The following is a 57,671-nucleotide window of genomic DNA, read 5'->3' on the forward strand; positions in this document are numbered from 1 at the left end:
TTGCTCAAAAGGGTGAAATGTTGAGTAATTAGCTACATGAAATACAGTTAAATGGATTTATAACTGAAATTCGCCGAATTTAGCTACATGAAATACAGTTATTTCAGCGGCAACGGGGTGAGCGAGTATGGGGGCGTCAGTGGCAACGAGGCGATAAGGCCAGCGGCTGCGGAGTGGGGGTATATGGGGGCGTCAGTGGCAACGAGGTGATAAGGCCAGCGGCGGCAGAGTGAGCGCATAGGGGGCTGCGGGGACGGGGTTACTTGGGTGCCGACTGGTGGCGACAAGTTGGCGCACCTGACGGCGATTGGCCGTGATGGTGCGAGTACGACGAGGCGATAGGGATAGCGTCCCCTCACCGCGCCTAGCGCCGACCACCCCCGCCGCGCCCAACAGCCGCAGCCTAATACAAAACCCGCCACAAGTAAAACGTGGCGTAGGCTTCCCAGCCCCGCCAACCCTCCGCGAGCTGGCGGATCTCTTCAAGCGAAGGCTTGGCCTCCAGGCCAAGCACATGCTTCAGCGCGTTATGCAGGCCGACGTCGGCCAACGGGAACGCAGCGGGGTTGCGCAGACAGCGCATCAGCACGTAATTGGCCGTCCAGGGGCCGATGCCGCGAATGCGCAGCAGATCTTTTTCCATGGCTAGGAAATCGCTCATCGCAAGCAGCCCAGCCTTGGACAACGATCCTTCCGCCATGAGATTGGCAACGCCAATGAGGTACTCCGCTTTTTTACCCGTGAATTGTAAAGCGGTTAGATCTTCTGTCCTGAGAGCAGCGATCCGCTCCGGCGTCGGGAACGCCCAATACGTTCGTCCCTCCCAATCTAGCGATGTGCCGAAGGTTTCGACTAGACGTCTTTTGAGCGTATAGGCAAAAGCCAAATTAATCTGCTGACCGATAATCCCCCAGCTCATCGCCTCAAACAAATCGGGAATCCCCATCAGGCGCAGCCCTCGGAATTCCTCCGTCACTTGCTGCAGAATCGAATCCTCCATCGCATACAATGGCGTCAAATCCGTCCCCAAATCAAACCACTCCCACACATAGCGAGCGATATCATCGCGGACTGCAGCGGTTAAACTAGCACCACTATAGTGGACAATTCGGATATGTAGCTCCTCGTCATCCTCACTGTGGACAGCGATAAGCGCGAGGTTATCCCCAACGGGCAGCAGCTTATAGATGCTGGAGTTATCCACAACGAATAGGCACTCATTGGTGGAGCGACTTAAATAACCGATATTTTGCTCGTATCGAAAAGGCCCAGGCAGAACTAGCGAGAGCGTGCTCGAAGGTTCGTGCCATTGTAGGCGGGATGGGTCAAAAGCTTGCAGGTGTGGCATCGTCATTCTCCTTAATGGTAGGAAGTCGTTACTTGCATTATCGCCGAGATCGGCTTTTGTAATCTTGCTTTCTCATCTCGGAACCCTTACAACCACAGGTCTGTTTGGGTATACTGAGCTTATAAAAGAAACACAAGGTGAGGGGCATCCGGTATGCAGGAGCGGTATTGGCAAGCCATCGTTGCAAATGATGCGGCGTATGATGGGACGTTTTATTATGCAGTGGCGACGACAGGGATTTTCTGCCGGCCATCCTGTAAATCCAGGCTTCCGAAGAGGGAGCATGTGCGTATTTTTCATCACCAGCAAGCAGCAATGGAAGCAAGTTTTCGTCCTTGTAAAAGGTGTCGGCCTGACGGCATCCGGCTTCCCGATGAAGCCTGGGTTGCGGAAATGAAGGCGCATATCGAAGAGCACTTCGCTGAACCGCTGTCGTTAGCGACGCTTTCGGACCATTTCTATGCGAGTACGTATCATCTGCAAAGGACTTTCAAACGAGTAGCTGGCGTGACGCCGCTTATGTATATCCAAGAGGTCCGGCTTGCAGCAGCTAAAAAGCTTCTAATCACCACGGACATGCCCGTGCAGGTGATCGGTTCGCAGGTGGGGATGGCGAATGCTGCGCATTTTGCGACATTGTTTCAGAAGAAAACAGGACTTACGCCGACAGAGTTTCGGCAACAGCCCATGCATTAACGATAACCGAGTTGGGAGGTTGGTTGCAACATGGTGAGAGAAGTTATGGAAAGTGTGGGTACCCTAACGATTTACTGGGGTGCGGTTCGGGTGCAGGATCGTCATTTCGTGATGGCGGTAACGGATGTAGGGTTGGGTTACTTGCAGTTTCAGAAAGGTGACGCGAGAGATGGCGTTGACGTTGAAGCGTGGCAAGAATTCACCCAATGGGCGAGAAAGATTGGACATCCGAGCGGATGGATTCAGCAAGCGGATAGGTTAAAGCCTTACATGCAGCAGCTGGACGAGTATTTGAGTGGGGAGCGAATAAGTTTTGAACTGCCATTGGATCTGCGGGGGACGGCGTTTCAACAGTCGGTGTGGAGAGCGTTGCACGAAATTGCCCATGGTGAAACGGTGAGTTATTCACAGGTAGCCCAAAAGCTAGATAGATCCAGTGCGGTACGTGCGGTTGGCACTGCTATCGGCGCAAATCCTGTGCTTATCGTTGTACCTTGTCATCGCGTCGTAGGGAAGGATGGCGCACTGACGGGCTATCGCGGCGGTTTGGGGAATAAGGAGAAGCTTCTGCAGTTGGAGGCGCAGGGGAAGTAGGACGTTGAATTACTATCCGATGTAGGAAGGGTTTTTCAACTTTGTGGGAGTTGTTTATTGTCACTTATCGATGACAGTAAGCGGCTCCTATTCGCCGTTATTGATAATAAATTCATTCCCATTCACGCCTCCATGCATAGAATCCCAAATATAGATAAAAATACGGGGAAGGAAATGAATGGGAATAGGAAGCTGAAATCATTTTGAGCGTATGTACAGGGACAGGGGGGCGAATTGCGTGACCTTTTGGAGTTGGAATAAGCTACGGACCAAACAAACATCCCAAAGTCAGCAGCCTCGGATGATACCGCTGAAGAATTCACCTGCTCACCAAGTTATGGAAGACAATAAAGAGGCAAGTGTCGGTACGCAACTCGAAGAGACAATTACATTCGTTCAGAAGATACTTGGCGAAAATGACGATTTCATCATACGCCGATTTTGCATATTTTATGATCAACCAGCAGTCGTGATGTATTTCCCTGACTTGATTGATAAACAGTATTTGAACGATCATATTTTAAAGCCGTTGATGTTAACGTCCTCTCATGATTATGCTAAAGCAGCAGGCAGCTCTATGAAAGATTTTCTTTTGAACGATACGTTATATGCGTGTGAGGGTAGAACGGAAACACAGCTGAATGAAATTATCCAAGCCATTGTAGAAGGGAAAACGGCTCTTCTCGTTGATGGCGTAACCGATGCATTTATCTTCAGTACACGCCATGTGGACAAGCGAGCGATCACGCAACCAGAGACTGAACAGGTGATTCGCGGCGCACGGGAAGGATTCATTGAAATAATGGGTACGAATTTGGCGTTACTTCGCTATCGTCTCCCGACGCCGGATTTACGAATAAAAACGATTCGAATAGGACGTATCACCAAATCCATAGTTGCGCTCTGCTACATTGATGGCATTGTGAATCCTGCACTCGTAGAGGAAGTGTTCAGACGTTTATCGTTGATTGATATTGATGGCATCCTAGACGCGGGGTATCTGGAACAGTTTATTGAAGATAACCATTTCTCCCCGTTCCCGCAAATTCAAAATACCGAACGACCGGATAAAGCGGTCGCCAATCTGTTGGAAGGCAGAGTTATCCTGCTTGTAGATGGATCTCCGTTTGCGCTCATATTGCCTACGGTATTCAGTCAATTTTATCAAACGGTCGAAGACTATTCAGAGAGGTTTCTTCTCGTCAGTTTTATACGACTATCACGTTTGGTAGCTCTGATTTTCTCACTGATTTTCCCATCGTTATATGTGGCCCTAATTTCATTTAATCCGGAATTAATCCCTACTGAGTTTGCGGTAGCGGTAGCGGGGGGAAGAGCGGGAGTGCCTTTCCCTTCCGTCATAGAAGTGTTGATCATGGAGATATCCATGGAAGTATTAAGGGAAGCAACACTTCGGCTGCCGCAGCAGGTTGGTGGAGCGCTCTCCATTGTTGGTGTGCTTGTTGTTGGGCAGGCAGCGGTTGCGGCAGGATTTATTTCACCGATTACGGTTGTTATTATCGCCTTGACGACGATCGGTTCCTTTGCCACACCGGCTTACAATGCGGCCCTGGCCCTGAGACTGCTGCGCTTTCCACTTGTGATTTTATCTGGCATTTTCGGTCTATATGGGGTGATGATCGGGTTGATTCTGATCGCCAACCATATGCTTTCCTTAAAGTCGTTCGGTGTTCCTTACTTAAGCCCGCTAGTCCCAGGTAATTTCCAAGGGATGAAGGATACGCTAGCTCGGCTGCCGCTGTGGTCTATGCCGAAGAGGCCAGCACTTTTACACACACCTAATGACAACCGTCTTGGGAAAATAACAAAAGAAATGAGTGAAGAAGCGCCAAACAACACATTAGACCCTTTGAAAGTCGGAGATACAAGGAGGAACGTAACCGATGGAGCATCCTCGCCAGGTAACAGTGATACAAGCGGCGATCATACTGATTAGTACAATCATTGGGGTGGGGGTGTTAGCCCTCTCGTTATTTGCTGTCAGAGCAGCCGATTCAGGGGCGCCTCTTGTCACATTGCTAGGCTTTTTGGTTGGTTTATTAGGACTTTGGTTATTAACCAAGCTTGGGATGCGTTTTCCCACGAAATCTATTATTGAGTACAGCGAGGATCTGATTGGTAAATGGCCGGCGCGTGGATTTAGTGTTTTGATTATCTTGTTCTTTTGCTTGATTACAGCCCTGGCATCACGTGAATTTGGGGAGGTTGTCGTCACTTCCGTTTTAACTAAAACACCCCTAGAGGTGACTGTGATCGTTATGTTGCTGCTAGCGGCTGTTTCTTCTCGCGTAGATATAACGACATTTACTTACTTTCACCATTTTTATTTCCCGATCATCGTATTTCCGGGACTAGTTATTGTCGTGCTCTCACTAAAGAATGCACACTTAATTAATCTTCTTCCCCTGTGGGGCAATGAACCAACCGGTATGCCAATGGGAATTCTCACGATGGCTGCCTTATTTCAAGGCTCATTTGTCATGACGATCGTCATACCTGCGATGCGCAGGCCGGAGAAAGCATTGATTGCTGGGTTTATTGGTATGTTAGCAGCTGGGTCCTTTTATATACTTATCGTGATTGCTACCGTGGGCGTCTTCGGAGCTGAGGAAATTAAAAAATTAGTTTGGCCAACGCTGGAATTAGCCAAAACTACATCATTGCCCGCCAATATCCTAGAGCGTTTAGATGGTGCATTTCTTGCTGTATGGGTTACCGCCGTATTTACGACATTGTTGTCTTCCTATTATTTAGCCATATATTTCTCAAGCCAGCTTTTGCGTTTGCGAGATCATAAAATGTTTGCCTTCTTGCTTGTTCCCTTTATCTATGTCTTCGCGATGTTCTCACAAAATCTGCTGCAGATGTATGAAATCATTCAAATTGTCGGTCGCTGGGGACTAGTCTTCACAGTTGCGTATCCATTTGTCTTATTTGTTGTGGCCATGATTCGAAAGAAGAAAAAACGGGGTGATCAACTTGTGGCAAAATCTGATTAAACAGATTCTTGTTTTCGTGTTGGTTGCCCCTTTGCTGACAGGCTGCTGGGATCGCCTAGAAATCGAAGATCGCGCTGTCGTCCTGGCGATTGGCATTGATAAGGCGAAGCCAGGTGATGAGAAAGAAAGCAGCAATGCTACGCATATTCTGAACCAGGATCCAGAGGCTAACAAGGGACTCATTCGTATCACCGTCCAAATTGCTGTTCCGGGCCGCATTCCGCTAGGTGCAGGGAGCGGATCCGGCAGCTCTTCTGGGGAAAAACCGGTTTGGGTGTTGACCAGCGTCGGATATACCATTGATGACGCATTATTGAATCTTCAGCAACAGCTCGCAGATCGGTTGTTTTTTGGCCATTTACGGGTCATCGTGATTTCGGAAGCCGTAGCCAAAAAAGGGATCGAGAATGAAAACGACTTCTTTCGGCGTCAACCTCAGGTCAGAAGAACCGTTTGGATGGTCGTATCCAAAGGAAACGCAGCCGACATCATTAAAGCCAATCCGCAATTAGAGCGCGTTCCGACTTTATATTTGCTCGCTACCCTGGAACATTCTCGAGAAAGGGGCACTCTGCCCAACATTTTCTTGGGTGTCTTTTTAAGTGCGAATTCTGCCAAGGGGCAGGCAGGGATGCTTCCTTATTTGGAATTAAAGAAGGAATCGAACATTGAGCTTGCTGGGATGGCCTATTTTAAAAACGATAAAATGGTTGGCGTCACAACAGCCTTGCAAATCGGACATTATATGGCGATCAAACAAATTAACCCAGGGGGGTATAGTGTTCTTCAAAAAATGCCAGGCTCAAAAACGTTGGTTATTTTTAAATCTACTCACCGAAAGTCCAGAATAACGACAACTATCAAAAATGGCAACGTGCATACCATCATAAAATGCCAAATCGAGGGAGATTTAACGGAGAAATCGAATAAAAAGGTGTTCATTACAAAAGAAAATTTGAAGAAGCTGGAGGAGAAAATTCAAGAAGACGCTAACGTGGGATTCGGGAAATTAATTCAGCAGACTCAGAAGGATGGCAGTGACATTTTCGGTTTCGGTGAATATGTGCGCGCGACGCAGCCAGCCTACTGGAACAAGGAAATCAAAACCGAGGAATCATGGCAAAATCAATATAAAGAGATGTCCTTCGATGTCACGGTACACGTTAAGATTAGACGAATTGGGACGAAAACCAACTAGGGAAGGATCCGGCCAATGATTACCTTTAACAATTACACGGTTTTGCTGCTGTTGATCTCTGGGTTGCTCGTGTTAGTTTTCGATGTAAAAAATTATAAGAAGGCTAACATGCTCAAAGAGAAAAAAGGAGCTTTATTTGCAGGATGGTTCAATATCTCTTTAGGAGTCCTTTCGTTCTTCGGCTATTGGGTGTATGAGAAATGGTTCTGGAAATAAAAGGAGGTTCACCTATGGTTAATGTGCAGCGTAAGCAATCGAAGCAGCTGCTGACCAAAGCGAGCGGTTTCCTCGAAGGCTACTCGCATACGTTGAATCCGTACACGGGCTGCGCCTTCGCCTGCTCCTACTGCTACGTTCGGCAGATGCCGGTGGCGCTGTTCCGCAGCGAAGCTTGGGGCAGTTGGGTCGACGTGAAGGAGAACGCGCCCGCGCTCCTCGCCAAGGAACTGGCGCGGGCCAAGAGCAAAGGGCCCGTCACGATCTTCTTCTCCTCGGCGACGGACCCGTATCAGCCGATCGAATACAAGGAGCGCCTCACCCGCGCGCTCCTCGAGGTGATGTCCGTGGCGCAGCCGGACTTCTTGTTCGTGCAAACCCGCAGCCCGCTCGTGACGCGGGATGCGGACCTGTTTCAGCTGCTCGGCGACCGCGTCCGAGTCAGCATGACGGTGGAGACGGACCGCGAGGACATCCGCCGCGCGTTCACCCCGTCCGCGCCACCGATCGCGGCGCGGCTGGAAGCACTTCGCGAGCTCGCGGCTCGCGGGATTCCGGTGCAGGCCACGATAGCGCCAGCGCTGCCCAGCTCGGATGGCTTCGCCGAGCGGCTCGCGGGCATCGTGGATCGGGTGTGCATCGACGATTACTTCATGGGCGATGGCAGTGGGGGAGGGCGCACGGCACGCATCGGCGTGCGCGCCATTTATGACGCGCTGGAGCTGACCGACTGGTACAGTCGGGATGCGTATCGGCGAGTGCACGAACAGCTCCTGCGGCATTTTCCGCAGGAGCGTGTCTTCATCAGCCAGGCGGGATTCCTCCCCTGAGGCCTGCTGATCTGCACTCTATTTTGCCTCGACTGGTTGCTCCTCCTGCACCTCCGTATGATCTCGGAGCCGCTGCTTAAATTCTTTAGGCGAGCATTGATTGTATCGCTTGAAAAGCTTGTAGAACTGAGCCATGTTCTGAATGCCGGCTTCATAACTAATTTCCATAATGCTGAGATCCCCTGTGAGCAGGAGGCGCTCGGCTTTTTTGATACGTTTATAATTCACATAATCAATAAAGGATAGTCCCATCACTTTTTTAAAATACTTAATAAAGTAATGATAACTCAGATTCAGAATGCGGCATACATCTTCGACCGTAATTCGTTCTGTCAAATGCTCATCGATATACTTCAATGCTGGGCGTAAACGTGAGATGCCAGAATCCTCAGTAAGCCCAGCTAGATCACGTTTATCATTGCGCAGAAGGAGCAACAGGAGGTGCTTAATGGCAGCAACAATGGCTAGTTCATAGCCGACGGTACGCGTTTGTGACTCCTCGTGAATTTGCCGGATAAGCTGGTAAGCGTTTGCTCTAACCGCGCTATTTGAACGAAAAAGTTCATTAAACGGTTCGAGGGAATGCGTCAACTCCGAAAATAAATGCAAATAAGCGAGTGTGCTCAAATCGAAATGCTGTGTCAGATCAATTTGAAATACAATTTGGTGCAAAGGCGCTTCAGAGTATTTATGTGTGCGATGGGGCTGTGAGGAACCAAGCAGCAAGACATCCCCTGCCTCCATAATCGTATAGGCATCTTTCGTTTGGATGCCGAGTTGACCCTGAGTTACGACGAGAAACTCAACCTGTTTATGCCAATGCCATGTCCAAGGGTCAGGCAAACCACATTGGGGGGAGTCGTATTGGATTTCCCATATTTTCAAGAAAAGAAGCGGGTTCTGGTACACGACTTCTTCATTTTTAATTTCAGTTAAATTTGCAGGACTAAGAGTAGGGTTGATAGGCATGGAATACCTCACTAAGCTGGACATTTTCGAATAAGATTTCGTCTCAATAAGTATAACATTGCGAGACATCCGATGACACTATTGAATAAGAAGTAAGCACAATTCTGCCTTTCCTTGGCACTTGAGAAAACCTATACTCAGAAGTAAGAATGAATACGCTATCGTGGAGGCATGAAATGATGAGTAAACCATTAAATGTAACCGTTTGGAACGAATTTCGTCATGAAAAAGAAAACGAGAAAGTCCGCGCTGCCTATCCAGATGGTATTCACACAGCCATTGGCGAGGGACTGAGCGGTTCCGTCCAAGTCACCTATGCAACATTAGACGATCCCGAACATGGTTTATCGGAAGAAGTCTTGAACAATACGGACGTCCTGATCTGGTGGGGTCATAAAGCACACGGCGAAGTACAAGATGAGATCGTAGCTCGTGTTCAAAAGCGTGTGTGGGCAGGCATGGGCTTAATCGTCCTGCATTCCGGTCACTTCTCCAAAGTGTTCAAAACCCTTATGGGTACATCATGTGATCTCAAATGGCGCGAAGCTGACGAGAAAGAGCGCCTATGGGTCGTTGCTCCAGGTCATCCGATCGTGGAAGGCATTGGCGAGTACATTGATCTGGAGGCAGAGGAAATGTACGGGGAGCATTTTGACATCCCACAACCGGATGAACTAATCATGGTTTCTTGGTTCGAAGGCGGCGAAGTATTCCGCAGCGGATGTACGTTCCATCGCGGGAACGGGAAGATTTTCTACTTCCGTCCAGGTCATGAAACATACCGTACGTACTACAATGAGCAAATCCGCCGCGTCATCTCCAATGCGGTTCAGTGGGCAGCGCCAACTACGCGCGAGTATCCGAAATACGGTAACCACAAGCCATTGGAAGAGATTAAAGCGAAGGTTAATGCTTAACATCATAGCGTAGCGAAGTATCGAGCATGCTCCCAAATCTTTGGGGGCATGCTTTTTGCTGTTTGCAATGAGTTGATTTTGCTCATCTTGTCATTTAAACTTCATACATAGTTGAGCGGCGCCTCTGGGATGACAATCTTGTTATCTCAGGAGCTTTTTTTTCGTAACCATACCCAATAAGGAGTGAATCCATGTCAACTCAGATCGAGGATCTATATGCGATTACGTTGTTTGATGTTAAAAAAATACAATACTACTCTCGGATCATGTTTGATTTCGATCAGCCTTATCTGACGGTATCTTATATCAAAAAAGGGGAGGTTATTACAACAGACGACGGTAAAGAGTATATAGCCAAAACCGGAGATGTTATGATTCATCGCCCCCATACGCCTTTTAATGTTATTTCACAGGAAGAAGGTGTTCATTACCTTCTCAGTTTGAAATTAGATGTCAGGGAAGGCGAAGATTTCTTCCAACTGTTTCCCTTGGATAAAGTGATTAAAATCAGAGACTCCGCTCTGTATGAGAAGAAGTTCGACGAGCTTCAAGACTTATGGCAGCAGAAAAATGAGGAGCTCTCTTCTATGCAGTCGGTCTTTCTAGCGCTCTTTCTGATTCATGAAATTGTAGAAAGCTCTAAAATCGGTGAGAAACGCAAATCCAGAGAGACGTTCGAGATTGCCCGGTTTAATTACGCCCTGCATTATATCGAGAAGGGGCTGGAACGCAATATTACTCGCGAGGAATTAGCGGAAATTTACCATATGAATCCGGTCTATTTTAGCCGGGCCTTTAAACAGGTGTATGATCTAACGCCGATGCAAATGCTTCAAAAAATGCGCGTTATGCAAGCCAAGCGAATGCTGGAAGACCCCGAGAATACGATTGAATTTATTTCTCAAAAATGCGGCTTCTACGATGCGTCTCATTTCAACCGTGCTTTTCAAAAAACATTCCGCATGTCCCCCAATCAATTTCGAAAAAGTATCAAAAGTACAAAAATTGGAATCGCGTCTACATGGTCTGAGGATAAATTGTAAGATAACATAATAGTTAAATCGAAGGCATCCAATCCTCATTGCGCACCCTACACGAGCTTTCGTTCAGGAAGTAATTTTTTCAAACATAAAGGGGGATATACCATTGGTACAAAAACGGAAGTATGCTGCCTTATTCATCGGATCTGCTCTAATTGTACAAAGCATGACGGCGTGTTCAGCTTCAAATCCGAATCCGACTAGCACAGGAACGCCTGTTGCAACAGGAACTGCCGGGGACAAAGCTCAGACGTCGACATCCGGAGAAAAAGTTACCTTGCGCGTGATGGACTGGGCAGACAGCGAGAAGCCTTTTCGTGAAAAATTTATCAAAGATTTTGAAGCCAAATACCCCAACATCAAAATCGAATATACGCTAATGAGCGTGGATCAGTTTCAGAATACCATTACAACCGCGATTAAATCGGGGGATGCACCGGATCTATACCCAATACCCGGCAACATGTCATTAAGCATGGCGGTAAAGGGAGAGTGGTATCAGCCGTTAGATCCTTATATTGATGACGCTTTCAAAAATCAATTCGCAGATGGCGCCTTTGTTGAAGGCTCGACCATGCTAAATGGGAAAATCTATTCCATTCCGGCCATGGCGAGTGTGCCGAGTACACTTGTATTTTACAATAAGCAGTTGTTTCGAGATGCCGGATTAGACCCCGAAAACCCGCCAAAGACGTACACGGAATTCCGCCAAGCCGCTAAGAAAATTACAGAAGCAGGTAAAGGCAAAGCTTTCGGTATCATCGAGGGCGGTAAACAAATCGGTCGATGGAAATTAGCGGCTATGGACTGGTCGGCACTGGGAGGCAGCGGTCTAAATCAACAATCGCCGATCAGTTTGGTCACGCATGATGCTAACTATGACAGTAAAGAAGTACTTGATGTCATGAATTTATTCAAGGGGTTGAAGGATGACGGAAGTTTCCATCCGAAGACGATGAGCATATCTGCACCTGAAGCCCGAGCCTTATTTGGAGAAGGTCAAGCAGGCTTTATCTTGCAGGGGGAATGGTCGATTGGCGTATGGAAACGTGACAACCCTAACTTGGACTTTGGTGTCATGGCGCCTCCTGTTCCGGACGCAGGTCAGAAGGGCTTCCTGCCTAGATCCAGCTATAGTCCTTGGATTGGCATGTCCAAAACAACGAAGCATCCCAAAGAAGCTGCCTTGTATTTAAAGGAGTACTTCAATAAAGATTATCAGTCCGTGCTCGTTAAAGCGGGAGATCGCTTCTCTATTCTCAAAGAGGTTAACGAGAGCTCATCGGAAATACCACAATTCAAGCAGTACTATGATATTGCACAGAAGTATTCGCGTTTAGTGCCTAATCCGCAAATCAGGAACCCTGAGCTTGCAAGTGTTTACGGGAATTATAAGGATGTTCAGCCAGGTGTAGGTGATATTCTCCAAGGCGTTGTTGCCGGGGCAATTAAAGAGCCCAATTCGGCACTTAAGCAGTTATCTGATATTGTCGATAAGTCATTAGATACAGCGATTGCGAAGGCAAAGTCGGAAGGCGCGAAAGTAGATAAAAATGATTTCATTTTCTCTAACTGGAGTTCTGACAAAAATTACTCGCAGCAAGATTATAAGTCAATTCAATGACGGGGAGTTCGCGCATCATGAAAACCAAGTGGAGAATTGAATTATGGTGTTGGTTATTCCTACTTCCTACTGTAGCCCTGTTCGTTCTGTTTCAAGGCTGGCCGATCGCGGCCAGCTTCTACTACGCCATGTTGGATTGGTCGGGTTTAACGTCAGATTCAACGTTTGTCGGGCTACGTAATTTTGTTGACGTGGCGAAGGATCCTTATTTTTGGAATGCGTATAAAAATAGTTTTAAATTTATGTTAGGTGTAGTCCCATTAAATCTCCTTGTGCCCTTAATACTTGCCGTTGTTTTGAATCGCCCCAGGCTTAAGGGAGCCAGCATATATCGGACGTTAATCTTTCTGCCAGTAGTCACGACGACATCGATTGTCGGTATTATCATGGTTTTCATCTGGGGCAGTGACGGAGCGGTGAATGATGCGCTGATGAAAATAGGTTGGCTCGATACGCCGATTAATTGGTTAGGCGACGCGAAATGGTCAATGTTTACCGTTATTCTCATCTCGGTGTGGAAAAACTTAGGGATTAACATGATTTATTGGCTTGCCGGACTGCAGAGCATCCCGAAGGATCTTTATGAGGCGGCTGAAGTGGATGGCGCAAGAGGGACCAAATTATTCGTGCATATCACGATACCTCTTCTATTGCCGATAGGAGCCGTCATCTTATTGCTAAATGTCGTCAACTCGCTGAAGGTGTTTGATTTAATTAAAACGATGACGAACGGAGGCCCCTTCTTCGCCACGGATGTTGTGTCCACGTATATTTACAGGTACGCATTTTCCAGTGAAATGGGATTGCCTCAATTGGGATATGCTTCGGCAGCGGGTCTGTTCTTTGCCGTAACGATTAGTATTCTAGCCATTATCCAATCCGTGCTGAATAAACGAATTAAAGGTCGTGCAAAATCATGAAAATCTTTCGATTATCCATGTTTCACGTCGTCATGACTGCTTTTTGTCTTGTATGGATCTATCCGTTCTTATGGATGGTTGCAGCATCCTTCAAAACCCAAAGTGAGTTCTTTGCAAACGGCCTTAAGCTGCTTCCGAACAGCTTTCAGATGGGCAATTTGATCAGAGCGTGGAATGAAGCGAACTTTGAGCGGTACTTTCTAAATAGTGTGGTTATCTCCATCAGCACCATCCTCATCGTACTTATCGCAACAGCAACTTGCGGCTATGTGCTTGGCAGGTATACGTTCAGAGGGAAGAAGTTGCTCTTAGGGGTACTAGTTGCCAGCATGTTTGTACCCATGGAGTTTGCGATTATTCCGATCTATGATCTCATCAAACATTTGGGACTGATGAACAATTTGCTCGGGGTTATTCTTGCGGAAGCGGGAGGGGCGCATATTATATTTATCCTGCTTTTCTCAACGTTCTTCAGTCAAATTCCGAAGGAGCTGGAGGAAGCTTCCATCATGGATGGTTGCGGATTTTTAAGAACATTTCTGACGATCATGCTTCCGTTATCCAAGCCCATCGTCGGCAGTGTAACGATCATGCAGTTCATTTGGTCTTGGAACTCGTTCATGATTCCTTTAATACTAACGCTCAGTTCCCCCAATCTCCGTCCTCTTGCTGTTGGGTTGTATGCATTAAGGGGAGAGAACGTTGTGGATTGGACAGGGATTGCGGCCGGAGGTACGATCGCCATTCTTCCGATTATTGTTATTTTCTTGTTCTTGCAGCGCTACTTTGTAGATGGGATTGCTGGGGCAGTGAAGGGTTAATGAATAGATACAGCATGTACAATAACAGAAGTGAAAGGCTGGTTACATAATTTATGAGAATCCTCTATTTGGATTTAGATTCTTTGCGTCCCGATCATCTCGGCTGTTATGGTTACCATCGTGCGACCTCTCCGAATATTGATCGTATCGCAGCCGAGGGTGTTAGATTTAACAACTATTACTGCTCGGATGCGCCGTGTATGCCATCCAGAACAGCTTTAATGTCTGGCAAATTCGGCATCCATACAGGCGTTGTCGGACATGGTGGGACAGCTGCGGATATGAGACGCGAAGGAATGGAGCGGGGTTTCAGCGATCGGTTAGCGTCGGAGAGCCTTCCTGGCGTATTGCGCAAGATTGGCATGAAAACGGCATCGATCAGTACCTTCGCAGAAAGACATTCCGTGTGGACGTTTAATGCAGGGTTCAATGAAGTTTTCAATGTGGGGGATAAAGGTGGAGAATCCGCTGATAAAGTACTGCCTGTTGCGCTTAAATGGTTGGAGGATAATGCGAAGACGGATGACTGGTTCTTACATCTGAATTTCTGGGATCCGCACACCCCTTATAGAACGCCAGACCACGTAGGCAATCCTTTTGTTGACGACCCCATGCCGGCATGGATCACAGAAGAGGTGTTTCAACAGCACAAGCTCAAAAATGGGCAGCACAGTATTGAAGATATGAATAAGCTTGCCAAGTCGCATTATTTCAGACATCCAAGGCATAACCAAACGATTGAGGAGCATAATGATTTAAGGACCATAATTGATAATTATGATTGCGCAATTCGCTATATGGATGAACATATCGGGCAGGTGCTGCACATGCTTGATCAGCTGGGTGTATTGGAGGATACAGCGATAATAGTTAGTGCGGATCATGGGGAGAATATGGGGGAGTTAGGCATTTACTCCGAGCACGGAACAGCGGATCAGGGGACCTGCCGAATTCCAATGATTTTCCGCTGGCCAGGTGGCCTTAAAGGAAATGTAGACGAGGGTCTCCATTATCAACTTGATCTCGCCCCTACATTGGCAAGCTTGCTTGATACGGAGAAACCTGAGTCTTGGGATGGCTTGAGCTATGCGGAAAGTATTACGGAAGGTACACATACAGGAAGGCCATACTTGGTTGTATCCCAGTGCGCACATGTCTGCCAGCGAAGCGTCAGATTTGAGAATTGGCTGTATATCCGAACGTATCACGACGGTTATCACGGGTTTCCCAAAGATATGCTGTTTGATTTGGACAATGATCCCTACGAACAGTACAATCTTGTTGAAGAAAGAAGCGATATCCACATGAAAGCTGTCTATTTGCTTAATGAATGGCACGATGACATGATGCTGTCGATGAAAGAAGACATAGATCCGTTGTGGACCGTTATGAAAGAAGGCGGACCTTACCACGCGAAGGAATATAAGCAAATATTGAATGCTGTGAAATGAGTGACTAGCCTAACGACATGAAAGTACCTATTAAGAACCTTGATAAATCAAGGTTCTTTTTCATTTGTACGGATTTTCATGTCGTTTTATTAGAACGTGAAAATCCCAAAGTTCCATCAACATTTTTTCGAAAATATAAGCTAAGCAATCCATTGCTACTTTTACTATTTTTTTGATAAAATGATTCTTACATGACGGGAAAGGAGACGAATCAGCTTGGGAAGAAAACAATCTTTTACTGAAACAGAGTTGCTTGACATGACAAAAAGATTAATACTTGAATATGGTTACGACGGATTTCATCTCAAACTGCTCTCACAGCATTTGCCTGGAGCCAGAAGCACGATTTACCAATACTACGCCAATAAAGAAGAAATAGTCGCAGCTTGTATGAAGCGAGTGATTTCTAACGTATTAACAAATGCTTCATCAGTTGATGAGACGGACACTTTGGCAGCTCTACAGCAGTTACTTGACATTTATATAGAAGAATCTAATCTTCATCAAATCCTTGGAGATGCTCATAAAATTAAGACAGAACATGATAAGGCTCTTAATGATCTTTTATTCGTTGAGCAAGCGCATTCCATTCTCAAAGTTCAACTAACACGCTTGTTTGAACGGGCTCAAAAGGAGAAAAGCCTAAGAACTGATATCCCACTCCCTGTCCTTATTAGTACTTTTTTTAACCTGCTTAATACCCCGAATATGATGAATCTCCCTGCGCAGCAATGGAGCAATCTCTTGTTTCAAATATGGATCGGGGGCTCTAGGAGCTAGTAAAAGTAGTCTGAATTAATTTTTGACACAAGTGTCAGTTATGTGGTTTAATTGCTAATGACACAAAGGTTGTTACATCGAATATGACACAAGTGTCAGTTATGTGATTTAATGCTAATGACACAAAGCTTGTTTTATCGAATATGACACAAGTGTCAAATATATATGGATAAGGAGTTGGAAATAGAATGTTTTTGGCTATGAAAGAGTTAATGCATAGTAAAATGAGGTTTTCAATGATCGTGATCATTTTCGTGCTGATCGCCTGGTTGGTGTTCATCCTATCTGGCTTGGGTAATGGATTATCGACGCTTGCGGCATCCGTATTCAAGAACATGCAGGCAGATTATGTCGTCTTCCAACAAGGGGCGCAGTCTTCAATGAGTAAATCACTACTTCCTGATCATTTGGTGGCTGATGTAGAGAAATTACCAAATGTAACTGCTGCTTCACCTATGGGTAGTTCGATGGCAACAGCGCTTAAGAGTCAAAGCAACAAAAATGAAGACAAAGTCGACATCGCCATTATTGGTATCATCCCTGGAAGCTTCTTGGAGCCAACCATCATCGAGGGGAATCCTTTATCATCTGATAACCCGAAGAATGTCGTTGCGAATGTGACAATGAAGGATAAGGGGTTTAAACTTGGAGATATTTTTCAATTAGACGGATCTACAGAGTCGTTAACTATTATCGGATTTGTCGAAAATCAAACCTACAATCACGTTTCAGCCGTGTTTACACCCATATCTGAATGGCGTAAAATTGCCTTCGCAGCACCCGGCTCCAATAAAGGAATTGCGGATCCTGTGAACGCTATTATGCTTCAAGGAACTAATATTGATCCAAGCTTAATTAATAGTAAGCTATCGAATACGGATACAGTTACTCGTGCGGGAGCTGTGCAAGGGATGCCAGGTTATAAAGAAGAGAACGGCTCAATTCTGATGATGCTAGCTTTTCTCTTGGCGATCTCCGCATTCGTTCTTGGCGTATTTTTCTATGTGATTACCATACAGAAGACCAACCAATTCGGCATTATGAAAGCGATCGGTGCAAGGAACGGATTCTTGAGCAAAGCGATCATATCCCAAGTATTTGTGTTGTCGTTGACCAGTATTATTATTGGTATTTTGCTCACTTACGGGACAGCTGCCATTATGCCAAAGGCTATGCCATTCAAGCTTGAAACGAATCTAGTCATTGGATATTCGATTATCCTTCTTGTTATTGCATTGCTCAGTTCATTAGTTTCGGTTCGCAGAATTATTAAAATAGATCCGCTGATGGCGCTCGGGAGGGTCGAATAATGAATAAAGGATTACAGCTTAGTAATATCACAAAGTATTATTCCGAAGGCAGCAATCGGGTTGCTGCACTCGATCATGTCTCTATCTCCGTTGTGCCGGGTGAGTTTGTGGCTGTCGTCGGACCATCGGGGTCTGGTAAGAGTACCTTTTTATCCATTGCGGGAGCACTACTCAAAGCTTCCGAAGGAGAAGTCAACTTGAATGGGCATAATATTTCTAAACTTTCTGATAAAGAATTGTCTAACATTAGGTTGAGGGAAATCGGGTTTATTATGCAGTCATCGAACTTGGTTCCCTATTTAAACGTACTTGATCAATTGCTTTTAGTGAAGAAGATGTCTGGGAAGGTTACTGCGGAGGATAAAAAATTCGCCATTAAGTTACTTGAAGAGCTGGGGCTTGGTGCGAAGCTAAAGAGCTTTCCCGAAGAACTCTCCGGGGGGGAGAAACAGCGTACTGCCATCGCTCGCTCTTTAATTAACAATCCTAACGTCATTTTGGCCGATGAGCCGACAGCAAGCTTGGACACCAAACGGGCACATGAAGTGGTCAGCCTCATCGCCCATGAGGTTAAGTCGCGTCAGAAAGCGGCGATCATGGTTACCCATGATGAGCGGATGCTTGAATATTGCAACAGAGTATATCGAATGGAAGATGGAAAAATGAACTTGGTCTAATTTTTGACCTGTGCATATACATGCTGAGGTCTTATTTCTAATCTAATGACATGAAAATGCCTACTAAGAACCCCGATAAATCATCAAGGTTTTATATGGTTGTAGTGATATTCATGTCGTTCCTTTTACGACAAGCATATCACTACAATACATAATAGCGACAAGAAAGTCGCTCGAATAACCCTAATCCTGGTAATAAGTTAATGGGTCGTCTTTTTTATTTCATATTACTTGATATGCGAAGGGCTTGTTTTTTGAATATGAAAGATAATGTCGAATTGCTCTTGAAGGGAAACATCATAATATTGCGGTTCGTTAGGAATGATCACTGCAATGCCATCCAAGAATGGCTGCTTTTCTTTTACCCATTGCTGCGCATCTCCATTCAATTTTCGAAGATCTAACAGGAACTGATCGTAATGAACTTGTCCAAACATATGATTGGAACTGCTCACGTTCTTCTGAATGGTATCCGCTGCAATCTTATCTTCACTGAATGCTGTAAATTTGCCTTCCGTGGTGGTGGAGCCAATTGCTACATATTGATTGCCAACACGTTCTTTCAGAAACTCCCCGGCGACTTTAGGATACATCTTCTCAGTGATAACACCTTTAGCTATGTGAATATTGTGCCCCCAAACCATCGTTTTGCCGCCAAGCTTTTCTTGAGCCCAAACTGCATGCTCGGCTAGATACTGATCATGCAGCTTCACCATGCTCGGATAGTCAGCCGGAATCACCATCTTCGTAAAATTCTCTATCACCTTAGTCGTCTCTTTAACCCAAACTAGCTCGTATGAATCAATCTCTTTAATCGACTTAGTTTTGTCTTCAAGTAGCTTGACTATTTTTTGCGCATTAGCCATATGCTTTTCTTTCACTTCAGTAGTCAGCTTCATATATTCCTGTAGATTACCTGCCACCGATGACAACTCTTTGTAGCTTTGCTCGACTTCCGGCAGTAAATCAGGATGATGCTCCTTAACGTAATTGATCACTTTATCGAAGACACTTTGATCCAGCATTTTTAAGTCTAGTCCGACGAATTGAATTTTCTTTTTATTTACAGGATCAGAGTTGTATTCCCGCATCCATTCTACCATTGCGACGATCTCATCAGTTGGGTATAACAGCTTCAAAAACTCCCTAGGGTCGCCTTTTCCCGTTTGGATATACTCGTTCAGCTTTAAACCGTTACCCCAATCCTCTTCAATCCCAAAATTAGTAAAGCCCAGCTCAGTGACTAAATACTTCACGAGGCGATGCTTCATCATAAAAATCTCCGAGCTTCCGTGAGTGGCCTCTCCTAAACCAACATAATTTGCATTCCCTATCATGTCTTTTAGCGGTTTTAAATCATTCAATGGTTGTTTCGGATCTAACGACTTCAGTTGCTTCGCCTGCGATTCAAGTGATTTCGCAATACTATTTTGAGATATTTGAGCTGTCTCAACTGGTTGGGTTGTTCCTATTTGATCCGACTTATCAGCTCTCGTACTGCAACCTGCAGTTAGAATTGATGCACTTAGCATGACGGAAACTCCACCGTAAATAATTTTCCTTCTTTTGTTCATTGTATTCACCTCATGGATTTTTTTGAAGTACGTCTCTTTCTGCACACAAGCATATGGGGGCGTCTTCAGTAGTCCAATTGTCACTAACTTAGTATCATTTAAGCTAGTTACAAATCTTCACTATTTCATGTGACAAGCAGTGCTCGCTAACGAACCGATCAGCGCCAACATGTCACAAAGTAAAGATGACATGTTGTCACTGGTGGATATGACAGCTGTACGGTTAGTATGGAGCAGTAGGCAACCACCACCCTGGTTCACCTATAGAAAACACGTAGTCAAATCGCATTAACAACTTCAGAACAGTGTTTCCGACTATGGCGTTTACTTTTTTTGCTGGGGTTGAGCAGGTTGGACATATGCCGAAAATGGCCAAGCCATACAATACACGGAGAGGAGCGATGAACCTTATGAAATTAGGTTTCATCCAAAATGGTTATTTTTTATTATTAACTTTCGTTACAGGCTTGTTTTACTTTTGCTTTTATATGGTAGCTCTGTCGTTAAGTTTAAGTCTTTCATTTACGGTAATCGGCATTCCACTAGTTACACGCGTATTGCGAACTACGACAACCTTCATCCAATTCGAACGCACGCAGACGAAAATTTATACAGATATTACGACGGCACCTTACAACAAAAAAATAACAACGGATGCATCGGTTTGGGTTCATGCCAAATTAGAACTTACGGATCGCCGCAATTGGTTCGCCGTCTTTTGGTTAATGCAGAAGTTGGGGATCGGACTCGTCAGTCTCGTCAGCGTAGCCGTTCTCTATTTAGGACCGCTTGCATTCCTGTTGGCACCACTTTTGTATCGATACATCGATTTGAATGTCATTTTCATGCAAGTAGATACTTTTACTGAATCACTCCTTACCATGGGTCTGGGAGCGGTGCTTGCCGCAATAAGCGTCAAGTTAAGTGACCGGTTGGCGAAAACAATCGGAGGTTATACGCGCACCATGATTCAGCAGCTAGACCGATAGCTGTTTTGTTTCCGGCCTTTGTGCAGATGCTGTAGCGTAAACAGCCAGTTATGTACCACACGAAGGTTTGGTCTATAATACTATAGGAAACAAAAAGAAAGTTGCTTAGGGGTTGAATGATTTGTTGGATATGGTCAAACAGTGGTTTTGGTATGATTGGATTATGCTGGGGATTCGCCTTATTATTAGCGTTTCGCTCGTACTCACGACGATTAGATTTCAGGAAGGTCTAGTGCTGTCTCTTTGGATCGTTATTTTTTGGGAGATTGCCGCTTTCTCTATTCCCTGGGTTTGCTTACTGCTCAACTACAAATATTATTTATTCACAGAAATACTGCTATTTGGTGGGCTGTGTATACATTTAACCTCGTTGTTTCCAGAAGCTTTCCCTTCATTTCTTGCATCAGCCTTTCTGATTGCAGCGAATAGCGCTCATCGGTCTTATCATTGGACGGCTCCGGCAGCAGTCTTGGTAATACCCGGAATTTTTTATGTTGTTTCGCCAGTTAACAGCTATTGGTTCATGGTAACCTACTATGGATTTGCTTATGTGATGGGATTCGCTTTTCATTTATTGATCGTCAATCATCGGCAAAATGAAACGATCCGCAAGCAAAATGCGGTGCTTGAGCAATATATGTCCCAAATCGAGCGTATTACGCTGGCAGAAGAACGAAACAGGCTGTCGAGAGAGCTTCACGATACTGTCGGTCATGCTTATACTTCCATCATCATGGGAATGGAAGCGTTGCGCTCGGAGCTTGCTACTGAAACGGGTATACAGAGGCTGGATTCCTTGCTTGAGTTGGGCCGTAAAAGTATAGAGGAAGTGAGGGGCTACTTGCATCAAATGGATTCGCCACAGCAGTCTCTATCCTTGGTCCAGTCTCTGCAAAAGCTTGGGGATGAATTTCAGGAGCATGCCCGGATCAACGTAAGCTTTCGTGCATTCGGAGACGAGTATCAACTATCCCGCCAAGCGATAATGGCGTTCATTCGCTGCTTGCAAGAATCTCTTACGAATGCGGTTCGTCACGGTCAGGCGACGGAAATCACTGTTTCTTTGCAATTTGGGCAGCAAGATACGAGGCTGGAGGTGTATGACAATGGAAGAGGGATGGAAGAATGGCGGGAGGGCTTCGGCATGAACGCGATGAAGGAGAGGGCCATGAATTTGCAAGGTCAAGTGTCCGTTTATACGAAGCCAGGGGACGGTACGCTTGTTACCTGTTCGTTGCCGCGACAAGCGGAAATGGAGGACGACCTTATTCAGTTGTTGATCGTCGACGACCAACCTTTTATCCGGGAAAGTCTGCAGATGCTGCTCGATAAGTACCAAGACTTGAACGTAGTCGGCTCGGCAGAGGACGGCGAACAAGCCGTCGAGCTGTGCGGACGCCTCCAGCCACACGTAGTGCTAATGGATTTGGATATGCCACGCATGAATGGAGCCGAGGCAACCAAAATGATAAAGCAGCAATGGCCGCATATCTGCGTATTGATTTTCACGACTTTCCAGGATGCGGAGCAAGCATTGGACTTACTGCGCAGCGGTGCGGACGGCTTCCTGCTGAAATCAACCGAACCGTTAGAGCTGGCAGATACGATCCGGCTTATTCACAGAGGAGGCACATTAATCGATCAGGGAATGTCCCATAAAATATTCGAGAAGCTCGATAAGAGCGTCGAATCAACGCAAGTGAAAGCCGTTAACGACTATGACCTGACTTACAGGGAAATAGAAATATTGCAGCTTGTTGCCAAAGGGCTCGGGTACAAGACGATAGCGTCCAAGGTGTATTTATCGGTCGGCACGGTCAGAAACTACGCCTCCTCGGCCTATATTAAGCTAGGAGTACGCAACAAGGAAGAAGCAGTCCAGAAAGCGTTGGAAATCGGGATCATCGTTAGCTAGATTTCGAACGATAGCTATGCTCGGCTACGAATTGTCGGGGCTTCAAATTCAACTCACTACTACTACTGCTGCCATCAACCACTTGCTTTTACAAAAAAAGTAGTCTATAATTCATTACACGATCGTTGAACGAAACAATGAGAGCGAGATTACATGTATGAAAAGAGTGCCCAAAACAAGCCGCGATCATCAGGCGGCCGAACGTCGGGAGCAAATCTTACTTGGTGCTAAGCAACTGTTTGCGGAGCATGGCTTTCACGGGACGTCGATTCGCGCAATGAATAAGCATATCGGGATCACAGATGGCTTGTTGTATCACTATTTTCCTGGGGGCAAGCAGGAGATCTTTGAGACCATTTTCCATGAGGCTCAGCGAGCACGCATGGAGATTATGGATGGGTTAATTAAAGGGATTCATCCAGGCCAGCCGTTGGAAGAAGCGTTATATCTGTTTATCTCAAGATTGGTGGAAACCCTCGTTGGGGATCCGGATTTTATGAAAATTATGCTGCGGGATTCGGATAATATCTTATCTGAGGATAAGAACTTTATGACGCAACTGATTTTGCAGCGGCACCAAGCGTTAACCGATGCATTGGCGAAAAGAGCTGAGGCTGGGGAAATCCGAGAGATGGACTTTGGCTTAGCAGCCAAACAAGTTATTTCCGTTGGTATGATGGCGGTTATCGGACGATTTACAGCAGTGAAAATGATAGAGACTGATATTAATAGTTATTTGAAAAGAATGGTCGCTTTCACCGTATCACTTTGGAAAAAGTGATTTTCTTTTTAGTAATTTCGTTCACACAACGTTGAATGAAATATATGAAATTATGAATCTAAGGGGGTAATACTATGAATCACTTTTTTAAACAGAAACATCCGTATTTAGCTATCATTGCTGTTTTTCTTGTTATTCTTCTATTAGGGATAGCGCAACTCGGCTCGACGGTGAATCCAACGCCTAAGAATCTGCCTGTGCTGCTCGTTCAAATGGATGCAGGTGAGAAGCTTCCAACCGGGCAAGAAATGAATTTCGGTAAGCTAATTCAGGAGAAAATAACCTCAGCCCCAGCACAAGCTGACACCGTATCTCCGCTCAAATGGACGACTGTAGCAAGTGAACAAGAAGCCATCGATGCGATGGATCGAGAGCAAGCCTACGCGGCGATCATTATTCCGGCAGATTTCAGCCATAAGCTAGCCAGTTTATTATCCCCTGCGCCGCAGCCGTCATCCTTAACACTTTATGTAAACCAAGGGATGAATAATACCGCAGCAACCATGGCGAACGGCGTGTTGACTCAGATCCTTAATGGCGTTAACGGTCAAGTAAGAGAGCAACTATTAGCACAAGTTAGTCAAAAAGGCGGCACACTCACCGTTGACCAAACCAAAGCGTTCGCTTCACCAATCGTCGTTACAAGCAAGAACATCAATGCTGTTGGCACGAACAGCGCAAATGGTAACGCGCCTGTTGTATTAACCCAGCTTGCTTGGTTTGGAGCCATGGTGACAACGTTATTACTCTTCATGGCCGCTGGCAAAGCAACACAAACGGGTTCGCGCGCGCATCGCTTTGGTATTCAAGCGTCCCAATTGCTTAGTGGTGTCGTCATCACCGCGGCTTCTGCTGCCAGTATTCTACTTGTAGCAGGTAAATGGTTGGGCTTAACCATCCCAAGTTATTGGGAGATGGGGTTATTCCTTACTTTTGTCGGTTTTGCCTTCTTCCTATTGCAAACGGCCGTTGTTAGCTGGCTTGGTTTAAAAGGTGTACCGCTGTTCGTACTCGTGTTCTTCTTCGGCGCACCCGTGCTTTCCCTGCCTGTCGAATTATTACCAACATTTAGTCAAGACTGGCTGTACTCATGGCTGCCGCTTCGTTTCTCGGCGGAAGGACTTCGTGATTTGTTCTACTTCCGTCAGAACTTGAATTTGAGCAGTCCGATGTGGACGTTAGGCATCATTGGTGCCGTGGCTATCGTGGTTATTTTCTTGTCCCTGTTGAAAAAGCACGAACAACCAGCAGCTAAGGTAGAGGCTTCTCGTTCTATGTAACTCGGTCTTTCTGTTGTAGATACAACAGAAATGTGATTCAGGCGAAGGAGGGTCACCCTCCCCACCATAGTCTCTTCTAGTTAGTAGGTCATTTATGGGGTTAACTAACCAGAGAGGGATCGAGGATACGCTATTTCACGATTTATGAGCTGTTTGGCTTCGAAGGGGAACGAGGGTGCGCTATTCTGCTACTTTGGGAGGAAATACAGGTAGTAAAGGCAAAATAGTGTACTGACGTTCCCCTTCACGCGTTAAGCACCTCGTTATTGACCAATTAGCGCACTCACGTTCCCTTTTCCTGTGGCCAATATGAGGCCGATGACAATAAGCCTCCAACCTGACAATCAGGTTGGAGGCTTTTCAGTTTATAACATCAACGCAAATCATTATAATGCTGCATCTTCAAGAAGTGAATGGTGACCGTAGTCCCCTCGCCAACCGCTCCCGTAATCGACAGATCATGCCCCAGTTTCAGCGCCATTTGTTTGGCTAAGTAGAGTCCCATTCCGGTAGAGCGGCTGTGTGTTCGGCCATTTGTCCCGGTGAAACCTTTATCGAACACGCGACCTAGATCAGCGGCATCGATCCCTATCCCGGTATCTTGGATGATGAGTCGTTTCTCGGAGTCGGTTTCCTCAGAACGGAAGATGATGCTGCCACCATTGTCGGTGTAAGTCAAAGCATTCGCCACGATCTGGTTCACGATGTAGCCCAGCCATTTGCTGTCACTGTTCACGCTCAGGGCCAGCGACTCCATATCCGGACGTATCCGTTTGGTGATGAACAGTTTGGCTACTTTCTTGATGCTCTCCTTCACTAGGGTCGTTAACGACAACTCCGAGATGAAATAATCTCTGGAGAAGGAGTCGATTCGCGAGTAATAGAGCGCTTGCTCGACGTAACTATCGATCTTGCTAAGCTCGTCCTCAAGTTTGTCTACGAGGTATTCCGCGGTTTTGCCGGCGCGGTTCTCCATAATGAGACGGCTGGCTGCGATGGGCAGCTTCACTTCATGGATCCAGGAGAGGATGAACTCCTGGTGGTTACGGATCTCCGCTTGCAGGAGATGCGTTTCATTGGCTTGATCCTTAGACAACTGAGTCAACAGCTGTAGATAGAGCTCTTGCTCGTTGGTTTGAGGTTCGGGCATCGCCGCAATGGCCCAATCTTGATGTTGGTTTTTGCCAAGAAACGCATTGAGTTCCTTGTAGAAGGACTTCCGATAGAAATAGCCAAACGTTATATACAAGGCAGCGAATAGAAAACAGCCCGTATTCGTGTAGGTGATATTATTAAGGGCGGCCTGCCCTTTTACACTGACAAGCATGATCATTGAAATGAACAGCATCGTTACCGCATACATCCCTATGAAATATCGTTTATCCTTCAAATAGGAGAGAAAGCTCATGGGATCATATACCCTTGCCCTTTCTTGGTGGTGATGAAATCATCGCGTCCAAGTTCAGCAAGCTTTTTGCGCAGGCGGGTAATATTAACGGTTAACGTATTATCGTCAACGAAACTTTCATCCTCCCAGAGGCCTCGCATCATCTGCTCTCGGCTGACGATCGCGCCTTGATGCTGCATGAGAATGGTGAGAATCTTGAATTCATTCCGGGTAAGCTCTGTTTTCTGATCCCCACAAGCGATGTCACCATCTTTCAAATCCAGGACGACACCATTATGGGTCATCACGTTAGCCGATGTCTCCATGTAGGAGTAGGTTCTGCGCAGCAGGGCATTGATTTTGGCCACGAGGACGTCAGTATAGAAAGGCTTCTGGATAAAATCATCGCCACCCATATTCATGGACATGACCATATCCATTGGTGTATTACGAGACGAGAGGAAGAGAATAGGGACATTCGAAACTTCCCTGATTTGGCGGCACCAATAGAATCCGTCGTACGCCGGTAAATTAATATCCATCAGCACGAGATGGGGATTTTCGTTCACATACACGGTGAGCACCGCGTCAAATTGTTCGATAATAATCGTTTCAAACCCCCAGCGGCCAAGGGCTTCAGCCACCGTATCGCGTATCGTTTTATCATCTTCCACGATCATAATTTTCACAGACAGTCGATACCTCCTCAAGGGATGAATGAGCCGATTATACCACTTCATCAGAAATGGTAGCATAATCATGACAAAATTGTAAGGTAACGCGAAGGAGTTGTAAGTTACTTCGATGGTTGCATGGTCCCGGAGATAGTAGGATAGAGGTATCAGGAAGCAAACCATGATTATTGGAGGAATAACCGATATGAAAACGATCGTTGAAGCTAAGCAGTTGAAGAAAGTATACGGCACCAAAGGCAATGTATTTACAGCATTGAAAGATATCGATTTAACCATTACGCAAGGTGAATTTGTAGGTATTATGGGACCGTCTGGATCAGGCAAAACGACGCTGTTGAACCTGTTAGCCACCATCGACCAGCCAACCTCGGGGGAAATTGTTGTCGACGGGATTAGCCTCATGAAGATGAAAGAGGCAGAGCTAGCCAAATTTCGCCGTGACAAGCTGGGCTTTATTTTTCAGGATTATAACTTGCTGGATACGTTGACTGTGAAAGAGAACATCATTCTCCCGCTTGCCTTAGCAAGAATGAATGTGGCTGAATTGGAGCGCCGCGTAGCTGTGATCAGCAAGAAGTTCGGCATTGATCCGTTGCTGGATAAGTACCCCTACCAAATTTCTGGTGGTCAAAAGCAGCGAACAGCGGCATGCCGCGCCATCGTGTCGAACCCCAGTCTCGTACTGGCCGATGAGCCGACAGGGGCGCTGGATTCCAAGTCCGCGACAGAGCTTCTGGAAAGCTTGCAGAGCTTGAATGTGCAGGACAAATCGACGATTCTCATCGTGACGCATGATGCTTTTGCAGCCAGTTATTGTACACGTGTTGTCTTTATTAAAGATGGTCAATTATTTACGGAGTTAAATAAAGGGAACGCTTCGCGCAAGGAGTTTTTCAACAAAGTCATGGATGTGCTCTCGGTGCTAGGGGGTGGGGCAAGTGACCTTATTTAGTCTGGCTAGAAGGAATGTCATCGGTAATCTGAAAAATTATTTGATCTATTTCATCTCGATGATTTTCAGTGTCGTGATTTACTATACGTTCGTTTCCTTGCGCTACAGTGAGGAGATTGCGGCGAATATGCAGAAATGGGAAGGTATGAAGTCCGTTTTCACTCAAGCTTCCATCGTGCTCATCCTGTTCGTTGCGGTGTTTATCTGGTATTCCAATTCGTTTTTTACCAAAAAGCGGAAGAAAGAAGTAGGCTTGTACGCCTTGCTTGGCGTGAGGAAGCGTAAGATTGGCACCATGTTATTTTATGAAAATATGATGATGGGCATTGGCGCCGTTGCCGTAGGTATCGTGCTGGGCACGTTACTGTCCAAGCTGTTTGCGATGATGTTCCTCAAATTGCTGGATTCAACCGTTGAAGTCAGCTTCAGTATTTCCTCTGAGGCGATTGTGAACACACTGATCGTATTTGCCATCATTATCGTCGTAACTTCGATCCATAGCTACCGATTGATCTATCGCTTTCAGCTCGTGGAATTGTTCAAGGCAGAGCAAGAGGGAGAGCAGGTTCCGAAGCCATCGGCTTTATCAGCGGTTTTGGCCATAGGCCTATTGATTCTCGGCTATTGGACGGTGTTCCAGCCTATGACGACTTCTGCCCAATTGGGACGGAATTTCCTCATTATCTTCGCCACCTTGATCGCTGGCACGTATCTGCTATTCCGGTATGCACTCATTTATATCTTGAAAATCGCTCAAAAGACGAAGTCTCGCTACTATAAAGGCATGAACATGATCTCCACAGCGCAATTGATTTATCGCATTCGAGGGAATACACGAATGTTCACGATGATTGCGCTGCTCAGTGCGCTAACGCTTTGTGCCGTTACGGTGGGTTCAAGCTCCTATTTCACGATCACCAAAGAAGCAGAGGAAGAAGCCCCTTTCAGCTACATGCACATATCACAAGGAGCAAGCTTCGATGGGCAAGTTAGCGCTATGCTGGAGCAGGATAAAGAACATCCGATCGAGGCTAAGCTGGATGTTCCGATTATCCGAATTACTGCGGATGTGACGAATTTCTACTATCATCCATCAGGTCATGATGCGAAGGCCGTTCCGATTAAGCTCATTTCGGCTTCGATGTACAATAAGACTTCCGATGTGTTGAATCGACAAGGATTGATTGAACTGCAAGACAACGATGTCGCTATCATTCAGCCGAGATATGCGACTTTTACCGATAATGAGGTGGTTGGGAATACGATTTCGTTTAATTCTCAGACAGGTAGTCAGACCCTGACGGTGAAACAGCGCATCGTAGGAAGAATAGTGCCATGGAGCTTCCCCGATCTCGTCTTCATCGTCAGTGATTCCCTGTATGCCAAGCTGGTCCCAGGATCAGACGAAGTGACCTACAAAGGGTATGTCGTTAAGAATCAAGGGTCAACGAAACTGACCTCTAATTCCCTGATGAAGCTGAAAACAGAGCAGAACGGGCTGTCCTCCTACTATTATCAATATCGCCAAAACATGGAGTCAGCAGGCATGGATATATTCACGCTTGGTTTCTTAGGACTTGTCTTTCTAGCCGCAACGGGTTGTATGATTTACTTCAAACAGCTGACCGATGCGAACGAGGATAAAGAGCGTTATGCGATGCTGCGCAAAATCGGTGTCAGCCGCAAAGAAATTAGGACGACGATCGCCAAACAGACCCTGTTCGTATTCATGCTGCCGCTAATACTAGGTGTTATGCATAGTATCATGGTACTCAAGGCGCTGACGTCGATCCAGATGATTAGCGGAGAGATCCTCATTCCAGTGATTACGACGACGGTCCTTTATGCAGCTATTTATTTCTGCTACTTCGTGCTATGTCTCGGAGCCTCGAACCGTATCGTCAGCAGGTAAAATGGTGAACGTGACGCCATCACTTTCATTCTTAGCCTGAACGCTCATCGCATGATGATCCATAATTTGTTTCACAATAGCTAGGCCGAGTCCGAACTGCCCCTTGCCGCCGGTGCGGAATGGCTCGAACAGATTATCCGCGATTATCTCATCGAGCAGCGGACCGTCGTTACTCATCCGAATTTCAAAATGAGGAGCGGGACTCATGCGGATCCGAATGCAAGTTTCGGCATAACGAAGCTGATTATCGAGCATGTTTTCCAAAGCGATCTTCCATTGTTCCTGATCTCCAAGGAGCGTGTGTGGAGCTAGGTTCAGCTCCCAGGTGATCTCAGGACGCTTATAACGGAGTCGTTCGACAACATCTTCGATGACTGCCTTGATTTCAAAAGCATGGAAAGGCTTCTCTTTGGCCGTAAAATAATTCAATTTGTTTAGCAATAACAGATCGCGGATGCGCTTCTCCAGGCGTTCGCCTTCTTTCATAATGACGCCTAAACTGGCACTTAACGTGCCTTTGGGAAAAACACCGTCTTGAATGGATTGCGCATAACTGCGGATCACCATGACCGGTGTTTTTAGTTCGTGCGACGTATGCTGCAGAAAGAATTGCTGCGCACGATCTTGTTTCACAAGCCGCTGACGCATCCCTTCAATGGCTTTGCCTAGGCGGCCAATCTCATCTTTACGGCGGCCCGTGTCGATGGGCTCATGCCAATCGCGTTCGGCCATACGTCCCACATGGCGTTCCATCTGAACGAGGGGACGTGTGAAATACCGAGCCAGCAGTAAGCAGGGGAGCCAGCTGATCACGATCAGGCCGACCATCAGTAAGATCAGTCGGACGAACATCGACATGATGAGATCATTGCGGTAGTTACCCCAAGCGTAGGAAACGATAAAGTTGGGTGCTCCTTGGACGAGCTCTTTGCGGATGACATAAAAGATGCTGTTATTATCAATACTGCGCGTATACTTGGCAACGGGCTGCATCTGGGCTAGCGCATCTTTCTCCATCGCTGCCATGAATGGCTCTGCCGAATGGATCGTTGTTGTTGCCGCCATGGACTCGGCTGCTTGTGTGCCACTAATCGTAAAATGCCGAATGGAAGGGCCGGTCAGCGTTCTTTCAAAAGGAGCTGTTATCTGGGCGGAAAGCTTAGAAGCTTCGGTCAAAGTGGGAACAGGTTCACTCGATGAAACTCCCATTTGTACGTTACTGCTTCCATCGACGTTAGGGACAACTAGAACACGACTTCCAAGCGATGGATCAGATGCTGAGAGTGATGTCATGTTCATAGGCTGTGGTAATAGGGGGATAGCAAAAACAGGACTCGCTACCGCTTGCACGTGCGTAGCCTCTACTTGTAGCCCACTTTGGGTATCCATCAAAATATTGTAAAGCTGCTCGGTGAAAAACCCTTTCAGCGTCCAAGGCAATAACACCGCGAGCAATGTGAAAATGAACAAAGTCAGCGCGGCGAAGGCTCCCCATAATTTCAGGGCGAGCGGCCACTGGCCTAGTCGAAGACTCATGCTTTCACCATCCTATACCCGTATCCGTATACGGTTTCTAAACGCATGTCGGGCAGCTTGCGGCGCAGTCTGCGTACTAAATCATCAACGACACGATCGGTACCGAAGTAGTCGATGCCCCAAACCCCACGCAGCACCTGCTCGCGTTCAAGCACTTGTCCTTGATGCTGCACGAAGTAGAGCAGCAGCTCATATTCCTTCGATGTCAAATCGAGCGTGGTGCCATAACTATTGCTTACTGTGCGAGCGGGCTCATCGATCGTGTAGGAAGCCAATGTAGTAAGCTGCGCGCGGCGCTCCATGGAGGCTGTCAGCACGCTGTTCCCTTGCCGCGCATATACGCGCTCTAGCAGCTTGCGGCAGCGGATGACTAGCTCGCGTGGCAGAAACGGCTTCGCCAAATAGTCGTCGCTCCCAAGCTCAAGACCAATAATGCGATCGATATCGGCATCGCGGGCCGAGATGAAGATCACCGGCTGTGAGGGTTGATCGGCTTTAATCTCTCGGATGAGCTGGAAGCCATCCACCCCTGGCAGCATGATATCGAGGACCCACAAGTCCGGCCGCTCCGAGATCGCTTCTCTGGCTGAAGTTCCATCGGGGAACGAACGCACCTGCCACCCCTCTTTCTCCAAATAGGCGCCTAGTACGCCTCTTAAATGCTCTTCGTCTTCTACTAAAAAGATGCTATACATCGTATATCACGCCTTCCATGCCTTTTAACATGTGGAAAAGTGGAGCCGATTCGCCATGTTGTGCGATCGGTTCCACCTTGCTTAATGCTTATTTATTTTTTCTCAGCTTCCGTTTGCTGTTCTTTCATTTTTTTAGTCATGTCACGCATGTCTTCTGTTCCCTTTACAAAATCCTTCAATAAATCCGGCAAGATCGCACGAATCGCTTCTGCATCATCCGCTTCTACCGCATCTGTTAATTTTTGTTGAAGTTTCATGCTCTCAGTTTCTACAGGCTTAGCTACCATTATATCACTCGTAACTCCAGCCTCAACTGGAAGAAGACGGGTAATCTGCTCTGGCGTCGTTCCATCGGCCTGCGCAGTGCGTGTGAAGAACACGCGTTGAGGAGCGACTGTCCCTTCAGGAAGGTTTTTCAGCTCATCAGCTGTGAGAGCAGGTAGTAGTGGTGAAGCTTCGATGGCTTTTCCACCTTCAATTGATGTTATGAATGTAGCATCCGAAGATGGGAATACTTGCATTTTACCATCTGCATCTTCTTTGGAAATGGTTACTGTCTTAGCGAAAGTAGGTTTTGGCAGATCCGCTTCTGCTTGCTTGCGATCGTCTAGTGCTTTCTTCCAGTCCGCTAGGGTATCTGGGGCATATGTTGTGGCTAGCAGCTTCAAATAGTTGCGCTCATGAGCCGGTTGGCCAAGCAAGCCTGCACTTGCAGAGCGGATATGGAGCGCTGGCATTGAACTAACTGCTTTTACCATTTGAATAGCCTCAGTAGGCTTCGCTTCTGTTGTCGTATCTGCCGCAGATGCACTTACTGCACCGAATGCGATGGTTGTCATAATAGCTAGCAGGCTCGTTTGAACGGCGCGTTTTTTCCATGTTGTTTTCATAGTTTGAAAACTCCTTTCGATTTATGTAGCATGTAGGGATGGTTGATTTCCCTTACACCCTTACTGTACCGAAAGATTATGGACATCCTATCGTAACATTGTGGGAAATTATGTGTTGATAAGAAAACACCACCCCAGGGACCATGCCGCTGTGGTGGTGTATATAGAAAGGTTCTTTCTTCACTTTATCTGATTCGGCTTTCCAACCCGTCTAAATGGAAAACATACAGTTAATTCTCGCAAATTCCTCCGAATTTCACGATTAGATGGAATGAATGTCGTTAAATCATCGAATTTCACCAGTATTCACTTGAAATCTTGGAATTACATGGATAATTTCCAGTTAAATCATGGAAACACGAAGTAGACGTGAAAGTAACTGTACAAAATACAGTTACTCTAGTATTTGGCCACGGCTGCCCGCATCCCTGCAGGAGAGAGGAGCGCCAACGTGGCTTTCGTATACCAAAAGGGACGTACTTCTCAAGTACAGTCCCTTTTCTTGTATTTCACCATAAACGCTCCCGTCCTTGAAGGACGACGTAGCCTATTAATTTGCCTACATATTCAAATGCAGCTTACGCGTATTCAACATCCCAGCAAGACCCGTTGGATCTTGACTGACTTTATATTGGACGAAAGCCTCCGCTTGTTCAGACGTACGAAGACGAAGCGGCTTAGGATCCATCTCAGTGACGAGTTTAACGACAACGTCTGCAACAGACTCTGAGGTTTGCGGCACCGAATTGCGTTTGGAGAAGTTATCCAAATATTGCGTGATGATCGGTTTGTAGTCATCCTCCAAGATGCCGCCGGTTTTCTGCACGTGCCCCAGCACCGTAGCATTGAAATTCGTCGCAATTGCTCCAGGCTCCAGCAGTGTAACATCGATACCAAAGGCAGGTTTATAGTAGGTAGCTAAGCTTTCGAGCAATCCCTCTACAGCGAATTTTGCAGCGCAATAGATTTCATTGAAAGGTTGACCGACCAAGCCGCCAACACTCGTTGTCGCGATAAGATGAGCCGAATCCGATTTGCGAAGCAAGGGAAGGCCTGCTCGAATCGTATGCATCACGCCGTATACATTCGTGTCGAATACGGCTTGAATTTCCTCGAAAGTCGCCTGCCCCAGCGCACGCAGAAAACCAAAACCTGCATTACAAAGCAGCACATCGAGATGTCCATGCTTAGTTTCAATCTCGCCGAAGGCTTTTTCCATAGAAGCGGGATCCGTTACTTCCATTTCCATAAAATGAAGGTTCGAGATACCACTATACTGCTCTTGATCGCGAGCGACATTACGCGTACCTGCATAGACGGTCCAGCCAAGCTCGGCAAACTTCAAGGCGGTTGCAAGTCCGATACCTGAGGATGCCCCCGTAATAGCCATTATTTTATGCATAGGATGAACTCCTTGTGTGTTTATTTGTTTAACTGTTTAGAAACTAAACAATATACCTGAAAGTCGAATTCGTCAAGAGGAGTATGAAAAAAGGGTTGTCACACAAGTCCACCAACGTAGAGGGAACGAGGATGCTCTATTTGCGGAAAAATAGGTGAAATCGTCATCGCAAGGGAACTAACGTATCTTATTTCTTTGAAAACTCTCATAACTCACGAAAATTGAGCCTATAGTGCCTTCACGTTCCCCTTAGTTCTCGTTTCGTCTGATTACGGCCTAATAAGGCATCTTCGTTCCCCCTTCGGAGTCTGTTTCGGCTAATTTTAACGAGTTGGAAGAGGGAGCGGCTATACTAGTAAGACATATAAAAAAAGCTGTCCATTATGTAGAAGAATCTACTTATGGTTACAGCTTCATTAAACAGGCATTTTAGCTAATAGCTGTTGCAATGTCGCGAGCTCTTCTTTTGTATATGAAGTAAAAAGCTGTTCGATTTTCGTATTATACGCAGATAGAATGTGAATGATGAGCTCGTTCCCTTTATCCGTCATTTGGAGAAGATGACTGCGGCGACTGGTCGGATGGGGTTTGCGGACAAGTAGTCCTTGCTCCTCCATTTTATCCAATAGCTGTGTAATTGCTCCCCGCGTTAACCCGAATTCGTTGGCAATATCCACCGCGATGCAGTCGGGATGCTTGCGTAGATACTCCAAGACATACATCATAATCGGAGATATCTGAAATTGAGGCAGTACCTGCGTTAAATAAGAGGAAATGACATTCTTGATGCCGCGAAATTTGGTCGTCATCCATTCATGGTCAGGTGTTGTCATACGTAGCCGCCCTTTAGTGTTAGTGTCTACCTAGTATGCCAAAAAAAATGACCCACAGCAACGGGCTGTGGGTCTAAGTATATATATTTTAAAGGGGGGTTGTTCTTTATTATAGGCAAGTTACATTAAAACAACATGAAAGTTAGATTTCATTTTCATTACAAATTTGTCAGTGGTAAAATAAGTTGGAAAGCTAAACAAGAGCTTGAGCTGGAGAGCGGGGTATTTCCTATTGAAGCATTATTCCATGAGGTCACATTTAACGATTACATTTGCCCTAATGGCCTTGATTCCGATCCTGATTCTAGGCGGCTTTCAGGTTTCGCAAATTAAGAATATTACAAAGGAAACGAACCAGAACCAGCGGCAGACGACGTATCGCCTTGGGGACGCAGTGGAAGCTTACATGTCCTATCATCGCAATGCGGTTGAAACCTTAGCGGCTACGATCTCGGCATCGGATGCGGCTTTTCGCAATCGGGAGAGCTTGACGTTGAAGCTGCAATCGCTGCAAGAGAATCTGGAGGGATTCACAGGTATCTATGTGGTCGATGATAAAGGTACGATCAAAGCAACACACCGGATGTCGACGGATCTGATTGGTGTTGATGTTAACGATCGAGACTATTCGGCACGTGTGAAGGCTGGACAGAAAGCAATTATATCATCGTTATTCAAAGGCCCTGAGAGCTTGAACCAACCAGCTATAGCGATTGCCGTACCGATTTACAAGGGCAACAAGCAGGTGGATGGCTTCGTATTAGCTGTACTTGAACTAGCGCCAATTAAGACGCTCGTTACCAAATACGATTATGGGACAGAGGCGTATCCTGTTGTGCTGGATCATGCCGGCAAGCCGATTTATCATCCGAATGCAGCGTTAACGGAATCCATGGCTGATTTATCCAAGGAGCCCGTCGTCGCCGATGCCAAAATGCTCAAACAAGGCGAAGGCACCTACACACTAAGCGCCTCATCGCATAAAGAACTTATTACATACAAGCTTATACCAGACTTGAATCTCATTGTATGGGTAAGCAGGTCGACCGCAGCTGTCAATGCAGCATTCACGGAATCTTTACGGATCACGTTGCTGTTGGTAGTGTTTACGCTCATTTTAACCTTACTGTTAGGCAGTCTGTTGGCCAAACGATTGAACGGCACGATCCACGCCTTAGTTGGCTATACACAGCGATTAGCTGGAGGATCATTCGCTCAGCCTGACCTGAAGGTAGTACCACGAGGAGCGCCCGCAGAGCTGCATCAACTTGCCGAGCATTTCTTCCGTATGGCCGCGCAGATCAAGGAAAACCAACGCGCCTTGTTGCAACTGAATAGCGAGCTTGAGCATCGCGTAGAAGAGCGCACACAGCGATTGCAGGACGAGCATGCGACGTTGAATGCTGTTTTGGAAAGCATGTCAGATGCGATTGTCCTAATTGATGTGCAGCATAATGTGCTGTATGCCAATCATCAGATGGCGGAAAGTTTCGCAATTCCAATGGGCAAATTGTCCCATATGCCAGAGGCTGATTTATTTGAGCGGATTGCTGAGCTATTGCCAGAAGATCAGGACGAGCTCCAATTGCGTAAGTTGACGGCAGAGCCGAGGGTACAGAGCGCCTTAACTGTGAAAACAGAGCAAGGCAAGCCACGCTTTATGATGGTATCCGCGTTTCAGGTTGCGCGGGAGGGGCGGGTATTTGGCCGCGGCTACGTGTGGCGTGACAGAACGAAGGAGCATGAAATCGATGCGTTGAAGAACGATCTCATCTCCCTTGCTTCGCACGAATTCAAAACCCCGATTACGAGTATCCGCGGCGGTGTGGAAACATTGCTGCGCAGGGATGCGCACTGGGATGAGGACTTTAAGCTGGAGCTGCTGGAAGGCATTCACGAGGATATAGGCCGTATTCAAGATCTTATCGATGAGTGGCTGGATATATCCAAAATCGAATCAGGTGCGATGGGGATTCATCCGCAACCGTTGAGGCTAGCCGCCGTAATCGAAAGTGCTAGACATAGACTGCCTGAAGATATCAGCGCTGCACGACTTCAATTGGAGGTTGCGTTATCTTCGGATACGCCTCTAGTTTTTGCAGATAAGCTCCGAATGGAGCAGGTTTTCTTGAACTTGTTCATCAATGCAGTTCGCTATAACGAGCGGGAACCGATCATTCATGTGACCACACATGCAGATGAAGAGTATGTCTACGTTCACGTACAGGATAATGGGATCGGTATTGCAGAGGAACATTTGGCGAAATTATTCGATCGCTTCTATCGTGTGGACGTATCGTCCAGTCGTCAAACCGGAGGCACAGGGCTTGGGTTGGCGATTTGCAAAGGAATTATGGAAGCCCATGGCGGAACCATTCAGGTTGAAAGCCAACTGGGTGAGGGAAGCCGATTCACTTTGATGATTCCACGGTTTAATGGGGGAGATGAGCTAGCATGAGCGCAAAGAAAATCATGATCGTCGACGATGAGCCCAAAATCATTCGATTCATCGCGGCGAATTTGAAATCCTTAGGTTTCGAAACGGTGGCCTGCCAGAGCGGGGCCGAGGCGTTGGAGAAGATGGAAGCCGTCGATCCAGATTTGATATTGCTGGATCTAATGATGCCGGGGATGGATGGCTTCGAAGTATTGCGCAGGCTGCGCGCTTATTCGAGTGTGCCTGTTATTATGCTAACAGCAAGGAGCAATGGCGCGGATAAAGTGCAAGGGTTGAATCTCGGGGCGGATGATTATTTGACCAAGCCGTTTTCGTTGGACGAGCTGTTCGCCAGAGTCAATGCGGTGCTCCGTCGCTTGGATGGACGTATGCCTTCACCATCTACGGTGAGTGAATTGACCGTTGGACCTGTGAACGTCAATCTAGCTCAGCGACGCATCCGACTAGGTGGAACGGAAGTGAAATTCACTGAGACGGAATATAATTTGTTTGTTCTACTCTTGCAGCATGAAGGCAAAGTCATGACGCATGAGCAGTTGTTGAGCGAGATTTGGGGAAGTGAGTACCGTGATGAGGTCGAGTACCTGCGCGTTACCATCGCGCGCATTCGACAGAAGCTGAAGGCCCATACCGAGGGGCAGGAACTGATTGTAACCTACCCTGGTGTTGGTTATATGGCGAAGGGGGATTAATTTTTCAGCCAACATCTTCGTATGGATGTGAGCGAGTTGTCTGATAAAAAAGTAATGATTCGAGTAATGATCGCGGAGGTTACCCATATTAGTTGTAATTATCAACTATTGTATGTTACACTGCATTCAGGTGATGATAATGACTACTAATTCTCCTTATATTAACGTAAGGGAAACCTTCCAACGGCTAGTGAGAGTGTTTGGACTATTACAGAAAGACGGCGCCCAGGACTGCGGCATCTCTGTTATCCAGAGCCATATTCTATACGAGTTAGGCAAACGACCGAACTTATCGCTTAATGATCTTGCCGGGCTGCTTGCAACGGATACAAGCTCACTTAGCAGACAAGTTCAGCAACTCGTTGAGCTAGATTTGGTCAATAGACTACCCGATCCAAATGATCGGCGTTATGTCGTATTGTCGTTGACCTCGGATGGCGAGATGAAACAGCTGCACATCGCAGAAACCATGGACCTATACTTGCGCAATGTATTCGCGGGTATTCCGGAAGAGAAGCATGAACAAGTATTTGAAACGCTTAGTCTCGTGAATACGGCATTGCGCAGTATCCCGTTTACGAAAGAACCTTCTTCCTAGAAGCTCCTAGAAAGAAGGTGCCCTTTTGTATAATAGTTGCAAACATCAATTATATAATAGTGTCATTAATTGCCTGCGTCAGATATCAGAGGTTTCCGTAAAACAAGTAGCACAACAAAAATAGAAGTGGAGTGAACAAAATGAACAATTTGAATGAATACTTCGATTTATTTGACCAATCTCGAACGGATGTTTACGCAATGGAGCGTTTATTGCAATTATTTACACCAGATGCCGTTATCGTTCTAAATGGCGCAACAAGAATCGGGTTTGAAAGCTTTATGAAGGCTTTCTATACGAACAATTCGGATGTTAAGCACATGTGGGAAAAGTGGGAGCCTCAACCAGATGGTAGCTATGTATCGAATTGGGCAGTCTGTGGGAAGACGGTTGCTGGCAAGGTTTATGCTTTGACGGGGATTGATATTGCCAAGCTGGATAACGAAGGTAAGATTAAATACCTCGAGAACGTCCCAACGGATAAGAATGCGTTGAAAACATACGCCTAAATTAAACTGAACTAAATTACGACTAAAGGGGTTAACTTAAATGAATGATGTATATCATACGCTCATTAACCATCGCTCTATCCGAAACTATACCGATCAATCGGTAAGCGATCAGGATTTAAGGATGATTATAGAATCAGTGCAAGCGGCAGCTTCGTCCATTAATGGCCAGCAGGTCACCGTAATTAGCATTCAAAATCCGAAAACGAAATCGAAAATTGCCGAGCTTTCCGGCAATCAGTCTTGGATCGAGCAAGCTCCCGTATTTTTACTATTCTGTGCAGATTTTTACCGAGCCAAAATTGCCGCGGAGCTTAACGGTGAGCAATTAGTCGTAACGGATAGTGCAGAATCCATTATCGTAGGGTCCACAGATGTAGGTCTGGCGATGGGGAACGCGATTGCTACGGCTGAATCGTTAGGGCTTGGAATCGTACCGATAGGTGGAGTGAGAAGACAGCCTCTTGAGCTCATCGAGCTGCTTGGGTTGCCTGAGTATGTATTCCCAGTTAGTGGTCTCGTGGTTGGTCACCCTGTTGATACATCCGATAAGAAGCATCGTCTTCCGCAAGCCGCTGTTTGGCACAAAGAAACGTATAATACTGAGCTTAAGGGCTTGATTAAACAATATGACGATGAAGTTTCTGTCTATATGGAGAAACGTACGAATGGAAAGGAAACGAGGAACTGGTCGCAAACCGTGTCATCCATATATAACCGAATCTATTATCCGCTAGTACGAGATATGCTTGAGAAGCAGGGATTCGAATTCAAATAAGAGGAGGATAACCATGATCATTTTACAAGTACAAATGACAGTAAAAGTGGAGGAGCGCGATACCTTCCTGAATAAGGCTAATTTGCTGCTTGCTGCTACGCAAGCCGAGGAGGGGAACATCAGCTACAATCTTTATGAGGATGTGTCTCGACCTGGTAGTTTTGCTATGCTTGAGGAATGGCGGGATGAACAAGCGATCGATCGTCATAATAAATCGGAGCATTTCACCGAGTTCCTGGCGTATGCGCGTAATGTTCTTGCGGAGCCAGCTAAGATGTATCGTTTAAATCAATAATGAATGAAAGATGTCCTTTTATAAAAAAAGCTATCCGTAATGCGGATAGCTTTTTGTGAGGAATTGGTGTATCGCAAAGGGGACAAATATCGACTGATACTAGTTATTCGCCAGAAGCTGCACGTCAAGTGGATAATCAGGCAGCTCCATTTCGCGCGTTGTGCCACTCGTTAGGTCGACCACCGTCATTCCATTCCAGCCCGTATCGGCATAAGTGACGCCTCCTGTGAGATAGGCATAGCGCCCATCGGCGCTGCTGGCGACCATTTGGTGCAGGCGAGTTAAGGGAAGGATCTTCTCTTTATATGTGTTCACATCGAGCACAGTCAAATTAGGCTTGCCCGTAGCACTGCCTGCCGAGCCGATGCCAACGATCAGCAGCTGTTTGCCGTCCGGGGTAAGCGTGACACCTTCTTGGTGTGTGTTCCCCGTCAAGGGCTCGGTTGTGTAGCTGCCGCTCTTCGGATCCAGCACCACAAGGCCGCGGCCTTGGTAAGGCAGAAGTAAGCGGCCGTCAGCTCGAACTGCGGCGTAGTGCGGCTTCTCGAAGCCGCCTTTACCGAAAGGAGCAGCTTCTAACGTGCGAGCTTTGAGGTTGGAAGGATCAACAGCCGTCACGGTGTAGCCGTCGTGGTCGATACTGTAGACTTCGCGGCCGTCAAGACTGGTTACAACGTCAAAAGGTCGTACGCCAACAGCAACTCGGCCTGTCATTGCGAGCTTTTCCGAATCTAAGATTTCAAGTTGACTCTTGCCTCCATCGAGATACACACCCACATATACGAATTTACCGTCTGGCGATACGGCAATTCCCATGCCGCCCGAGCGGTATTCACCAAAGCGTGGTTTACCCACATTGGCCTGATAAGGGACAAGCGCAATCCGTGTACGGAGGTTCGTGTCGATGACCGCGACACCTTCAGCTGTCGACACATAAGCGCGATGATTCGGCCCTTCTGCGATGGCAAAAGGGGCTGTTCCCACGACAAGCTTCTCCATCCGGCCTGAAGCGGGATCGAGGAACGACATATAGTCACTTTTCGAATGTGTCACCATCAAAGTTGTAGCCGTAGCCGCTGAAGGCGATGGGCTCGCAGTTGCAGGTAAGGAACTTGGCGCGGCCGTCTGAGTTGCAGCAGCAGTAGGAGATGGTGTTGCTGTCTTCGTTGAGTTGATGGTGTTGACAGTGTTCGGCTGTTGGCCGCTACAGCCAACTAACACAAGAAACAGCGTGAGCGGTGTTAAGCGTGCGAATAGAGATCTATTCATGAATACCATATAGAAGGTCACCTCTGGTTTTAGAATAAAAGAAGCCAAGGAAACACAGTACCTGTGGATAAGTTTAGCAAACAAAGGTAAGGAAGAGAACCTGATCACAGGTCATCTTCCTTATCTTTTTGTCGTTCAATTGTCGAGGTTACACTTACTTTTTCAAGTTTAAAGTGACGCCTGTTGCTGTCGCCCATGCACCTACTGGCGCAACTGTGTATATTGTGTCTGGAACCAATTGATCATTATTGAGAAGCGTGAACGTACCCACGGCACCTTTGCGTGTCGTCAAGCTGTATTCAGCAGTCAGAACTTTGCCATCGGCAGCAGTTAGAGTTACGCGGCGGGAAACGAAGATTTCATCCTTCGGATCTTGCGTAAGTGTGACTGCAATTGTCTTAGCATCAACCGCGGCAGCGGATTGAAGCTGCAGCGGAGCGAATGCTTTGGCCGTAAAAGTAGGATTCTTCAAAGTCGCCCAGTCAGCGGAAACCGTATAGGTCACACCAGGTTTGAAGGTCTCTCCGTTAGGCAAAATGAACTTCGGCGCTTGGCGACCATCGGTTGCTTGCGTGAATGGCAAGTAATTAGCCGTCATCGTTGCACCGCCCGCAGGGGTGATTTGAACTTGGCGATTACGCATGGAAGATAGGATTTGGTAGGTCATGCCGTTGTAACGATTCGATTCATCAACAATAAAGGAACCAGGGCGGCCCTTGGCATATGCCGCGATGACATACCCATAATCCGCAACACCGTCAGTCAGATGGGATTCAACTTCAAAGAGATCATTGGCAACCTGAGCCGTGGAATCCAAACGGATTTTCTCTGTGCTAGCTGTGAAAGTAACAGCAGGTTGACCTTTATAAGACAGCGAGTAGGTTGTACCCGCTTTTTGTGTTGGGACTGGAACGATATAGGTGGATACAGCACCTGTTTTTAGGCGCGGAACGTTATTGATGGCAAGTCCATTGTCAAAAACAAAGTTTTTGGACGCCGGATCCAGCTCTAATTCTGCCGTCGGAATCGGTGCTGAGAAGGTCACTTGTAGGGAAATACCATTCAAAACCTCCAACTTCGTCACACGAACAGGCGCGACTTTCTGAGCATCAACGAGAAGCAAGGCAGCTTGACCGCGTGTAACTTGGCTGCTTAGTGAGGCGTAGCTTGGCAGCTGGCGAATCGTTGCAACGTCAACTTGAAGTACCGTCGCAATGATGCTGCTCAACTGCTCCGCCGAGATCGTTTGCGCCCCAGCGAATTGCTGGCCAGCCACACTGTTCATAGCGCCTAATGACTGAAGGGAAATGGCGTAGTTATAGTACCAATCTTTTGAAGTCACATCTTGAAAAGGGCTAGCTGTCGTTGCATCCACAGACGTGTTAACGTGGAAAGAGAGGGCTACCATTTTGGCAATCTCACTGCGTGTGACGGCTTGATTAGGTTTGAATGTATTGTTCTCATAACCAGACAGTACCTGCTGCTGAGCTAATTGCTCAATCGCAGTTTGGATTTGCGCAACACTTGCGGTATCCGTGAAAGGATTTGCTGCAAGGGCATGGTAAGGAAGAATGGCGGATAACCCGACAGTTGCTGAAATCGTAAGAGCGGCTAGAACTTTTTTATTATTTTTCATCGAGAAACACTCCTCAAGTGGATTGGATTTGTTTGTTGCGCTGTTGTCTACAGGACTAATCTTACTAATTCGCGCATAACAATCGCATAAAAATGAGGGGTGAGACATTACAATTTCGTAAAAATGCGTAATGGTATTTTTATTGTCCACAACATTTTTGCTAATGGTAAAATAGAGCTATCTCAATTTCGAAGGTGGACTGAAACCCATTGAAGCAGAAGATCGAATATGACAATCTCATTCCAATAAATGCGTATCTTTGGTGTCCAAAACCGTATCCACAGCCTCTTCATTTCCATTCTAGCTTGGAAATTGGCTATTGCCGGGGAGGGAGAGGGCAATTTATTTTTGAAAATAAACTATACGAAGTTCGCAAAGGCGATGTCTTTATAGTCAATAATACGGAGCTTCATATTGCTCAATCCGCACAGCACGATCCAAGCCAATATATTTTTCTGAATTTCGATCCGAGTCTCCTTTTTGAAGAAGATGAACGACTATTACTGCCATTTGCCTATCGATCAGAGAGATTTGAGAATCATATTGGGGCTGGAACACCGCTTGCGGGGCAAATCGGGGTACTCATTCAACAGATTTATGAGGAGCTTGATGCAAAGGCTGAGGGCTATCTAACGCTTACTCGTTGCAAATTGCTAGAGTTGGGTGTTATCTTGCTTCGCCATTACAGGAATGCTTTCAGCAATGAGCAATGGAAGAATATGTCCAATTCGCAGCGCGAGATCAAAGAAGTGATGCTTTTTGTGAAAGAACGGTATCAAGAGCCGCTTCAACTTACCGATGTTGCTGAGCATCTAGGCTGGAGCACCGCGCGGACAAGCCGCCTTTTTAAGGAGCATACTGGCATCAGCTTTATTGCTTATATGACGCAGCTGCGCATTAGCGAAGCTAAAAAACAGCTTGTCACGAGCCTCGATAGTATCGCAGACATTAGCTTTTCCAGTGGGTTTCAGAGCTTGGCCTCCTTCTATCGAGCCTTTAATTTGGATGCTGGACTATCTCCTCAAGAATATCGTAAACAATTTGGCGTGAAGCAATTATTTTGAGAAGTGCGAAGGAAATTGAGAAGATTTTGCTAGAGTCACCCCCGTATAATCAGCTTAAAATCTTAACATAAAGGTGGTATTACGATGGCTGGCTGGGAGCGATTAAAGGATATTGTGCGTTTAGAAATTGTACAAAGGGGAGAAGAGGGCTGCGATGTCAGCGGATTCCTAGACAAGTGGGCTGCAGCTGAAAATGATGATGCCAAGCTAATGGCCGTGTACCAAGAGTTGATGGCGCTTGAAATTCGTGCAGACTTCCCCTATCAGGAGCCTTCCGACTTGCCTGGCATTCGTGCGACTCGGCCCGAAGGGCCTCGCCAATTACCGGCGGATAAATCGGATGCTGCATGGCTCAATCAATTTCAAGGTGCGTGGCTCGGAAGAAGTATCGGGTGTGCACTAGGTAAACCGTTTGAGAATGGTCAATTTATGCATGGCAGTGGTGGAAGAGACGGATGGAAGAATATTGAGCTATGGTTCAAGGGAGCAGATGCTTGGCCAATTAGCGGATATACCCCAGGGACTTCACGAGCGTCAGCCGAGTATGATTTGAAAGTGAATGACTGGTGTCAGAAAAGTTGGAAAGAAAACATTCAGTTTATGGAAACCGACGATGATATCCGTTATACCGTGTTAGGTTTGATTCTTTTGGAGGAAAAAGGATTGAATTTCGATAGCTGGGATATTGGTAAGCTATGGCATAAATACCTTAGCTACCAGCAAGTATGTACAGCTGAGACGCAGTCTTATTTGAATTTCGCTCAAGTGACCTCTCATTTGCAAGGTGAAAAAACAGAGGACTGGGCACAGAAGAGTGACTGGGTGCGAACGTGGCTAAATCCGTATCGGGAGTGGATTGGCGCTCAAATCAGAGCCGATGGCTTTGCATACGGTGCGGCGGGAAATCCAGAGCTTGCAGCTGAATTAGCATGGCGGGATGCTTCCTTTTCCCATGTGAAGAACGGTATTTATGGGGAAATGTTCGTGGCCGCGATGATTGCAGCGGCTTTCAATGAGACCGATAATGAACGCATTGTGGAAATAGGACTTAGCGAAATTCCTAGCAATAGCCGATTGGCTCAAGATATTCGACAAGCGGTAGACATTGCACGCAGTGCGGTTGATCAATTAGATTTAGTCGAGCGGATTTGGAATGCGTTCGAGCACTATCATTGCGTTCATACGAACAATAATGCAGCTTTGGTTGCTGCGTCGCTAATCTTTGCGAAGGACGATTTTGAGCTGGCGATTACGACATCGGTTCTAGGTGGTTGGGATACCGATTGCAACGGCGCTACCGTTGGATCGATTATGGGAGCGAAGCTAGGGGCTGACAAGCTTCCGGCCTCGTGGGCCGAGCCACTTAACGATAAGTTATATGCCGAGGTGACAGGATTCCATCCGATCGCGATTTCGGAATGTGCCAATCGCAGTTATGAGGTATTTAAGAAGATTTCAGCCGAATATGAGGCTAGAAAGTAGCTTTCATAAATGTAAGGACTAGCCTAATAGGCTGGTCTTTTTTTTCATTTTATTCTCAGAAAAGTGAGATGATCGGAGGGGAGTTTCGTAATTCCTCTGTGCGTCAGATGAATAGATGGATTTTCTGCTGTTAAATATTGGCGTTTAATGAACAAAAGCAGAATAGATGGAAAATATGCATCTAATTTGATCCATTTCACCTAATACGAAGAAAAAAGGTAGTTTTAACTACAGGTTTTCCAGTTAAATTGAGTTTTCGAGGAAATTCCTCATTAATAGCTGTACTTTTTCCAGTTAATCAAATTTGTGAATTACATTCGGCTATTTTCATACACGCTCTTGTCCTTGAAGGACGGCGTAGCTTACAAAATCACAAAACTAAAAGACATACGATCATTGTTGGTTTGGTCGGAAATCCCTTATAGTAGGCAGGCACAGCGTTTGTATGCAGCGTTTCATTACTTGTGAGGGAGTGATGTAGAGAACATTCATGCAACATTTATTTAAAGCGCTTTCACGGAGGTTTTAGAGGATGTATCACAAACGAATGCAGGAGGAATGAACGATGAGAAAAAAGATGATGCCAAAGCTGGCAGGACTCATGATTGCAACCATATTGTTTCCACTGGTCGGTGCTTTAGGCTATGCTCCACCAGTCAGCGCAGCACCCATTGTAGCCGATGCCAATTGGCGCCCCATTGATACAACGATAGCTGTTGTTCCGGGCAGTGCCATGGATTTGTCTGTTTTGAACCATACACCAGCGGGCTCAAAGGGTTCGGTTCAAATCGATGTGTACGGCGATTACTATTTTGAAGATGAACCCAATACCAAAGTGAAGTACTATGGTGGAAATTTGAACGGTAGTTACGGTACAGACCCAACCAAGGAGGAAATGGTCGTCATGGCCGACCGGATTGCTGCAATGGGCTATAATGTGGTGCGCTACTCGTCTATTGATCAGAATTATGATTGGGCCAAAGGACTTATGCAGCCGCTCACGTCCACCACGGTGACCTTAAATACGAATAAACTTGATAATTTTGATTATTTTAACGCCTTGCTGAAGGCCCGCGGCATTTATATTGATCTGGACATCTTGTCCTTTGCAAATTTCAAAAATGTACCTAGCTTAGGTGAAAGTGTATATGGCTCAACCGCATCCAAGTATTTGGCCACACTCCTTCCGGAAGGGCAAGCCATCTGGCAATCTTTCGCCTATCAGCTGTTTAATCATGTGAATCCGTATACAACTGTTGCCTTGAAGGATGAGCCTCAAATTATGGGCGTGTCCCCTATGAACGAAGTGATTCTCTACAATGCCGATTTCTCCAACGCGAATTTTAAAGCCTTGATGCTCGCTGATTTCAATAATTACTTGACTGGCAAAGGAAAACCGGAAATCGAAACGTTTCCAAATAATTTCTGGAGCGCGGTGGGGGACACGAAAAACGATCTGGCTGAGTACTTCACCGAGAAACAGTTTGCTACTTACGGCGCAATGAAGTCGTATCTCAAGGATACGATTGGCATCAAAGCACCGATTGGTGGCATTAACTATATCAATGATTCCTTAGCGAATTATTGGCGGACGCAGGCTGATGTTCATGAAACGCATCTGTATAACGGCATTGTGGATGGCAGAGGAAAGTCCTTCAAATACAATCCATTGACGCATCCACGTTACAGCATGATCTTTGCACCAGAATCAAGCGCGAATTATGTGCCGCAATATGGCTCGTTTATTTTCAAAAATTATATTCCCGGTCTTGCCTTGGGGCAGCTATATAACAAGCCATTTGCTTTAACGGAATTTAATCATGAGTTTCCAAACAAAGGCCGAGATGACATCGGCTTGATGACGGCTGCAACAGGAGCATACCAAGGGTGGGATATGCTGAATCGGTTTCATTACGTAAGCCGTGTAAATGAGGCTGTCAATCAAACGCCGCAGGGAGGATCGACCTCTTTTGATTCTTTAACTGATGTGCTTGCAACGATGTCCGAGTACCAAGGGACACTAGTGTTCCGACAAGCTCATCTCACACCAGCTGATGCGAAATTTGTTATCGTGAGAGATAAAACCTATGTAACAACGCATGCCTCTGCAACGGAAAATGAATCACCAGAGCGGAATCGTATGTACATCCCGCATTTGTTCAAGACGGTAACGGTGTATGCCGATAAGCCGGGAGAGCCTTACGCCATCTATAAGATTACACCTGATCTTACAGATGCGCAGATTGCAAACGGCGATATTCCTGCTGCGAATAAAATTACGATTACGAACAGCATGACGTTGAAGCAAGTGGCGGAAACGTTTATCAATGCCATTGATGATACCAGCCTGAAAACGAGTATGCTTGCGAATTTGAATGATAACAAGTTGGTTTCCGACACAGGTGAATTGCTTTTTGACCTTAATTTAAATACCTACTTTATTAACACGCCTTACGTGGTGGCTGCAGCAGGAACGATGAACAACAACAGCTATGAGCTTGGCCCGATCACGATGGAGGCGAACCTGTCGAAGGGAACTTTATCCGTGGCTTCCCTTGATGACCAGCCGCTGGATGAAAGCGGCAGAATGCTGGTGATTTATACAACTGATGCGGCAGCGACAGGTGAGCGTGAAGAAACGGTTAGCGGTGTAACCTATTACTACCGTGGAGATTTACCAACGCAGGCGAAGTACGGCACTGCCGAAGTGAAACTGAAGACAACCAAAACACCAAGCGCATATAAAGCCTACAAACTTACGATGAATGGTGTACGATTGCAGGAGATTCCGATCAGTGTGCTTGGCGATACGATTACAGTCCCGCTCGAGACCGACAAAGGGTATGGCTTTGAGTTGGTGTACGCGCCGCTCATCGGCACCGACACGACTGCGCCAACCCCACCGGCTAACGTAACCGCGGTTTCTCCTTACGCAACGAGGGTCGATCTAACTTGGGACGCTTCGATCGACAACGCGGGTGTATCCGGGTACACAATTTATCGCAATGGCGTTGAAATTGCCACATTGAACACGACCGTGACCACGTATACCGATCTGGCCGTATCCGGACCTACGGCTTACACGTATATGATTAAAGCATTCGATCCTGCTGGAAATTCGGCATCGAGCACCGTGTCGCTTACGACCTCGGATATCATTTTCTATGAAGGTTTTGAGAGTGGAAACAGCATTTGGACGATTCATTACGGCCAATTTAGCATTGTGCCGGACGGAGGCTCCAAAGTTTATTTTGCCGACAATCTTGGTTATGGCGGATCCAAAGCTTCAGCAGGAAATACGTCATGGCAAAATTACAGTGTAGAGGCGAAATTAAAGGCGAATAGCTGGAGCAGCAGCATATATGGACGAATGGGGCTAATTGCCAGATTCGTTGATAGTAAAAACTTTTATTTCGTTTATTATGATGATCATGCTGGGCAGCTGACGCTTAGAAAGATTGTGAACAATTCGGAAAGTATTCTTGCCTCTGTTCCGCTCTCTCTGAGTACGGGTGTTCAGCATCTGTTCAAGCTCGAAGTGAACGGGAGTACAATGAAAGCGTATGTCAATGGAACGCTCAAGATCAACGTTACCGACAGCACGTTTTCAAGCGGGAAAATTGGCGTATACACCCATATTGCGCAGGCTTATTTTGATGATGTATACGTTAGGGCGATCCCCTAGGAGAATGTAGCCACCTTACAAAATCGCAAAAGATACAAGACACGACAGCATTGTTGTTTGGTCGCTGGAAACGTAACATTAAGGTCAAGAAGCAAGGATGGTTCGTATCTGCGACCTCACATCCTGCTATCTAATGTAAATTGCTGGAGGGGCAAAAGATATGCAGACTTCGAATACCAACACACCGTTACCGGCGGACAAACGTCCGAAGCTGAAACGATCCATTATTGATTGCGACATTCATCAAGCAACAGGGTTGGAATCCATCAAACCCTACTTGCCGCGAGCTTATCAAGAGCTTATGAAGCAATACGGTCCTGCGCTGCCAGGAGGCATGCATTTTAATGGCGGCGTAGGCGGCCGAATGGCCGATGCGTATCCTGAAGGCGGCGGTTCTGCCGGCAGTGACCTGGCCTTCATGCAAAAGCAGCATCTAGACCGCTACAATGTCGAATATGGCATTCTCACAGGGGAAGGTTATGCCGTACACGCTACGCCTAATTATAATTATGCGGCTGCACTCTGCCGAGGGATTAATGAATATACGATTGAGCATTGGCTTTCGCAAGACAGCCGGTTGAGAGGCTCTGTATTCATTGCGAAGCAGGCGCCGCAACTTGCTGCGCAAGAGATTGACCGCGTCGGCGGCAGATCCGACATGGTGCAGGTCGTTGTATCCAGCGGCTCTACGCTACCATATGGAAATCGGCATTATGATCCCATTTATGAGGCCTGTGTTCGCCATAACTTACCCTTCACCATCCACGTTGGATTAGAAGGGGAAGGCATCAATAGCCCGCATACGGGGGCGGGGTATGTGACGCACTACATTGAGCAGCGTTGTGCGCGTCCCGCGGTCATGGGTGCACATTTGGCCAGCTTTATCTTCGATGGGGTGTTCGAGCGCTTCCCTACGTTGAAGGTCGTCCTACAGGAAGCCGGCGTCTTGTGGCTAGCCCCATTCCTGTGGAAGCTCGATCAAGAATGGAAAGGACTGCGGGTGCAAACGCCTTGGGTTCGCAAGAAACCGAGCGAGTATTTCCGGGAGCATGTCCGTGTGACCACGCAACCGTTTGAGGAGACACCGAACCGTGAGATCTTCGACCATATGTTAGAGAGCATCTATTCTAAAGAAACGCTTATGTTTTGCAGTGATTATCCGCATTGGGATTATGATTCACCAAGTCAAGCATTGCCCAAACTGGAACCTGAGCTATGGGACAGCATCTACTATCAGAATGCAGCTAAGCTATATGGCCTGCCTCCACGCAAAACGGAGGAGACGAAATGAAGCAAAGCTCGCAGCACATCGTAGGGACGGTAGGGGAGATTCCGCCTGGCACCCATAAGATTGTCGAGGTTGAAGGACGCAGTGTCGGTATCTATAATATCAACGGAGTCTTTCATGCCCTGCGCAATATTTGCCCTCACCAAGGAGCAGAGCTGTGCAAAGGCCTGGTGACAGCCTATGTGTCTTCTGAAGGTCCAGGTGACTTTCAATTTGATCGAGAGGGTGAAATCGTACGTTGCCCTTGGCATCAGTGGGAGTTTGATATTCCGACAGGCTGCATGATCACGGATGCGGCGATGCGCACCAAAACGTATGATGTCACGGTGGAGAAATTCGGTGTTTCGGTTGATAACGATCTGATCTTCATTCATATGTAAAAATGAAAACCTCTCTCAAACAGGCGGGATCCAACGGCCAAAGAGAGAGGTTTTTATTTCGCTTCTGCGCCATATTCAATCATCTTCAGCATTTGCTACAATAGAAGGGATAACGGATAGGATGGTGATCGGCGTGCAGGAAACCGCTAAGGAATTTTTTGAATCAAAGCTATTCGTCCCTGACGAATTCGCCAAAAAAGGCGGCATCTGGCCGCTCCGTCTTGGTCGAAATATCGCTAAGCCTGGTTATCAAGCAGGGCCCATGCTTCTTGAGTATTACAATATGCACTTTATTATGGAGGGGAAGGTTGAGTTCACCTTTGACAAAGAGCATATTATTTTGTCCAAAGGCGATGTGTTTGCAATGGTACCGGGGAGTACGTTCCGTTATCGGCTAGCTCCGAGCAATACAACATTACAGATGATTTGGATCTCCATGGATGGATCGCAAGCGCCAGAACTCTTTGCTGCTGCTGGCTTTAGCAAGGCCGCTCCTTACCTGTACGGGGTCATGTCCAAGGAGCTTGAAGCTACACTTCGCCAGTTGTTTCTTCCCCGTAAATACGACATGAAACGGCATAACGAGTTATGTTCCATCCTATACCGCATTTTCGGTCTTATGGTGCCCTCGGATCCTTCCGAAAAGAATCAGACCGGCAAAGAGAACTGGATCCCTAAAAGCGTTGCGTTTATGGACACCTACTATATGGAAAATATTACAGTTCGTGATGTTGCCGATTACGTAGCCCTACACCGCACTTATTTTTCGAAAATGTTTTCGGAGGAAATGGGGGTATCACCTGTCCAGTATTTGCATCGATTGCGAATGGAAAAAGCAGCCGAGCTGCTTTCCTCTGGTTATATGATCAGCGAAGTTTCGTTATTGCTCGGCTATTCCGATGCCTATGCTTTCACCCATGCTTTCACCAAATATTACGGCAGCCCGCCGGGGAGTTGGAGAACTGCACACCGAGGCTCAGGCATAGAGAGGAAGGTGCGACCGTGAAAAGCACACAGGGTGCGATTTCCTTACAGCTCAAGCTTACCTTAACTTTTTTGCTTATTCTCATACCACTGGTCAGTGTAAGTATTTTTGCCAATAACTACTCGCAAGGCATTATGAATGTGCAAATTAGTGACCGGACGAAGGGGGCACTCCTGACGTCACTTGCCTATATGGAGCAAATTGCTACAAATATGGACCAGCAGACCCTACTGATTAGCTCCAATCCCAGTATCGTAAACATCTTTAGGGATATTGAAGACCCGCTTAACCCGACTCATTTATATGATATTCATACAGTCATGCAGCAGCTGACTTCTCTTGCCAATATTAACGGTGCCATTCAAGAGGCCTATATTGTTCATGGAGCTAGCGGCAATGGCGTTTCGACAGCGCTGGGGGCGTTCAGATGGCCTCAGGTGAAAGAAGAAGGCTGGTTCCAGCAAGTCGTTCGGGGCATTGGTTCTTTGGTTATTTATATTCCTACTGCGGGTTCCAGCGGGGATCAGAACGTATATTTGAAAGGCTCCAATATCTACTATATTAGGTTGCTTGACGTGTTAAGAGATTCGCCAGAGCCGAATGTGTTAATTTTTGCTGTAAATAAATCGTCGCTTCAGAGTATTATTCAACATCTCCAAACGACCGAGCGGATGAACATTTCTTTATTTTATAATAACAGGCTGATTCTGGAGACCAACCCTGCATCTAAGCAAGCCTATGCTTCCGACATGTTCTCAATGAAAGAAACAAGCGGTGCGTGGTCTATTCAATTAGAGCAGCCAAAGGATGAAATTTTCGAACAATCGCATCGGTTGCAGCTCTTTACCTATCTTATTATTCTACTTAGCGTGCTTCTTGCCGTGTGGACGGCTTGGCTGATTTACATTCAAATATTAAAGCCTTTGCGCCAATTATCAAGCGCTTTCAAATTCATTGGCAAGGGGGATCTGAACTATCAAATCAGACATGATCGAAGAGATGAATTCGGACTCGTGATGAACGGTTTTAATCAGATGGCGGAGTCTCAGCGAGTTATGATTGAGGAGGATTATGAGAAGGAGCTGCGTTTAGCCAAGTCGGAGTTTAGTTTGCTGCAATCGCAGATCAATCCGCATTTTCTTTATAATACACTGGATTCCATCTATTCGGTTGCTGTCAAATTCAATATGAAAGAAATTAGCGAAATGGTCTTGAACTTGGCCAAATTTTTCAGAGTTAGCTTGGGAAAGGGACGAAATCATTTTACATTAGAGGAAACGATGCAGCATCTGCTGTATTACATTCGTGTTCAACAGATGCGAACTGCGCACTTTTCAGTTGAGATTGATTTGGAAAAAGGCTCCGAGAACATCCCTGTACTCAAATTGCTGCTGCAGCCCATTGTAGAAAACGCGATTATTCATGGACTTGAGAAATGCCCGTTTGAAGGCGAACTGCGAATTCGCTCCAGGGTTCATCAACATCTTTTATTCATCGATGTAGAAGATACAGGCATGGGCATGCCAGACGCCTTGCTGAAGCAAATCCAACTGGAGCTAAGTATACTGACAAGTAAGCTTTACCGAGTGCCGCAAGAAAGCCCGTCGAGTCAATTTTTTGGGATGAAAAATGTGAAATCAAGAATGAAGTTATATTATGGAGAAGAAGCGGACGTCCGGATTGAAAGTGAAGAGGGACTCGGAACAAAGGTTACCTTAATCATACCTATACGAGTGGGGGAAGAAGATCATGAAGCTGCTCGTCGCTGAAGATGAATTTCAAGTCAGAGAGCGGATTGCCTATGGGATTCCATGGAAAGACTATGACATTGAAATTGCCGGTGCTGTGGCAAACGGCAGGGAAGCCGTCGTGGCTGTAGAAAAGGACTGCATTGATATCGTCATTACAGATATTCATATGCCTGATATGAGTGGTCTTGAGCTGGCAAAGGTACTGAAGGATGAATATCCGCATGTGAAGGTTATCATATTAACGGGTTTTGACCATTTCGAATATGCACGGGATAGCATCGATTATGGCGTTGTCAAATATCTGGTAAAGCCGGCGGAGAATGAGGTTGTACTGGAAACGGTATTGAGAGCCAAACAACTTCGTGAACAGGAATTGAATGATATTCATAACATAGCGCTTCTGAAGCAGCGATGGAAAGAGCATCTGCCGCATCTTAAACAGTCTTTTTATAAAAATTGGTTGAGCGGGCGTTTGTCTACGTGGGAATTAGAAAAACGCAGTCAGGAAATCGGCTACTCCCTAGCGGGCAATATCTATTTGCCTGTCACGCTCGATATGGATCCGATCGCCGAAACCGATGTCCGTTTCCATTCAGGGGAGCGGCCCTTAATTCAGTATTCGCTGTTTAACATTACCCGGGATGTCGTGGAGGATAGGGATGGCATCGTTCTGCAGGATGATGACGGGTTGACGGCCATTATCTTCTTTGCCCCTTCAAGTGTAGAGGTGTCAGGATTTCAACTCAAAGTGAATCAGCAGCTCGGCAGACTGCTTAGCACGGTTAAATCCTGCTTGAAGCTGACAGCCAGCGCTGGCCTTGGAACTTGTGTGGAAGATCAAGCTTTGCTGCCGATTGCCTATAAGCAGAGTAGAATGGCGCTGCAGGAACGCATCGTGCTGGGCAATGAAACCGTCATTCCTTATCGGAACGATGCGCCTTCGAAGTCAGTCTGGTTGAATATGAATGATCTGGAGAAGGACATTGAAATAGCTGTGGAAACGGGCAATGAGAGCAAGCGGTCAGAGCTCATCAGCACGTTGATGGATATCGGTTTCTCGCCGAGCCATCCCATTGCCGAGGCGAAAGAGATGCTTCTCCGCATCACGGCATTACTGACGCGAATTGTCAATTCTCACGGGTGGAGTTTACGCGAAACGCTTGCCGAAGACTACACAGATTTTATGAACTTTAATCAGTTGTTGACGAAGGAACAGCTCATGGAATGGCTACATCGCATGATGGCGCGAATTAGCCGATCGATTAGCGATCGCCGTAAATCGGGTACGCATATTACGGTGAGTGAAATTTTGGCTTTCGTTGATCGGCATTTATATGAGGAAGAGCTAAGTTTATATTTTGTCGCTGAAAAGATGTATATGAATTATGCCTACGCGAGCCGGATCTTTAAGGAAGTGACCGGCAGCAATTTCTCGGATAGCGTACTGAGACTACGGATGGAAAAGGCGAAGGAGCTGCTGGCTACGGGGAGCAAAGTGTATGAAGTAGCAGAACGAGTCGGGTATAAGAACGGGAATTACTTCTCGCGGAGCTTTCAGAAGTACTGGGGAATCAAGCCAAGTGAAATGAACAAGTCATAAGTTTTTTGATGAAAAAAGACATTCAACACGAACTGTTGGTGTCTTTTTTTGCATGTAAAAACGTAGAAATTGTGGTCATTAAAGTAGAAGGATTAGTCTACATTTTCATTACCTGTCGGGATATAGTTAGTACAAGAGAAGAGCACGATAGCTAAGGAGATCACACATGATGAAGACAAATTCGTTGACAGTAAACAGGGAAGTGAAAATAACAAAAGGGAGGTCTGTCAAGCTTCTGAAGTATTGGGATTTGTATCTCATGGTACTGCCTGCGGTCATCCTCATCCTCCTCTTCAAATATATGCCGATGTATGGCGTCATCATTGCCTTCAAAGACTACAATTTGATGGAAGGTGTGTGGGGTAGCGATTGGGTGGGATTTCAATATTTTCGCGAGTTATTCACGTTCGATGAATTCCCAAGGGTAGTCAGAAATACCGTTATGATCTCCTTGATGAAACTGCTCGTAGGGTTTCCTATTCCCATTATTCTAGCCTTGCTGCTGAATGAACTCAAATTCGTCAGGTTCAAACGAATGGTGCAGACGATCACGTATCTGCCTCACTTTATTTCATGGGTCATTATTGGCGGTCTTGCCATTGATATGTTGTCTCCAAGCAGCGGGATCATCAATAGAATCATCGAAATGTTAGGCTTTGATCCGATTTTTTTTATGTCGGATGAACGAATTTTTCGCTGGATTCTCGTGGGTTCAGATGTTTGGAAAGAAGCAGGCTGGGGAGCCATCATTTATCTCGCTGCACTGATAGGGATTAATGAAGAGCTATATCAAGCGGCTACCGTGGACGGTGCGAATCGTTTTCGACAAATTTGGCATATTTCTCTTCCAGGTCTGAAGTCAACCATTATAGTCATTCTCTTGTTGCGAATCGGGTATATCTTAGATGCAGGTTTTGAACAAGTACTGGTTATGTATAACCCAACTGTCTATGATGTGGCGGATATCATTGATACGTATGTGTTTCGAGTGGGCCTAGGCTCTATGCAATTTGGTCTAACGACAGCAGCGGGATTATTCAAGTCAGTCATTGGCTGCGTACTTCTGATTTTGGCCAACGTATTTGCGAGGAAAATGGGGGAAGAAGGAATTTTCTAAGGAAGAGAAAGTAGAGGGCTTGTCATGAAAAGAATTCGGAGAGAATCCATATTTAATTATGTAAATGTCATCCTATTGTCGCTGCTCTCATTATCAACGATTGTACCTTTGATTCATATTGTAGCGAAGTCACTCAGTGGCGAAACGTTTATTCTAGCTAAAGAGATTTGGCTATGGCCGAAAGGCTTCAACTTTGCTTCCTATGAATATGTACTCTCTTATAAACAGTTTTACATGTCATTTTGGAATTCCTTGATTATTACTGTAGTTGGAACGGCAATCAGCATGGCTGTCACTGTATTGGCTGCGTTTCCACTCTCTAGGAAAAACTTTCCTTTTAAAAGAGGGTTTATGTTGTTCTTTGTCATCACGATGTTCTTCAGTGGTGGTCTAATTCCAACCTATCTGGTTGTGAAGCAATTAGGATTACTGAACACACTCTGGTCGATTATGCTGCCACTGGCCTTGGCACCGTTTAATCTAATCCTAATCCGCAACTATTTTTTGAGCCTGCCCGAGGCTTTGGAAGAGTCGGCAATTATGGATGGGGCTTCCAACATACGGATTCTTACTTGGATCTATCTGCCTTTATCTCTACCAACCATTGCAACGATCGCGATGTTTTATGCCGTCGGTTACTGGAATAGCTTTTTTCAAGCGATGATGTATATCACCGATAGAGGTCTGATGCCACTGCAAGTATTCCTGATGCAGATCGTGACCAACTCCAAGACGGGAGACATGACGACAGGCGGCGTGTTAAGTGAACTCACACCAGAATCAACGACGGCAGCAGCCATCATTTGCGTGGTATTTCCGATCCTTTGTGTGT

At 46.3% G+C, this 57,671-nt stretch carries 50 protein-coding genes (1 of these 50 running past the window's edge); 38 read left to right on the forward strand and 12 right to left on the reverse strand.

Going from position 1 to position 57,671, the window contains the following annotated elements; translation table 11 throughout:
* Nucleotides 1–403: 403 nt before the first annotated feature.
* The gene (locus tag GC096_RS34560) at nucleotides 404–1,348 is read right to left on the reverse strand and encodes a DNA-3-methyladenine glycosylase family protein (RefSeq protein WP_171637081.1); all 945 of its coding nucleotides are present in this window, start codon (nucleotides 1,346–1,348) and stop codon (nucleotides 404–406) included.
* A 153-nt stretch (nucleotides 1,349–1,501) separates the two neighbouring features.
* Between GC096_RS34560 and GC096_RS34565 the strand changes: the two genes are divergently transcribed.
* The 7 genes from GC096_RS34565 (at nucleotide 1,502) to GC096_RS34595 (ending at nucleotide 7,902) form a co-directional block, all read left to right on the forward strand.
* On the forward strand, nucleotides 1,502–2,044 hold the full coding sequence (locus tag GC096_RS34565) for a bifunctional transcriptional activator/DNA repair enzyme AdaA (protein ID WP_171637084.1): 543 nt from the start codon (nucleotides 1,502–1,504) through the stop codon (nucleotides 2,042–2,044).
* Nucleotides 2,045–2,074: 30 nt separating this feature from the next.
* Complete coding sequence (locus GC096_RS34570; RefSeq protein WP_246303185.1) at nucleotides 2,075–2,638, forward strand: methylated-DNA--[protein]-cysteine S-methyltransferase; 564 nt, start codon at nucleotides 2,075–2,077, stop codon at nucleotides 2,636–2,638.
* A gap of 301 nt (nucleotides 2,639–2,939) precedes the next feature.
* Complete coding sequence (locus GC096_RS34575) at nucleotides 2,940–4,595, forward strand: spore germination protein (protein WP_171637282.1); 1,656 nt, start codon at nucleotides 2,940–2,942, stop codon at nucleotides 4,593–4,595.
* On the forward strand, nucleotides 4,543–5,658 hold the full coding sequence (locus GC096_RS34580; protein ID WP_171637086.1) for a GerAB/ArcD/ProY family transporter: 1,116 nt from the start codon (nucleotides 4,543–4,545) through the stop codon (nucleotides 5,656–5,658). The genes GC096_RS34575 and GC096_RS34580 overlap by 53 nt, the downstream gene beginning before the upstream one ends.
* Complete coding sequence (locus GC096_RS34585) at nucleotides 5,639–6,856, forward strand: Ger(x)C family spore germination protein (protein ID WP_171637088.1); 1,218 nt, start codon at nucleotides 5,639–5,641, stop codon at nucleotides 6,854–6,856. Before GC096_RS34580 ends, GC096_RS34585 begins: the two co-directional genes overlap by 20 nt.
* A 15-nt stretch (nucleotides 6,857–6,871) precedes the next feature.
* Complete coding sequence (locus tag GC096_RS34590; protein WP_171637090.1) at nucleotides 6,872–7,072, forward strand: CLC_0170 family protein; 201 nt, start codon at nucleotides 6,872–6,874, stop codon at nucleotides 7,070–7,072.
* A gap of 14 nt (nucleotides 7,073–7,086) precedes the next feature.
* Nucleotides 7,087–7,902 (forward strand): SPL family radical SAM protein, encoded by an 816-nt coding sequence (locus GC096_RS34595; protein ID WP_171637092.1) that lies wholly within the window; start codon nucleotides 7,087–7,089, stop codon nucleotides 7,900–7,902.
* Between the two features lie 18 nt (nucleotides 7,903–7,920).
* Here the strand turns inward: GC096_RS34595 and GC096_RS34600 are convergent, their stop codons facing one another.
* Nucleotides 7,921–8,871: a helix-turn-helix domain-containing protein gene (locus GC096_RS34600; protein WP_171637094.1), complete on the reverse strand. Its 951-nt coding sequence runs from the start codon at nucleotides 8,869–8,871 to the stop codon at nucleotides 7,921–7,923.
* A 179-nt stretch (nucleotides 8,872–9,050) separates the two neighbouring features.
* Here GC096_RS34600 and GC096_RS34605 point away from each other — a divergent pair, with 179 nt between their 5' ends.
* The 9 genes from GC096_RS34605 (at nucleotide 9,051) to GC096_RS34645 (ending at nucleotide 18,411) form a co-directional block, all read left to right on the forward strand.
* Complete coding sequence (locus GC096_RS34605) at nucleotides 9,051–9,788, forward strand: ThuA domain-containing protein (RefSeq protein ID WP_171637284.1); 738 nt, start codon at nucleotides 9,051–9,053, stop codon at nucleotides 9,786–9,788.
* Nucleotides 9,789–9,979: 191 nt separating this feature from the next.
* Nucleotides 9,980–10,831, forward strand: a complete 852-nt coding sequence (locus GC096_RS34610; RefSeq protein WP_171637096.1) for a helix-turn-helix domain-containing protein — start codon at nucleotides 9,980–9,982, stop codon at nucleotides 10,829–10,831.
* A gap of 103 nt (nucleotides 10,832–10,934) precedes the next feature.
* On the forward strand, nucleotides 10,935–12,452 hold the full coding sequence (locus GC096_RS34615) for an ABC transporter substrate-binding protein (protein WP_171637098.1): 1,518 nt from the start codon (nucleotides 10,935–10,937) through the stop codon (nucleotides 12,450–12,452).
* A 17-nt stretch (nucleotides 12,453–12,469) separates the two neighbouring features.
* Entirely contained in the window at nucleotides 12,470–13,372 is a 903-nt protein-coding gene (locus tag GC096_RS34620) for a carbohydrate ABC transporter permease (protein ID WP_216626359.1), read from the forward strand.
* Nucleotides 13,369–14,193 carry a carbohydrate ABC transporter permease gene (locus GC096_RS34625; protein ID WP_171637102.1) on the forward strand — a complete coding sequence of 275 codons (825 nt, stop codon included), beginning with the start codon at nucleotides 13,369–13,371 and terminating at the stop codon, nucleotides 14,191–14,193. The genes GC096_RS34620 and GC096_RS34625 overlap by 4 nt, the downstream gene beginning before the upstream one ends.
* Before the next feature lie 53 nt (nucleotides 14,194–14,246).
* Entirely contained in the window at nucleotides 14,247–15,644 is a 1,398-nt protein-coding gene (locus GC096_RS34630) for a sulfatase family protein (protein WP_171637104.1), read from the forward strand.
* A 216-nt stretch (nucleotides 15,645–15,860) separates the two neighbouring features.
* The gene (locus tag GC096_RS34635; protein ID WP_171637106.1) at nucleotides 15,861–16,424 is read left to right on the forward strand and encodes a TetR/AcrR family transcriptional regulator; all 564 of its coding nucleotides are present in this window, start codon (nucleotides 15,861–15,863) and stop codon (nucleotides 16,422–16,424) included.
* Between the two features lie 188 nt (nucleotides 16,425–16,612).
* Nucleotides 16,613–17,734 carry an ABC transporter permease gene (locus tag GC096_RS34640; RefSeq protein ID WP_171637108.1) on the forward strand — a complete coding sequence of 374 codons (1,122 nt, stop codon included), beginning with the start codon at nucleotides 16,613–16,615 and terminating at the stop codon, nucleotides 17,732–17,734.
* Nucleotides 17,734–18,411, forward strand: coding sequence for an ABC transporter ATP-binding protein (locus tag GC096_RS34645; RefSeq protein ID WP_171637110.1), 678 nt, complete (start codon nucleotides 17,734–17,736; stop codon nucleotides 18,409–18,411). Before GC096_RS34640 ends, GC096_RS34645 begins: the two co-directional genes overlap by 1 nt.
* A 227-nt stretch (nucleotides 18,412–18,638) precedes the next feature.
* Here GC096_RS34645 and GC096_RS34650 read toward each other — a convergent pair whose 3' ends face one another.
* Entirely contained in the window at nucleotides 18,639–19,985 is a 1,347-nt protein-coding gene (locus GC096_RS34650; protein ID WP_246303186.1) for an erythromycin esterase family protein, read from the reverse strand.
* A 410-nt stretch (nucleotides 19,986–20,395) separates the two neighbouring features.
* Here GC096_RS34650 and GC096_RS34655 point away from each other — a divergent pair, with 410 nt between their 5' ends.
* The 4 genes from GC096_RS34655 to GC096_RS34670 all read left to right on the forward strand — a co-directional run bounded on the left by GC096_RS34655 (nucleotide 20,396) and on the right by GC096_RS34670 (nucleotide 24,950).
* A complete protein-coding gene (locus tag GC096_RS34655) occupies nucleotides 20,396–20,974 on the forward strand; it encodes a sensor domain-containing protein (protein ID WP_171637112.1) in 579 nt (192 codons plus the stop codon).
* A 121-nt stretch (nucleotides 20,975–21,095) separates the two neighbouring features.
* Nucleotides 21,096–22,889, forward strand: coding sequence for a helix-turn-helix transcriptional regulator (locus GC096_RS34660; RefSeq protein ID WP_171637114.1), 1,794 nt, complete (start codon nucleotides 21,096–21,098; stop codon nucleotides 22,887–22,889).
* Between the two features lie 157 nt (nucleotides 22,890–23,046).
* Nucleotides 23,047–23,670 (forward strand): TetR/AcrR family transcriptional regulator, encoded by a 624-nt coding sequence (locus tag GC096_RS34665; RefSeq protein ID WP_171637116.1) that lies wholly within the window; start codon nucleotides 23,047–23,049, stop codon nucleotides 23,668–23,670.
* Nucleotides 23,671–23,744: 74 nt separating this feature from the next.
* Nucleotides 23,745–24,950 (forward strand): YhgE/Pip domain-containing protein, encoded by a 1,206-nt coding sequence (locus GC096_RS34670; protein ID WP_171637118.1) that lies wholly within the window; start codon nucleotides 23,745–23,747, stop codon nucleotides 24,948–24,950.
* 373 nt (nucleotides 24,951–25,323) lie between these two features.
* Here GC096_RS34670 and GC096_RS34675 read toward each other — a convergent pair whose 3' ends face one another.
* On the reverse strand, nucleotides 25,324–26,358 hold the full coding sequence (locus tag GC096_RS34675) for a sensor histidine kinase (RefSeq protein WP_171637120.1): 1,035 nt from the start codon (nucleotides 26,356–26,358) through the stop codon (nucleotides 25,324–25,326).
* Complete coding sequence (locus GC096_RS34680) at nucleotides 26,355–27,026, reverse strand: response regulator transcription factor (protein ID WP_312886411.1); 672 nt, start codon at nucleotides 27,024–27,026, stop codon at nucleotides 26,355–26,357. Before GC096_RS34680 ends, GC096_RS34675 begins: the two co-directional genes overlap by 4 nt.
* A 190-nt stretch (nucleotides 27,027–27,216) precedes the next feature.
* Between GC096_RS34680 and GC096_RS34685 the strand changes: the two genes are divergently transcribed.
* Together GC096_RS34685 and GC096_RS34690 are read left to right on the forward strand one after the other, a co-directional pair.
* Nucleotides 27,217–27,984: an ABC transporter ATP-binding protein gene (locus tag GC096_RS34685; protein ID WP_171637124.1), complete on the forward strand. Its 768-nt coding sequence runs from the start codon at nucleotides 27,217–27,219 to the stop codon at nucleotides 27,982–27,984.
* The gene (locus GC096_RS34690; RefSeq protein ID WP_171637125.1) at nucleotides 27,971–29,896 is read left to right on the forward strand and encodes an ABC transporter permease; all 1,926 of its coding nucleotides are present in this window, start codon (nucleotides 27,971–27,973) and stop codon (nucleotides 29,894–29,896) included. The genes GC096_RS34685 and GC096_RS34690 overlap by 14 nt, the downstream gene beginning before the upstream one ends.
* Here GC096_RS34690 and GC096_RS34695 read toward each other — a convergent pair.
* The 5 genes from GC096_RS34695 to GC096_RS34715 all read right to left on the reverse strand — a co-directional run bounded on the left by GC096_RS34695 (nucleotide 29,858) and on the right by GC096_RS34715 (nucleotide 35,252).
* Nucleotides 29,858–31,432 carry a HAMP domain-containing sensor histidine kinase gene (locus tag GC096_RS34695; protein WP_171637127.1) on the reverse strand — a complete coding sequence of 525 codons (1,575 nt, stop codon included), beginning with the start codon at nucleotides 31,430–31,432 and terminating at the stop codon, nucleotides 29,858–29,860. The genes GC096_RS34690 and GC096_RS34695 overlap by 39 nt on opposite strands.
* Entirely contained in the window at nucleotides 31,429–32,127 is a 699-nt protein-coding gene (locus tag GC096_RS34700) for a response regulator transcription factor (RefSeq protein WP_171637130.1), read from the reverse strand. Before GC096_RS34700 ends, GC096_RS34695 begins: the two co-directional genes overlap by 4 nt.
* 92 nt (nucleotides 32,128–32,219) lie before the next feature.
* A complete protein-coding gene (locus GC096_RS34705) occupies nucleotides 32,220–33,017 on the reverse strand; it encodes a hypothetical protein (protein ID WP_171637131.1) in 798 nt (265 codons plus the stop codon).
* A 559-nt stretch (nucleotides 33,018–33,576) separates the two neighbouring features.
* Nucleotides 33,577–34,419: an SDR family oxidoreductase gene (locus GC096_RS34710; RefSeq protein ID WP_171637133.1), complete on the reverse strand. Its 843-nt coding sequence runs from the start codon at nucleotides 34,417–34,419 to the stop codon at nucleotides 33,577–33,579.
* Between the two features lie 416 nt (nucleotides 34,420–34,835).
* Complete coding sequence (locus GC096_RS34715; RefSeq protein WP_171637135.1) at nucleotides 34,836–35,252, reverse strand: MarR family winged helix-turn-helix transcriptional regulator; 417 nt, start codon at nucleotides 35,250–35,252, stop codon at nucleotides 34,836–34,838.
* A gap of 247 nt (nucleotides 35,253–35,499) precedes the next feature.
* Here GC096_RS34715 and GC096_RS34720 point away from each other — a divergent pair, with 247 nt between their 5' ends.
* The 6 genes from GC096_RS34720 to GC096_RS34745 all read left to right on the forward strand — a co-directional run bounded on the left by GC096_RS34720 (nucleotide 35,500) and on the right by GC096_RS34745 (nucleotide 40,582).
* Nucleotides 35,500–37,710 (forward strand): sensor histidine kinase, encoded by a 2,211-nt coding sequence (locus GC096_RS34720; RefSeq protein WP_171637138.1) that lies wholly within the window; start codon nucleotides 35,500–35,502, stop codon nucleotides 37,708–37,710.
* On the forward strand, nucleotides 37,707–38,402 hold the full coding sequence (locus GC096_RS34725; RefSeq protein WP_171637140.1) for a response regulator transcription factor: 696 nt from the start codon (nucleotides 37,707–37,709) through the stop codon (nucleotides 38,400–38,402). Before GC096_RS34720 ends, GC096_RS34725 begins: the two co-directional genes overlap by 4 nt.
* A 139-nt stretch (nucleotides 38,403–38,541) precedes the next feature.
* Nucleotides 38,542–39,000 carry a MarR family winged helix-turn-helix transcriptional regulator gene (locus GC096_RS34730; RefSeq protein ID WP_171637142.1) on the forward strand — a complete coding sequence of 153 codons (459 nt, stop codon included), beginning with the start codon at nucleotides 38,542–38,544 and terminating at the stop codon, nucleotides 38,998–39,000.
* A 140-nt stretch (nucleotides 39,001–39,140) separates the two neighbouring features.
* Complete coding sequence (locus GC096_RS34735) at nucleotides 39,141–39,509, forward strand: nuclear transport factor 2 family protein (protein ID WP_171637144.1); 369 nt, start codon at nucleotides 39,141–39,143, stop codon at nucleotides 39,507–39,509.
* Between the two features lie 40 nt (nucleotides 39,510–39,549).
* Nucleotides 39,550–40,287: an NADPH-dependent oxidoreductase gene (locus GC096_RS34740; protein WP_171637146.1), complete on the forward strand. Its 738-nt coding sequence runs from the start codon at nucleotides 39,550–39,552 to the stop codon at nucleotides 40,285–40,287.
* A gap of 13 nt (nucleotides 40,288–40,300) precedes the next feature.
* Nucleotides 40,301–40,582 (forward strand): putative quinol monooxygenase, encoded by a 282-nt coding sequence (locus GC096_RS34745; protein WP_171637148.1) that lies wholly within the window; start codon nucleotides 40,301–40,303, stop codon nucleotides 40,580–40,582.
* A gap of 99 nt (nucleotides 40,583–40,681) precedes the next feature.
* Here the strand turns inward: GC096_RS34745 and GC096_RS34750 are convergent, their stop codons facing one another.
* Entirely contained in the window at nucleotides 40,682–41,860 is a 1,179-nt protein-coding gene (locus tag GC096_RS34750; protein WP_171637150.1) for a YncE family protein, read from the reverse strand.
* Between the two features lie 145 nt (nucleotides 41,861–42,005).
* Nucleotides 42,006–43,487, reverse strand: a complete 1,482-nt coding sequence (locus GC096_RS34755; RefSeq protein ID WP_171637152.1) for an S-layer homology domain-containing protein — start codon at nucleotides 43,485–43,487, stop codon at nucleotides 42,006–42,008.
* 209 nt (nucleotides 43,488–43,696) lie between these two features.
* Between GC096_RS34755 and GC096_RS34760 the strand changes: the two genes are divergently transcribed.
* From GC096_RS34760 to GC096_RS34805, 10 genes are all read left to right on the forward strand, one after another.
* A complete protein-coding gene (locus GC096_RS34760) occupies nucleotides 43,697–44,551 on the forward strand; it encodes an AraC family transcriptional regulator (protein WP_171637154.1) in 855 nt (284 codons plus the stop codon).
* 84 nt (nucleotides 44,552–44,635) lie between these two features.
* Nucleotides 44,636–46,033: an ADP-ribosylglycohydrolase family protein gene (locus GC096_RS34765; protein ID WP_171637157.1), complete on the forward strand. Its 1,398-nt coding sequence runs from the start codon at nucleotides 44,636–44,638 to the stop codon at nucleotides 46,031–46,033.
* Between the two features lie 565 nt (nucleotides 46,034–46,598).
* A complete protein-coding gene (locus GC096_RS34770) occupies nucleotides 46,599–49,718 on the forward strand; it encodes a LamG domain-containing protein (protein ID WP_171637159.1) in 3,120 nt (1,039 codons plus the stop codon).
* 160 nt (nucleotides 49,719–49,878) lie between these two features.
* A complete protein-coding gene (locus tag GC096_RS34775) occupies nucleotides 49,879–51,009 on the forward strand; it encodes an amidohydrolase family protein (RefSeq protein WP_171637161.1) in 1,131 nt (376 codons plus the stop codon).
* Complete coding sequence (locus GC096_RS34780; RefSeq protein ID WP_171637169.1) at nucleotides 51,006–51,386, forward strand: Rieske (2Fe-2S) protein; 381 nt, start codon at nucleotides 51,006–51,008, stop codon at nucleotides 51,384–51,386. The genes GC096_RS34775 and GC096_RS34780 overlap by 4 nt, the downstream gene beginning before the upstream one ends.
* Nucleotides 51,387–51,507: 121 nt before the next feature.
* Nucleotides 51,508–52,392, forward strand: coding sequence for an AraC family transcriptional regulator (locus GC096_RS34785; RefSeq protein WP_171637171.1), 885 nt, complete (start codon nucleotides 51,508–51,510; stop codon nucleotides 52,390–52,392).
* A complete protein-coding gene (locus GC096_RS39415) occupies nucleotides 52,389–54,140 on the forward strand; it encodes a sensor histidine kinase (protein ID WP_171637173.1) in 1,752 nt (583 codons plus the stop codon). Before GC096_RS34785 ends, GC096_RS39415 begins: the two co-directional genes overlap by 4 nt.
* Nucleotides 54,121–55,722 carry a response regulator gene (locus GC096_RS34795; RefSeq protein WP_171637175.1) on the forward strand — a complete coding sequence of 534 codons (1,602 nt, stop codon included), beginning with the start codon at nucleotides 54,121–54,123 and terminating at the stop codon, nucleotides 55,720–55,722. The genes GC096_RS39415 and GC096_RS34795 overlap by 20 nt, the downstream gene beginning before the upstream one ends.
* A 166-nt stretch (nucleotides 55,723–55,888) precedes the next feature.
* Complete coding sequence (locus GC096_RS34800; RefSeq protein WP_171637176.1) at nucleotides 55,889–56,839, forward strand: ABC transporter permease; 951 nt, start codon at nucleotides 55,889–55,891, stop codon at nucleotides 56,837–56,839.
* A 24-nt stretch (nucleotides 56,840–56,863) separates the two neighbouring features.
* Nucleotides 56,864–57,671: the 5' portion of a carbohydrate ABC transporter permease gene (locus tag GC096_RS34805; protein WP_171637178.1), read on the forward strand. The gene runs 59 nt beyond the window's last position; only the first 808 of its 867 coding nucleotides appear in the window; the start codon lies at nucleotides 56,864–56,866; its stop codon lies off the right edge, out of view.

The organism is Paenibacillus plantarum (assembly GCF_013141695.1).
In the GTDB taxonomy this organism is placed as follows: domain Bacteria; phylum Bacillota; class Bacilli; order Paenibacillales; family NBRC-103111; genus Paenibacillus_E; species Paenibacillus_E plantarum.

Bases quoted from the DNA above. Each gene is read 5' to 3' on its own strand.
- GC096_RS34770 (WP_171637159.1), top strand. From the start codon at position 46,599: ATGAGAAAAAAGATGATGCCAAAGCTGGCAGGACTCATGATTGCAACC.
- GC096_RS34560 (WP_171637081.1), bottom strand. From the start codon at position 1,348: ATGCCACACCTGCAAGCTTTTGACCCATCCCGCCTACAATGGCACGAA.
- GC096_RS34695 (WP_171637127.1), bottom strand. From the start codon at position 31,432: ATGAGTCTTCGACTAGGCCAGTGGCCGCTCGCCCTGAAATTATGGGGA.
- GC096_RS34625 (WP_171637102.1), top strand. From the start codon at position 13,369: ATGAAAATCTTTCGATTATCCATGTTTCACGTCGTCATGACTGCTTTT.
- GC096_RS34725 (WP_171637140.1), top strand. From the start codon at position 37,707: ATGAGCGCAAAGAAAATCATGATCGTCGACGATGAGCCCAAAATCATT.
- GC096_RS34600 (WP_171637094.1), bottom strand. From the start codon at position 8,871: ATGCCTATCAACCCTACTCTTAGTCCTGCAAATTTAACTGAAATTAAA.
- GC096_RS34590 (WP_171637090.1), top strand. From the start codon at position 6,872: ATGATTACCTTTAACAATTACACGGTTTTGCTGCTGTTGATCTCTGGG.
- GC096_RS34670 (WP_171637118.1), top strand. From the start codon at position 23,745: ATGAATCACTTTTTTAAACAGAAACATCCGTATTTAGCTATCATTGCT.
- GC096_RS34605 (WP_171637284.1), top strand. From the start codon at position 9,051: ATGAGTAAACCATTAAATGTAACCGTTTGGAACGAATTTCGTCATGAA.
- GC096_RS34665 (WP_171637116.1), top strand. From the start codon at position 23,047: ATGAAAAGAGTGCCCAAAACAAGCCGCGATCATCAGGCGGCCGAACGT.
- GC096_RS34575 (WP_171637282.1), top strand. From the start codon at position 2,940: ATGATACCGCTGAAGAATTCACCTGCTCACCAAGTTATGGAAGACAAT.
- GC096_RS34795 (WP_171637175.1), top strand. From the start codon at position 54,121: ATGAAGCTGCTCGTCGCTGAAGATGAATTTCAAGTCAGAGAGCGGATT.
- GC096_RS34640 (WP_171637108.1), top strand. From the start codon at position 16,613: ATGTTTTTGGCTATGAAAGAGTTAATGCATAGTAAAATGAGGTTTTCA.
- GC096_RS34675 (WP_171637120.1), bottom strand. From the start codon at position 26,358: ATGAGCTTTCTCTCCTATTTGAAGGATAAACGATATTTCATAGGGATG.
- GC096_RS34610 (WP_171637096.1), top strand. From the start codon at position 9,980: ATGTCAACTCAGATCGAGGATCTATATGCGATTACGTTGTTTGATGTT.
- GC096_RS34570 (WP_246303185.1), top strand. From the start codon at position 2,075: ATGGTGAGAGAAGTTATGGAAAGTGTGGGTACCCTAACGATTTACTGG.
- GC096_RS34785 (WP_171637171.1), top strand. From the start codon at position 51,508: ATGGTGATCGGCGTGCAGGAAACCGCTAAGGAATTTTTTGAATCAAAG.
- GC096_RS34735 (WP_171637144.1), top strand. From the start codon at position 39,141: ATGAACAATTTGAATGAATACTTCGATTTATTTGACCAATCTCGAACG.
- GC096_RS34730 (WP_171637142.1), top strand. From the start codon at position 38,542: ATGACTACTAATTCTCCTTATATTAACGTAAGGGAAACCTTCCAACGG.
- GC096_RS34705 (WP_171637131.1), bottom strand. From the start codon at position 33,017: ATGAAAACAACATGGAAAAAACGCGCCGTTCAAACGAGCCTGCTAGCT.
- GC096_RS34565 (WP_171637084.1), top strand. From the start codon at position 1,502: ATGCAGGAGCGGTATTGGCAAGCCATCGTTGCAAATGATGCGGCGTAT.
- GC096_RS34645 (WP_171637110.1), top strand. From the start codon at position 17,734: ATGAATAAAGGATTACAGCTTAGTAATATCACAAAGTATTATTCCGAA.
- GC096_RS34800 (WP_171637176.1), top strand. From the start codon at position 55,889: ATGATGAAGACAAATTCGTTGACAGTAAACAGGGAAGTGAAAATAACA.
- GC096_RS34715 (WP_171637135.1), bottom strand. From the start codon at position 35,252: ATGACAACACCTGACCATGAATGGATGACGACCAAATTTCGCGGCATC.
- GC096_RS34780 (WP_171637169.1), top strand. From the start codon at position 51,006: ATGAAGCAAAGCTCGCAGCACATCGTAGGGACGGTAGGGGAGATTCCG.
- GC096_RS34650 (WP_246303186.1), bottom strand. From the start codon at position 19,985: ATGAACAAAAGAAGGAAAATTATTTACGGTGGAGTTTCCGTCATGCTA.
- GC096_RS34755 (WP_171637152.1), bottom strand. From the start codon at position 43,487: ATGAAAAATAATAAAAAAGTTCTAGCCGCTCTTACGATTTCAGCAACT.
- GC096_RS34630 (WP_171637104.1), top strand. From the start codon at position 14,247: ATGAGAATCCTCTATTTGGATTTAGATTCTTTGCGTCCCGATCATCTC.
- GC096_RS34580 (WP_171637086.1), top strand. From the start codon at position 4,543: ATGGAGCATCCTCGCCAGGTAACAGTGATACAAGCGGCGATCATACTG.
- GC096_RS34765 (WP_171637157.1), top strand. From the start codon at position 44,636: ATGGCTGGCTGGGAGCGATTAAAGGATATTGTGCGTTTAGAAATTGTA.
- GC096_RS34710 (WP_171637133.1), bottom strand. From the start codon at position 34,419: ATGCATAAAATAATGGCTATTACGGGGGCATCCTCAGGTATCGGACTT.
- GC096_RS34750 (WP_171637150.1), bottom strand. From the start codon at position 41,860: ATGGTATTCATGAATAGATCTCTATTCGCACGCTTAACACCGCTCACG.
- GC096_RS34740 (WP_171637146.1), top strand. From the start codon at position 39,550: ATGAATGATGTATATCATACGCTCATTAACCATCGCTCTATCCGAAAC.
- GC096_RS34595 (WP_171637092.1), top strand. From the start codon at position 7,087: ATGGTTAATGTGCAGCGTAAGCAATCGAAGCAGCTGCTGACCAAAGCG.
- GC096_RS34655 (WP_171637112.1), top strand. From the start codon at position 20,396: ATGAAATTAGGTTTCATCCAAAATGGTTATTTTTTATTATTAACTTTC.
- GC096_RS34745 (WP_171637148.1), top strand. From the start codon at position 40,301: ATGATCATTTTACAAGTACAAATGACAGTAAAAGTGGAGGAGCGCGAT.
- GC096_RS34620 (WP_216626359.1), top strand. From the start codon at position 12,470: ATGAAAACCAAGTGGAGAATTGAATTATGGTGTTGGTTATTCCTACTT.
- GC096_RS34685 (WP_171637124.1), top strand. From the start codon at position 27,217: ATGAAAACGATCGTTGAAGCTAAGCAGTTGAAGAAAGTATACGGCACC.
- GC096_RS34720 (WP_171637138.1), top strand. From the start codon at position 35,500: ATGAGGTCACATTTAACGATTACATTTGCCCTAATGGCCTTGATTCCG.
- GC096_RS34775 (WP_171637161.1), top strand. From the start codon at position 49,879: ATGCAGACTTCGAATACCAACACACCGTTACCGGCGGACAAACGTCCG.
- GC096_RS34700 (WP_171637130.1), bottom strand. From the start codon at position 32,127: ATGTATAGCATCTTTTTAGTAGAAGACGAAGAGCATTTAAGAGGCGTA.